Source organism: Ktedonobacterales bacterium, from assembly GCA_036557285.1.
Classification (GTDB): Bacteria; Chloroflexota; Ktedonobacteria; order Ktedonobacterales; family DATBGS01; genus DATBHW01.
Genome location: DATBHW010000064.1, coordinates 1 through 57,671, shown reverse-complemented (window position 1 = coordinate 57,671; position 57,671 = coordinate 1). Strand labels below are relative to the sequence as shown.

At 56.6% G+C, this 57,671-nt stretch carries 43 protein-coding genes (1 of these 43 running past the window's edge); 23 read left to right on the top strand and 20 right to left on the bottom strand.

The features are described 5' to 3' along the window. A protein-coding gene (locus tag VH599_18795; protein ID HEY7350370.1) for a PAS domain-containing protein crosses the window boundary here: on the bottom strand, position 1 shows a 1-nt sliver of it. 1,316 nt of this gene lie to the left of the window's left edge; a 1-nt sliver of its 1,317-nt coding sequence is all that appears in the window; only part of the start codon is in view: it crosses the left edge, with 1 base visible at position 1; the stop codon falls past the left edge of the window. Positions 2 to 329: 328 nt separating this feature from the next. Here VH599_18795 and VH599_18790 point away from each other — a divergent pair, with 328 nt between their 5' ends. The 4 genes from VH599_18790 to VH599_18775 all read left to right on the top strand — a co-directional run bounded on the left by VH599_18790 (position 330) and on the right by VH599_18775 (position 5,976). Next, complete coding sequence (locus tag VH599_18790; GenBank protein HEY7350369.1) at positions 330 to 1,325, top strand: LLM class flavin-dependent oxidoreductase; 996 nt, start codon at positions 330 to 332, stop codon at positions 1,323 to 1,325. A 62-nt stretch (positions 1,326 to 1,387) separates the two neighbouring features. After that, positions 1,388 to 2,857, top strand: a complete 1,470-nt coding sequence (gene pyk, locus VH599_18785) for a pyruvate kinase (protein ID HEY7350368.1) — start codon at positions 1,388 to 1,390, stop codon at positions 2,855 to 2,857. Between the two features lie 89 nt (positions 2,858 to 2,946). Beyond that, complete coding sequence (locus tag VH599_18780) at positions 2,947 to 4,884, top strand: APC family permease (protein HEY7350367.1); 1,938 nt, start codon at positions 2,947 to 2,949, stop codon at positions 4,882 to 4,884. A gap of 213 nt (positions 4,885 to 5,097) precedes the next feature. Next, positions 5,098 to 5,976: a Rieske 2Fe-2S domain-containing protein gene (locus VH599_18775; GenBank protein ID HEY7350366.1), complete on the top strand. Its 879-nt coding sequence runs from the start codon at positions 5,098 to 5,100 to the stop codon at positions 5,974 to 5,976. Between the two features lie 269 nt (positions 5,977 to 6,245). On the opposite strand, the gene VH599_18770 is transcribed toward VH599_18775, so the two are convergent. Continuing rightward, entirely contained in the window at positions 6,246 to 7,649 is a 1,404-nt protein-coding gene (locus VH599_18770; protein ID HEY7350365.1) for a carboxypeptidase M32, read from the bottom strand. Positions 7,650 to 7,940: 291 nt separating this feature from the next. Between VH599_18770 and glgB the strand changes: the two genes are divergently transcribed. Further along, positions 7,941 to 10,178: a 1,4-alpha-glucan branching protein GlgB gene (gene glgB, locus VH599_18765; GenBank protein ID HEY7350364.1), complete on the top strand. Its 2,238-nt coding sequence runs from the start codon at positions 7,941 to 7,943 to the stop codon at positions 10,176 to 10,178. 168 nt (positions 10,179 to 10,346) lie between these two features. Next, positions 10,347 to 12,704: an amylo-alpha-1,6-glucosidase gene (locus tag VH599_18760; protein ID HEY7350363.1), complete on the top strand. Its 2,358-nt coding sequence runs from the start codon at positions 10,347 to 10,349 to the stop codon at positions 12,702 to 12,704. A 32-nt stretch (positions 12,705 to 12,736) separates the two neighbouring features. Here the strand turns inward: VH599_18760 and VH599_18755 are convergent, their stop codons facing one another. Beyond that, a complete protein-coding gene (locus VH599_18755) occupies positions 12,737 to 13,405 on the bottom strand; it encodes an LON peptidase substrate-binding domain-containing protein (GenBank protein ID HEY7350362.1) in 669 nt (222 codons plus the stop codon). A gap of 148 nt (positions 13,406 to 13,553) precedes the next feature. Between VH599_18755 and VH599_18750 the strand changes: the two genes are divergently transcribed. After that, on the top strand, positions 13,554 to 14,606 hold the full coding sequence (locus VH599_18750; protein ID HEY7350361.1) for a hypothetical protein: 1,053 nt from the start codon (positions 13,554 to 13,556) through the stop codon (positions 14,604 to 14,606). Between the two features lie 20 nt (positions 14,607 to 14,626). Continuing rightward, positions 14,627 to 14,998, top strand: coding sequence for a hypothetical protein (locus VH599_18745; GenBank protein ID HEY7350360.1), 372 nt, complete (start codon positions 14,627 to 14,629; stop codon positions 14,996 to 14,998). On the opposite strand, the gene VH599_18740 is transcribed toward VH599_18745, so the two are convergent. From VH599_18740 to VH599_18725, 4 genes are all read right to left on the bottom strand, one after another. Then, positions 14,989 to 16,908, bottom strand: coding sequence for an FAD-dependent oxidoreductase (locus tag VH599_18740; GenBank protein ID HEY7350359.1), 1,920 nt, complete (start codon positions 16,906 to 16,908; stop codon positions 14,989 to 14,991). The two genes, VH599_18745 and VH599_18740, sit on opposite strands and share 10 nt — an antisense overlap. Before the next feature lie 154 nt (positions 16,909 to 17,062). Next, positions 17,063 to 17,305 carry a hypothetical protein gene (locus VH599_18735; GenBank protein HEY7350358.1) on the bottom strand — a complete coding sequence of 81 codons (243 nt, stop codon included), beginning with the start codon at positions 17,303 to 17,305 and terminating at the stop codon, positions 17,063 to 17,065. Positions 17,306 to 17,339: 34 nt separating this feature from the next. After that, on the bottom strand, positions 17,340 to 18,731 hold the full coding sequence (locus tag VH599_18730; GenBank protein HEY7350357.1) for a cystathionine beta-synthase: 1,392 nt from the start codon (positions 18,729 to 18,731) through the stop codon (positions 17,340 to 17,342). A 237-nt stretch (positions 18,732 to 18,968) separates the two neighbouring features. Next, positions 18,969 to 21,155, bottom strand: coding sequence for a GAF domain-containing protein (locus VH599_18725; GenBank protein ID HEY7350356.1), 2,187 nt, complete (start codon positions 21,153 to 21,155; stop codon positions 18,969 to 18,971). A 171-nt stretch (positions 21,156 to 21,326) separates the two neighbouring features. On the opposite strand from VH599_18725, the gene alr reads away from it, so the two are divergent. From alr to VH599_18710, 3 genes are all read left to right on the top strand, one after another. Further along, a complete protein-coding gene (gene alr / locus VH599_18720) occupies positions 21,327 to 23,996 on the top strand; it encodes an alanine racemase (GenBank protein HEY7350355.1) in 2,670 nt (889 codons plus the stop codon). An 11-nt stretch (positions 23,997 to 24,007) separates the two neighbouring features. Continuing rightward, entirely contained in the window at positions 24,008 to 24,940 is a 933-nt protein-coding gene (locus VH599_18715) for a diacylglycerol kinase family protein (GenBank protein HEY7350354.1), read from the top strand. 118 nt (positions 24,941 to 25,058) lie between these two features. Further along, entirely contained in the window at positions 25,059 to 26,264 is a 1,206-nt protein-coding gene (locus tag VH599_18710) for a M48 family metallopeptidase (protein HEY7350353.1), read from the top strand. 215 nt (positions 26,265 to 26,479) lie between these two features. Here VH599_18710 and VH599_18705 read toward each other — a convergent pair whose 3' ends face one another. Together VH599_18705 and mutS are read right to left on the bottom strand one after the other, a co-directional pair. Then, positions 26,480 to 28,090, bottom strand: coding sequence for an amidohydrolase (locus tag VH599_18705; protein ID HEY7350352.1), 1,611 nt, complete (start codon positions 28,088 to 28,090; stop codon positions 26,480 to 26,482). Positions 28,091 to 28,113: 23 nt separating this feature from the next. Further along, on the bottom strand, positions 28,114 to 30,918 hold the full coding sequence (gene mutS, locus VH599_18700; GenBank protein ID HEY7350351.1) for a DNA mismatch repair protein MutS: 2,805 nt from the start codon (positions 30,916 to 30,918) through the stop codon (positions 28,114 to 28,116). A gap of 369 nt (positions 30,919 to 31,287) precedes the next feature. On the opposite strand from mutS, the gene VH599_18695 reads away from it, so the two are divergent. Both VH599_18695 and VH599_18690 read left to right on the top strand, forming a co-directional pair. After that, entirely contained in the window at positions 31,288 to 35,109 is a 3,822-nt protein-coding gene (locus tag VH599_18695) for an adenylate/guanylate cyclase domain-containing protein (protein ID HEY7350350.1), read from the top strand. Positions 35,110 to 35,168: 59 nt separating this feature from the next. Then, positions 35,169 to 36,014, top strand: a complete 846-nt coding sequence (locus VH599_18690; GenBank protein HEY7350349.1) for a hypothetical protein — start codon at positions 35,169 to 35,171, stop codon at positions 36,012 to 36,014. Positions 36,015 to 36,703: 689 nt separating this feature from the next. Here VH599_18690 and lepA read toward each other — a convergent pair. The 4 genes from lepA to VH599_18670 form a co-directional block, all read right to left on the bottom strand. Next, positions 36,704 to 38,503, bottom strand: coding sequence for a translation elongation factor 4 (lepA, locus tag VH599_18685; protein ID HEY7350348.1), 1,800 nt, complete (start codon positions 38,501 to 38,503; stop codon positions 36,704 to 36,706). A gap of 51 nt (positions 38,504 to 38,554) precedes the next feature. Continuing rightward, positions 38,555 to 39,670 (bottom strand): tRNA 2-thiouridine(34) synthase MnmA, encoded by a 1,116-nt coding sequence (mnmA, locus tag VH599_18680; GenBank protein HEY7350347.1) that lies wholly within the window; start codon positions 39,668 to 39,670, stop codon positions 38,555 to 38,557. 201 nt (positions 39,671 to 39,871) lie between these two features. Beyond that, entirely contained in the window at positions 39,872 to 40,330 is a 459-nt protein-coding gene (locus VH599_18675; protein HEY7350346.1) for a zinc ribbon domain-containing protein, read from the bottom strand. A 70-nt stretch (positions 40,331 to 40,400) separates the two neighbouring features. Further along, positions 40,401 to 41,702, bottom strand: a complete 1,302-nt coding sequence (locus VH599_18670; GenBank protein ID HEY7350345.1) for a DUF1015 domain-containing protein — start codon at positions 41,700 to 41,702, stop codon at positions 40,401 to 40,403. Positions 41,703 to 42,006: 304 nt separating this feature from the next. Between VH599_18670 and VH599_18665 the strand changes: the two genes are divergently transcribed. From VH599_18665 to ndk, 4 genes are read left to right on the top strand one after another with little or no spacing between them, the layout of a single operon-like run. Continuing rightward, positions 42,007 to 43,272 (top strand): pitrilysin family protein, encoded by a 1,266-nt coding sequence (locus VH599_18665; protein ID HEY7350344.1) that lies wholly within the window; start codon positions 42,007 to 42,009, stop codon positions 43,270 to 43,272. Positions 43,273 to 43,326: 54 nt separating this feature from the next. Next, the gene (locus tag VH599_18660) at positions 43,327 to 45,456 is read left to right on the top strand and encodes a tetratricopeptide repeat protein (GenBank protein HEY7350343.1); all 2,130 of its coding nucleotides are present in this window, start codon (positions 43,327 to 43,329) and stop codon (positions 45,454 to 45,456) included. Positions 45,457 to 45,489: 33 nt separating this feature from the next. After that, the gene (locus tag VH599_18655; GenBank protein ID HEY7350342.1) at positions 45,490 to 45,840 is read left to right on the top strand and encodes a roadblock/LC7 domain-containing protein; all 351 of its coding nucleotides are present in this window, start codon (positions 45,490 to 45,492) and stop codon (positions 45,838 to 45,840) included. Positions 45,841 to 45,850: 10 nt separating this feature from the next. After that, complete coding sequence (gene ndk, locus VH599_18650) at positions 45,851 to 46,300, top strand: nucleoside-diphosphate kinase (GenBank protein ID HEY7350341.1); 450 nt, start codon at positions 45,851 to 45,853, stop codon at positions 46,298 to 46,300. Between the two features lie 269 nt (positions 46,301 to 46,569). Here ndk and VH599_18645 read toward each other — a convergent pair whose 3' ends face one another. Further along, complete coding sequence (locus tag VH599_18645; protein ID HEY7350340.1) at positions 46,570 to 46,851, bottom strand: hypothetical protein; 282 nt, start codon at positions 46,849 to 46,851, stop codon at positions 46,570 to 46,572. Between the two features lie 239 nt (positions 46,852 to 47,090). Here VH599_18645 and VH599_18640 point away from each other — a divergent pair, with 239 nt between their 5' ends. Then, entirely contained in the window at positions 47,091 to 47,954 is an 864-nt protein-coding gene (locus tag VH599_18640) for a type II CAAX endopeptidase family protein (protein HEY7350339.1), read from the top strand. 27 nt (positions 47,955 to 47,981) lie between these two features. Here VH599_18640 and VH599_18635 read toward each other — a convergent pair whose 3' ends face one another. From VH599_18635 to VH599_18620, 4 genes are all read right to left on the bottom strand, one after another. Then, complete coding sequence (locus tag VH599_18635; GenBank protein HEY7350338.1) at positions 47,982 to 48,836, bottom strand: energy-coupling factor transporter ATPase; 855 nt, start codon at positions 48,834 to 48,836, stop codon at positions 47,982 to 47,984. 89 nt (positions 48,837 to 48,925) lie between these two features. Beyond that, positions 48,926 to 49,747: a DUF2232 domain-containing protein gene (locus VH599_18630; protein HEY7350337.1), complete on the bottom strand. Its 822-nt coding sequence runs from the start codon at positions 49,745 to 49,747 to the stop codon at positions 48,926 to 48,928. Positions 49,748 to 49,750: 3 nt separating this feature from the next. Further along, complete coding sequence (locus VH599_18625) at positions 49,751 to 51,427, bottom strand: AarF/ABC1/UbiB kinase family protein (GenBank protein ID HEY7350336.1); 1,677 nt, start codon at positions 51,425 to 51,427, stop codon at positions 49,751 to 49,753. A 108-nt stretch (positions 51,428 to 51,535) separates the two neighbouring features. Next, on the bottom strand, positions 51,536 to 51,934 hold the full coding sequence (locus VH599_18620; protein HEY7350335.1) for a helix-turn-helix transcriptional regulator: 399 nt from the start codon (positions 51,932 to 51,934) through the stop codon (positions 51,536 to 51,538). A 247-nt stretch (positions 51,935 to 52,181) separates the two neighbouring features. Between VH599_18620 and VH599_18615 the strand changes: the two genes are divergently transcribed. From VH599_18615 to VH599_18595, 5 genes are read left to right on the top strand one after another with little or no spacing between them, the layout of a single operon-like run. Beyond that, complete coding sequence (locus tag VH599_18615; GenBank protein HEY7350334.1) at positions 52,182 to 52,412, top strand: hypothetical protein; 231 nt, start codon at positions 52,182 to 52,184, stop codon at positions 52,410 to 52,412. Between the two features lie 22 nt (positions 52,413 to 52,434). Next, positions 52,435 to 53,085, top strand: coding sequence for an ATP-dependent Clp protease proteolytic subunit (locus VH599_18610; GenBank protein ID HEY7350333.1), 651 nt, complete (start codon positions 52,435 to 52,437; stop codon positions 53,083 to 53,085). Then, positions 53,082 to 54,074, top strand: a complete 993-nt coding sequence (locus tag VH599_18605; protein HEY7350332.1) for an NAD-dependent epimerase/dehydratase family protein — start codon at positions 53,082 to 53,084, stop codon at positions 54,072 to 54,074. Before VH599_18610 ends, VH599_18605 begins: the two co-directional genes overlap by 4 nt. Before the next feature lie 39 nt (positions 54,075 to 54,113). Continuing rightward, entirely contained in the window at positions 54,114 to 54,878 is a 765-nt protein-coding gene (locus VH599_18600; protein HEY7350331.1) for a class I SAM-dependent methyltransferase, read from the top strand. Between the two features lie 44 nt (positions 54,879 to 54,922). Further along, complete coding sequence (locus VH599_18595) at positions 54,923 to 55,672, top strand: metallophosphoesterase family protein (protein HEY7350330.1); 750 nt, start codon at positions 54,923 to 54,925, stop codon at positions 55,670 to 55,672. Between the two features lie 34 nt (positions 55,673 to 55,706). Here VH599_18595 and VH599_18590 read toward each other — a convergent pair whose 3' ends face one another. Continuing rightward, entirely contained in the window at positions 55,707 to 56,822 is a 1,116-nt protein-coding gene (locus tag VH599_18590; GenBank protein HEY7350329.1) for a lipocalin family protein, read from the bottom strand. Between the two features lie 16 nt (positions 56,823 to 56,838). Then, positions 56,839 to 57,671 (bottom strand): MMPL family transporter (locus VH599_18585; GenBank protein ID HEY7350328.1); only part of this gene is annotated, 833 nt, incomplete at its 5' end.

The window sequence follows — 57,671 nt, the reverse complement described above, 5'->3', positions numbered from 1 at the left end:
TAAAAGCATCCTCCGATTTCTGAGGGCCACGGGGGGCGCTCCCGCTAGGCCACGAGAGCATAGTATCAGACAAAAGCCTGGAAGTATCGCTTCTTCTGACAGGTCGAGCCAATTCCCTGACGAATCTACGGTTTTTGCACGGTTTAACCATTATATAATCTCGGTGAGACGCTTGTACAGCAGCGGCTGATGTATCCAGGGATATGCAAGCTGCAAAGATAGCGAGTAGACAATCGTGCTATACTAAAAACGGCTGGAATGGGTAGTAACAAGCACAAGCAATTGCTGCCCGAATGTAAACCTGGATGATTCTCCATGAGGAAACTGCTATGGGTCGTGTGGCCTTGTACCTGCAAGACAAACATCCGCTCCGCGACGGGATGGCTTATGCACAGTATGCCGAGCAACGCGGCTTCGAGGCTGTATGGCAGGCCGAATCGCGCCTTGTGCGGGATGCGATTGTCCCTATGGCTGCCTTCGCGGCAGTGACCTCGCGCATCACTATTGGCAGCGGCGTGATTAACAACTGGACACGCAATATTAGCCTGCTTGCCGCGACCTTTCTGACACTTGACGACCTGGCGCCCAATCGCATCATCTGCGGTATCGGCGCGTGGTGGGATCCCCTTGCCAAACAGGTGGGCATTCAACGTACCAGGCCCCTGAAGGCAATGCGAGAAACCATCGAGGTTCTGAAACGCTTGCTGAGGATGGAGCGCGTCACTTTTCACGGGGACTTTCACCACGTAGAAGATATTGAACTCGACGTTGTGCATGGGCGCCGGGAGCCGCGCAACGTCCCAATCTATATTGGCGCCACACATATGGGTATGATGGAACTGGCTGGCGAAATTGCCGATGGTGTCGTCCTTAATTATTGCGTCCCCCCCGAATACAACAACGAAGCCTTGAAGCACCTCTCCAGCGGAGCCAACAAAGCCGGACGCCTGCTGAATGACATTGATCGCCCCCAGTTGATCGTCTGTTCGGTTGACCATGATCACCAGCGTGCTGTACAGGCAGCGAAGGAATTGATCACACAGTACCTCGCCCAGCAACCGCATATAGCCCAGGCAAGCGGCACACCACCGGAAACAGTGAAGCAAGTGCAGCGCATCCTTGGATGGCCCGCTACCAAAGAACAAATTCATCAAGCCATGCAATTGGTGCCGGATGAATTGATTGAACGCATCAGTGCAAGTGGAACACCCGAAGAAGTGCGGGCAAAAGTAGAAGCGTACACGCGCACCGGCTGTACCTGCCCGATCCTTTATCCGGTAGGCGCCGATGTGCCGCTGATGATTGATACCTTTGCACAAACGTGATCCCTCCGGCAGTAGCTCAGCAGGCCATTTGTAGGCGATTCCCAAGCAAGAGAGTTTGATTGATGCCTTCTACGAAGATCGTTTGCACCATCGGCCCAGCCTCACAAAGTGAAGCTGTCTTAGAGCGGCTGATTCTGGCCGGAATGAATGTCGCGCGCCTCAATTTCTCACACGGCACACCTGCCGAACATGCAGAGGTCATCGCCCGTATTCGCGCGCTTGCAACAAAGCTAGGCCAGCCAATCGCCATTCTCCAGGACTTGCAAGGCCCCAAAATCCGCACCGGAGTCCTGCGTGATCATCAACCAGTACACTTGACGAGCGGCGCATCCTTTACGCTCACAACACAGTCCCTTGTTGGTGATGCGCTCAGAGTTTCAACGACCTACCAGCACCTTCCCAACGATGTGAAGCCAGGCGCGCATGTTTTCCTGGCCGATGGGTTGTTGGAGCTAGAGGTCATTGAGACGACCGAGACTGAGGTACACTGCCGCGTCCTACATGGAGGAGTCCTGGGGGAACACAAAGGGATCAACCTCCCTGGAGTCGTAGTAAGCGCGGCAGCCCTTACCAAGAAAGACCTCGCCGATTTACACTTTGGAATAGCTCAGGGAGTTGATTTTGTCGCAGTAAGCTTTGTGCGCCAGGCGAGTGATATTCAAGCAGCGCGTATTGCTATCGCCGATGCGGTGACTTTACCTGTTAGCAAAACATCCGATGCAATAAAACACGCTAGCGCGTCACAAGAACCTCAAAAACAACCGTCAATCATCGCCAAGCTGGAAAAACCAGAAGCCATCACCCATCTGGATGCTATTCTCGAAGTCTCCGATGGAGTTATGGTTGCGCGAGGAGACCTCGGAGTCGAGCTATCCCCAGAAAAGGTTCCTTTAGCGCAAAAGCGCATCATTGATCGGGCAAACGAGTTTGGCCTTCCAGTCATTACCGCTACGCAAATGCTAGAGTCAATGATAACGCAGCCTCGCCCAACGCGAGCCGAAGTGAGCGACGTGGCGAATGCCATATTGGATGGTACCGATGCGATTATGTTAAGTGAGGAAACTGCCAACGGCCTGTATCCTGTTGAAGCGGTAGAGATGATGGCTCGCATCGCTAGAGAAACTGAGCCTGCTTGCAGGCCAAAAACGCAGCATACTCGCCGCCAGAGGCCAACACTCGCTCATGCAGTGAGCAGTGCTGCGCATATTTTAGCGAAAGAGGCAGCGGCAGAGGCCATTGTAGTCTTCACCCGCAGTGGCAGGTCAGGGCGCCTGATCTCGAAAGAACGCCCGGATGTTCCCATTATTGCGTATACTTCGTCGGATGCTATCTATCGGCAACTCGCGCTCTGGTGGGGTATAATACCTCGCATGATCCCTTTAATGGACAGTACCGAAGCACTAATAACCGAGGTGAGTAGTCGTTTGGCACAGGATGGGTTAGTACAAGCAGGGGAAAAAGTGGTAATTATGGGAGGAATGCCAATTGCAGCCGAGGCCAGAACCAACTTCATCAAATTGCATCAAGTGTGATGAGTTTATCCCTTGCCATGATATGCGACAATGTATCTCGCACAAAGCACAACAAAATAGTGTGATTCTGGGTGGAATAGAAAAAGAACATGAGTTCACAGGACACCGCCGCACCCGACGCCTCATCTAGCCATAATGGCAAAGGCGAACAGAACTACGGCAGGCTAGGGTTTTTTCTTTGCTGGGCCGTTGTCTTTGCCGACATTGGCACTTCGGTCTACTACGTACCTGGCATTCTCTACGGTCAGGTTGGCAAGCTTGCCGGTTTTTTTGTCTTCCTGACAATGGCCGTCTTCGTCCTCCTGACACTGAAATACTCTGAAGTGACCTATCGCTACCCACAGGGAGGGGGCGTCGTCACTGTTTCAGCAAACGCCATGAAGCCCTGGGTTGGCGCCCTGGGTGGCATGTTCATCCTGGTGGACTACTTCCTCACAGCAGCCATCAGCTCACTCTCAGGTCTCATCTACTTCAGTGTCGTAGCGCCTCATGTTGGTCCAATGGTGCTGCCGATAACTCTTATCGTACTGGCATTATTAGGGCTGCTAAACTGGTGGGGGATCAGCGAGAGCGCCATCGTCAGCGCCGTTGGCGCAGTTATCGCTTTTATCAGTGATATTGCCATCCTGATTGAAATATTCACTCATGAATCAATCCAGACAATCCTGAACACCATCCCCCTGATGTTCTCTGGAAAACCTCTAACAGGGTTGACGCTGTTGACAGGATTCGCCGGAGCCTTCCTGGCCTTTTCCGGTCTGGAGAGCATCTCACAGCTCTCTCCCGTCATGAAGATCCCTCGCAAACGCACCGGTAGGCTGGCACTTCTGCTGGTAGTCCTGACTATTGGCATCACCAGTCCACTTTTGACTCTCTTCTCTACAACCCTGCTCCAAAACGCAGCCAATGTAGACCCGAACCAATTCATCTCCCTTTTGGGTGGTAAATACAGCCAGGTATTGGGCATCGAAGTCGCCATTAGCGCCTCAGCACTCCTCATTTTTGCCAGCAATACGGCCATCATTGGAACCTATCATGTCTTCCTGGCGCTCTCGCGCATGCGCTTTTTCCCTAATTTCGTAGAACACCGCAGCGCCTGGCGAGGGACACCTCATTATTCTATTGCTCTCGCCACCGGCATTCCAATCCTGATCCTTATCGTCGTGCGGGGTGACATCATCATTCTGGGTGATATGTATGCCTTTGGTTTACTTGGCGCCTTCAGTCTGACCTGCCTCGGCCTGGACATTGTGCGCTCCCGTGAACGCCGACGGCACAAAGAAAGGGAAAGACTCAAGAAGCTGGCGCAGGCAGGAAATCTCAGCAATATAACCGGGCTACACCCTATCCTGCCGCAGACACAAAACCCAATAGTCGCCCCTGTTTCTACGCCCATATTTGTGCTTGGCATTGTCACAACAGCGATTGTTATACTCGCCTGGTCAACCAATCTTATCTTTAAAATCCCAGCCACAATTTTCGGGGGCAGTGTCACGATTGCCGGGTTGGGCATCGCATATTGGAATTATCAGCGCCTCGCAAAGCGGGGGCGGCCAATGGTCTACCCAACAGAAATCCACGCCCCTATCCCTGGTTCAGTACTTGCGGTATTACCTGACGCTTCAGAAGGGCGCGAAGCTGTGGCTCGCGCAGCATGTGCAGAGGCAGATGACAGGGCTATAGTCTTTGTCTATCGCGGCCAATCAACCCGCACCCAGGCTCCACGGCTCTTCGAGACTGTTGACCCCTACTTTGAAGACGAGCCAGCAAAGCAAGCCTTTGGTGAGGCGGAAAGCATCGCCCGCGAAAAGAACGTCAAACGCCATTACGTCTATCTTTCTAAAGCGCCTGATGCCATCTTCCAATTCTGGCAGATTTTGCGACCACGAGACACCATTATTGTGGACGAGGATAGCCAGATAGCACATACTCTGGCTCCTGATTTGGTTCGCCTCAGCCCCGGCCCTGGCGGGCAAGTCACGCACCTGATCAAGCGTTGGCAGAGTCCATCAACTGTTGGCATGTAGCCATACCATGCAAAACAAGCTATGGACGATTCCGCGCTCGTTGGGCGTGGTCTCCCCACGCCTGGCATGCTCTGTGCAGAAAACCCTCCTTATACGCACTCTCTTGCCTTTGGCAATCCATCTTCCTGGTAGCAAGCCAAATCAGGATCACAAGAGAGCGGCTACAGGTTTCCACAGTGTTCCACAGAAGAGCCAAAAAGGAGAAATCTGTTTATGGCGCATGCCTTCATAGAGGATGTAATTGAACAGCAGCAGTGGCTAGAGCCAACAGGCGACGCACTACAACAGGCGATTGGCAAAGTTGCCAGGCGCGAGGGGCCATCCCGTACCGTCAAAGATGCTCTACATGGGACGTGGCTCGGCCACCCCTTGCATCCCGCCTTGACAGACATCCCTCTTGGCTCCTGGAGCGCCTCACTGCTACTAGACGTATTCAGCCTGGGGGGTAATCGCAGTATCCAGCAAGGCGCTGATGCCACATTAGGAATTGGCCTGGGCGGCGCGCTTGCATCAGCCTTAACGGGCCTGGTGGATTGGCAAGAAACCTATGGACGCGAGCGACGAATAGGGCTGCTACACGGGCTGCTCAATACCACAGCACTGACGCTCTACACAGCCTCGCTGGTCCAGCGCAGGCGCAAACGGCGAGGCACGGGAATACTGCTATCTGCCCTGGGCTACGGCGCTGTCATTCTCGCCGGATACCTGGGCGGAGAACTTGTTTTCGTTCAGGGTACGGGCGTCAACCATGCTGCCTGGCTGGAAGCGCCAGAAGAGTTTACCTCAGTAATGGACGATGCCGCACTCCATCCTGATACACCAGCCCGCGTCATGGTTGGTACGACGCCAGTGATGCTCGTGCGGCGTGGCGGGAACATCTATGCCCTCACCGCTACTTGCACTCATGCAGGAGGACCACTCAATGAGGGAACACTTCAGGATACTCGGATCGTCTGCCCCTGGCATGGCTCCAAGTTTTCATTAGAAGATGGTCATGTCCAGGGTGGACCGGCAACGATAGATGAACCCTCTTTTGACGTTCGGATACGCAACGGCAAAATAGAAGTGCGAAAAACAGAAGGGCGTCCCTGACCAGCCCTCGTGAAGCGCCGAAAGATGACATCACAAACCAGGAGGGGAGGCGCCACAGAGCATAATGGCGCTTCCCCTCCTGGTCATCCTTGCTGAAATTACGTAGCCAGCAAACAGCAGTTAAACACTCAATCCATAGAGCGCGCCGAACTTTGCATTCGCATACTGCACAAAGTACTCTGGATTCAGCTCCTCCCCAGTCACCTTGCGCGCCACCTCGCCGGGCGAGTACACCTGACCATAAGCATACATATGCTCGCGCAGCCAGCTCAGGATAAAGCCTGTTCCCTCCGCCTCCAGACGCTGGTCATAATCTGGGAAGGTGCGGCGCAAGGTCTGATAGATTTGTGCCCCATACAGATTGCCCAGCGTATAGGTTGGGAAGTACCCAAGGAGCCACTCGACCAGTGAATATCCTGAAGAACACCCAGGGTATCCGTCGGCGGAGTTACCCCCAAATAATCCTGATACTTCTGGTTCCAGAGGCTGGGCAGATCGGCTACATCAATCTCTCCGTTAATCAGCCCCTGCTCCAACTCAAAGCGGATGATGATATGCAGGTTATAGGTTACTTCATCCGCCTCAACACGTATAAAGCTCGGCTTGACCTCGTTGAGCGCCGGAACCAACTCATCCACATGCCGATGGGCAAACGTGTCAGGGAAAGCCTGAGTCAGCAGGCCAAAATGATATTTCCAGAACGGCAGCGAGCGGCCAATATAGTTCTCCCACAGCCGCGACTCAGATTCATGCAGCCCCATCGAAGCGCCACCAGCCAGAACCGTTCGAGCCAGCGCAGGATCGCTGCCCTGCTCATAAACGCCATGACCGCCTTCGTGGATAGCTGCCATCAGCGCAGCCGGGAAGTATGTGGGGTCAACGCGAACAGTAACACGCACATCAAAAGGCGAGCCACCGCCCCCCGTGAACGGATGCGACGATTGATCCATGCGACCGGCATCAAAGCGATACCCCATTTTCTCCAGCACCTCTTTGCAGAGATCAAGCTGCCTGGCAGCATCGAAACTCCCATGTAAACAGTTGGTATCTATCTTGCGACCAGACTCCTGAATACGCCGCAAAAGATCAACTGTCGCATCGCGTACCCGGTCCAGAATGGGGTTGAGCGTATCAAGCGTCATACCAGGCTCATATTGGTCGAGCAGAGCGTTATAGGGGGAGCCGCGATACCCCAGGTGGTCGGCCACCTGGCGCATCAACTGCACCACCTTGCGCAGATGGGGCGCAAATGAGGCGAAGTCGTTGGCAGGTTTGGCTTGTTCCCAGGCGCCCCAGGCTTCTGATGTCGCCTCAGCGATTTCCCTGACCAGAGCAGCAGGGATTTTCGTAGCCTGATCGTAATTGCGCCGTACCAGCCGTACCATGCCACGATCCGCATCAGTATAGCCATTGCCCTGGATACGTTGCTCTAGCTGATCCAACAACTCACCAATACGCGGAGCCGTCTGACGCTCGTGCAGCAGTGCCTGGAAGGTAGCAAGTTGAGGGCCGCGTATCTGATTAGCTTGAGGGGGCATCTTGACCTGCTGATCCCACCCTACCAGGGAGAGCAGACTCCCGAGATCACAGATCTCCTGTGTTCGCTCAAAGAGTTCGTTGAGTTCGGCATCTGTTCGCGTAAAAGTCAGAACGTTGGACGTTGGCGCTGTCATTGTTCGCTCCTTTGAGGATAGATATGTGCTTACCCTACCACTCCGAGCTGATCATCTGCAAGCAGAAATAGACCGCAATTTGGTAGGAATGTTCGGTGTGGGGTATGCTATAAGAGAAGAGTCATATGCTCCCCGTATGCTCTTAGCCCTTAAAGGCTTTTTCCATACATGGTGTTTCTATTGTCTTTTATAGAGTCGGCTCGAAGCGAAGAGGAGGTATGGGCAGGCGTATAATCCGCTGCCGGCACGATTATACGCTCCGCATCCAGTGCGGCTGGCCCATAAGGAGCTATGCAGGCGCCTGCTTACGGTGAGATTGACGCCATCATTCATGCTATTCACGGCATGCCCTTTCAAGTGTTAGGCCCACACCTGACCGAACAAGATGGGACAGCTGGCCTGATCATTCGCGCGTTTCTGCCCCAGGCATCCAGCGAGGCAACCGTATCGGTAGAGATCGCAAAGCCTCCCAGAAAACGCCACCCCATGCGCCGCACTGCGCCCGAAGGGTTCTTTGAGGTGATGATTCCCAAGATTCGGCAAATCCCTGACTATCGTTTGATCATCGTTGAGCCAGATGGGCGAGAAATATCCCTTCGTGACCCGTATGCGTTTGAGCCATTGCTGACTGCTTATGACCTCCACCTGCTGGGCGAAGGTCAACATCATCAAAGCTACGAGAAGATGGGCGCACACCCCTGTGAGGTGAAAGGCGTCAAGGGCGTCGAGTTCGTCGTTTGGGCGCCCAACGCCCAGCGCGTCAGCGTCATCGGCGATTTCAATCAATGGGATGGACGGCGCCACCCCATGCAGAGGCGCAGCGATGGAGGCATCTGGGAACTGTTTATACCCGACCTTGGCGTCGGCGAGCGATACAAATACGCCCTCGTCTCAAACTTGCAGGGCTACTACACAGAGCGCGCCGATCCTTACGGCTTTGCTGCCGAACTGCGTCCAGGGACAGCTTCTGTTGTCTATGACCTGGGACAATACCAGTGGCGCGATGAAGACTGGCTTAGCGCGCGCCCAAAACACCAGTCGCTCGATGCTCCTCTGGCAATCTATGAAGTACATCTTGGTTCCTGGCGGCGTATACCCGAAGAGGGCCAGCGATTTCTCACCTATCGTGAACTGGCCGAACAGCTACCGGCCTACGTCCGAGAGATGGGTTACACCCATGTAGAGTTCCTTCCCATCACCGAACATCCCTTCGATGGCTCCTGGGGCTATCAACCCGTTGGCATGTATGCCCCCACCAGCCGCTTTGGCTCTCCCGACGAGTTTCGCATGCTGGTTGATGCCTGTCATCAGGCAGGCATTGGCGTCATCTTAGATTGGGTTCCCGCGCATTTTCCCAAAGACGGGCATGGCCTGGTCTACTTTGATGGCAGCCACCTCTATGAGCATGCTGATCCCCGTCAGGGCGAACATTCCGACTGGGGAACGATGATCTATAACTATGGTCGCAATGAAGTACGCAATTATTTACTAGCAAACGCCCTCTTCTGGCTAGAAAAGTACCACATTGACGGCCTGCGAGTGGACGCTGTTGCTTCAATGATCTATCTCGACTACTCACGCGAAGAAGGGCAGTGGATTCCCAACCGCTTCGGTGGGCGTGAGAATCTGGAAGCCATTGATTTTGTCAAACAACTGAACGAACTAACACATCATTATCACCCCGGTATCCTCACCATTGCCGAAGAATCAACGGCCTGGGCTATGGTCTCGCGGCCAACGTATGTTGGCGGGCTAGGCTTCAGTTATAAATGGAACATGGGCTGGATGCACGACCTGCTTGACTATTTTCAAGCTGACCCTATTTACCGACGCTACCGCCATGATCGCATCACCTTCTCGCTCATGTACGCCTTCTCAGAAAACTTTATTCTGCCGCTCTCACATGATGAAGTCGTGCATATGAAACGCTCACTGCTCGACAAAATGCCTGGCGACCTCTGGCAGAAATTTGCCAACCTTCGAGCACTCTATGCCTTTATGTACGGCCATCCTGGCAAAAAACTACTCTTCATGGGGGGCGAATTTGGGCAATGGCACGAGTGGAACTATCAGGCCAGTCTGGATTGGCATTTGTTGCAGTATGAATCCCACCAGAAGCTTCAACGCTTCGTACAAGACCTCAACCAACTCTACAGAAGCGAGCCATCGCTTTATGAGGTTGACACAGACTGGCAAGGATTTGATTGGATTGATTTCCGTGACGCTGATAACAGCGTCGTCGCTTTTCTCCGCAAAGCCAGGAATCAGGAGGACTTCCTCCTCTTTGCCTGCAACTTCACCCCGGTACCCCGCTACGATTATCGCCTTGGTGTCCCAATGCCAGGTCTCTATCAGGAGAGACTCAACAGCGATTCAGAACTTTACGGTGGATCAAACCTCGGCAACCTTGGCGGAATTCAAGCTGAGGGTATCCCCTCACACGCCCAACCCTGCTCGCTGACCTTAACCCTTCCGCCCCTGGCGGTAATCGTCATGAAACCAGAGCCACGCGCCAAAGTAGAAATCTGAATCAGGAGCAAGCAGTCTCTAAGAGAGAGACGAGCCGCCGTGTAGCCTGTCTGTTGACATCCCGGCGAGAACATTCCTATACTCAGCGGAGCTTTACGACTACGATAGTCAAAACAGACCACCAACGAATGTGGCCCAACCTTGGGGGAGCAAGTGACTGTGCAGAGCATGCTCTACGAGTATGAAGTATCCAAGCTGCGCACTGGCGCCAACTATGGAAATAGAGAACTCTTTAGCCGAGCCGACCAATACTCCAACCTCGCCGGACTCTGGTGCGCCGAAGACGACCAATTCTATTGCGGACGTTGGGCAATGCGCTACAGCGTTGATGAGCAGCCGATCCCAGCCGAACGCACCTTCTTTCGCGCCACACACCAGACAACCACCTATCATCTGAATGACATAGAAATCCAGCAGACCTATTTTGTTCCCCTCGGTGTCCCTGACCTGAAAGTCGCCTATACACTGGTTCGTCTGCGTAACTTTGGTGAGCAGCCGATCACTGTCAACATCCACCCTCACATTCAATACCCCTGGGTTATGCTGCCAGAGTTCAGCAAACTGCCAGATATGACTCAAAAAAATAAAAAAGTGCAATCGCGCCTTGAAGATGGTCTCGTCATCACCGAGACGCTGGGACACCCCAACGAGGTACGCATCTTAGGAACACCCTTGATGTCTCCACAGCAGAGTTCGTTCGACGCCCGAAGCGCCGACCTTCACTATCTCGTTGAAATTGAAGGGCGTGGTGAACTGGAGATTCCCTTCATCATGACTATTTCTGGTCAGGGGGTTGAAGACGCGCTTGCCCGCTATAAACAGAGTACAGATTATGCTGCGATCCTCGAAACCACCAATGCGACAGCCGAACAAATCATCGCCCGAAGCGATGTCCTGGTTCCCGATCCCATAATCAACCGGGCGGTCAGGTGGGCCAAAGTCAACATCCTCCGCGAAGAGAAGCTCTATCCTAATGGCTACGGCTTTACTAATGACCCACCCCAGGACATCCTCGTCGTGCGCGACGTCGCCTGGTTTAGCATTGGCTCCGACTACATTACCCCTCACTTCTCGCAAGGAATGCTCCGCTTAACCCAACAATACGGAGTAGAGGAAACCGGCCAATTAACCGAGTACCTGCTTGCTTGTGAAACTCCTCCTTCCACGAACGATTATGGCCTGAACATTAACGACGACACGCCTCTTTTCATCTTCGCCGTTCATCATCACTTTGCCCTCAGCGGCGACAAAGAGTTCCTGAAAGAGATGTACGAGACTGTCAAACGTGCCGCTGATTGGATTCTCGCTCAGCGGCGGGCAGGACTGGTCTGGTGTACCTCTGAAGAGTCTAACGCCTGGGGGATCGCCTCCTGGCGCAATATGATCCCCGAATATCAAATCAGCGGAGCCGTCACTGAAATCAACGCCGAATGTTATATGGCGCTGCGCTTGACAGGCCGTTGCTGTGAAGCAATGGGCGATCAAGACCTGGCTCAATCCTACTTAGAAGCGGCGCTTCAGTTGAAAGACGAGATCAACCGCCAGCTCGTATCTGAAGTGACCGGACTGTATGTACTCAACATTGATAACAACGGCAACAAGCGCCATCTCGTGACTGGCGACCTCATCTTCCCTGTCCTCTTTGGAGTAGCCGATGAGCGCATGCGTAAGACCATCCTGAACGTCCTCTACTCCCCTGAGTTCTGGACCGATTTCGGGGTTCGCACTGTTGGGCAACATGAACCCGAATATGATCCTGAGTTTGCCATGCGACTCCAGGGAGGCATATGGCCCAATCTCACAGCCTGGGTAGCCTATGGCAGCCGCCTGGACTACCCGGAAAAGATGATCGAGGCCATGCACAACATCTACCGCATCTCAGAGGTTCCTGTTCCCAAAGACTATAAGAACGTCGTCCCTGGCGCTTTCCCTGAGTGCTTGAATGGCGAAAACTTCCAGAGCCGAGGTATGGCGCAAAGCCCCTGGGTGGCTCCTACCTATCTCTGGCTCATCATTGATGGCTTATTGGGGGTACGCCCCGGAATTGATGCGTTACGCATCCAGCCCCACCTTCCAGAAGCCTGGCAATGGTGCGCAGTACGCAATATCCCCTGTTGGGGCGATAAATGCAGCTACTTTGTCTATAGCGGTATCTTATATACTGATCGCGCTGTAGACACGCCCTATCCCCAGGAGGTTTTTGAGCGCGATATTACTGACTGGCTGGAGTGCAATACCTATGTTCTTGGCTTCCAGCGCGGCAGTGAAATCGTGATTTTTGTCGGCGCCGATGAACGCCAGGGGGTGCAGTTGAAGGTCAAGACCCCACTGGTTGAAGCTGAGCAACGCCTTGAGTTCGTCCTCAATCCGAGCGAGGCACGCCTGATCAAATTGCTGGCAGCGCCTGCGACGCCCGCCAGCGCCAAAACAGTCGCAGAAGGGACAGCGAGTTTATCCTCAGAGAGTTCAACAACGTCTGAGGCGCTTCAAGAAACCTTTCAGGAGATAGAACCCGGCAAGGGGTAGAACAGCCAGTTCCCGGTTGAGGAATAGACGCTTCAATTCAATGAGGCGTGGGGATCATCGGAGGGGGGGCGAACCTGATTGGAGGAAAGCATGCGGCGCAAGATTTGTTCCTCCCGCTTGAGGATCGCAATCTCAAGCTCCAACCGCCCGGTAGTTGAAGTCAACTCTAACAACTGCTGCTTTTCGGGATCGCTCAGGTCCAGACAGTATCCAATTAAATAAGACAGCCCTTCTGCATCAGCGGGCAGATCAAGACGAAGTTGTTCTCTCCCTGCCACAGCCAGCATCACCCGGATATAGCGGCAAAAGAGATTGGCGGCTTTACGCTGCAACGCCTCAAGGGCTTCTGGCTCACTTTGTATATCCTCAAACTCCTCAACCAGCGCCATCAGGAAAGGCTGGTCGCGCCGTTCCTCCAGAATACGAAAACGCTTTTCGCCTTCAGTTAGCAGGTTAAAGCGCCCATCATCGAGCCGCTCGGCGGTCATAATCCGGGCCAGGGTGCCAACCTGATAGGGATGTTCTTCTCCCTGAGAACTGTCTGGCTGAACCAACACTACTCCAAACGGGCTTTTTTCCTCAAGGCAGCGGTGGATCATCAGACGATAGCGCGGCTCAAAGATGTGAAGTGGAAGCACCATCCCAGGAAAGAGAACCACATTGAGCGGAAATAATGGCAGCTCGAAAGATGATCCTCCCATGATTGCCTCCGACACAATGGGTAGTGGACCAACAGGAGTTCTGAAGGATGGCTCCATGCCTCTCCACACTATGGATTCTACTCTTTGAGAGTATTGTAGCGTCTTCCCAGGAGCGAATGGAAGATCATGAATCCTCAACTAAAGATGAATGCTTGATGAACCACAGAGAGTAGCTTACAATACCAATATGTGGAAAATCATCGGCCATCATCAAGTTCAAACCTTCTTTGAGCATGCTCAAAGCGCCGGACGCCTCAGCCATGCCTACTTACTCACCGGCCCAACCCATGTTGGCAAGCGAACGCTCGCGCTCGCCTTCGCCCAGGCGATCCTCTGCACCGCAGAACAGGCCAGCCCACCAGGGAGTCCCTGCGGCGTATGCCCCGCTTGCATGAAAGTGCAGAGCGCCTCCCACCCCGACCTGCGCATCATTCGGCCCGAAGATGGCAAGAAGACCCTAGGGATTGACCCCATCCGCGCATTAATCCTTGCAGCAGCCCTCCAGCCACAGGAAGGGCGACACAGCATCTTTTTGCTCCCAAATGCAGAACTGCTGTCGCTTGAGGCAGCAAACGCATTGCTAAAAACCCTGGAAGAACCAGCCTCGCACACCATGCTGCTTCTTACGGCTACCGACGAGCAGCTTCTGCCCACAACAATCGCCTCACGCTGCCAGATCGTACCCGTTGGGCTGGTCAGCGCCAATGAAATAGAGGCCGCCCTGATAACCCGGTGGAACATCGCCGCGAAACGCGCTCAGGAGCTAAGCATTCTCTCAGCAGGGCGACCTGGCTGGGCCATCGCCGCCAGCCAGCATCCAGAACTGGAAGAGCAGCGGGCCTCCTGGTTTCAGATCATGGCTACGCTCTGCGAGAGCGGCCCAACGCAGCGGATAAAGATCGCGGCAAAGTTGGCGCAGGAAACGGACACGCTTGCCGAATTACTCTCGGTCTGGGTATTCTGGTGGCGCGACGTGCTGCTTTCAAGCGAGGGCTACAATCTCCCCGCGAGCCAGGAGAACAAGAAACGAGAGCAGTATGTCAGGCTAGTACAGCCTGTTCTAGCCAGACAGATGATCGAGCATATTCAAGAAGCACTGCAACAACTTGAGCAAAACGCAAACCCCCGGCTTGTACTGGAAGCACTCTTGCTTGAGTTGCCCTCCTTCCGGCAAGAAGAAAAGATACCAACACAGCGGTAAGTGCTGATGAGGAAAACGCTATGTCTTACCCGGAGTTTCGCAACCAACTCGACAGCATACTTCGCAGCAAAAACCCGGAGGCTGTGCGCCAATTCTTAGTTGGGCAAGGCCAATGGGAAGAGGGCTTCCCTGGTGATGTCGAGCATGCCATGTGGATGATGATCGCTGGCAGCCCAACCCTTCAGAAACTTCACCCGGAAGCCCTGGACTGGCTGACGCAGCATGGCTACCAGGCTGAAGCTGAGATGCTGCGCGAACGCAGTAAAGCCCCCCTCAAAACATCATCCACACAACCGCGCGCCAAAGCAAGAGCCAGCACAAAAAAGCCACATGCCAAAAGCAAACGCACTGCCAGACCGAAACCTCAGCAGGATACATACACTCAGGATTGAGGTACGTGTCCGGGTTGTTCGCCTATTGCAGCCCGCTCCAATTCCTCCGGCTGAAGCAGCCCACTGGTAGCAAGCGCCATGAAGTCAGCCCGTTCCAGCGCCAGCAAATCCACTGGCGTCAGAGTACGCACCGTAGCCGCGCGCCGCGCGCGTCGCAGTAATGCCCGCTCGCCAAAATGATCGCCCTCTTTGATGAGCGCAAGACGCTCTTCCCCCCCAGCGCGTTTACGCACCGCTTCTAGCTGGCCCTTAAGCACGATATAAAAGCGTGTACCAATATCGCCTTCGCGGATCACCACCTGCCCTGGCTCGAAGTGCAGGCGCTGCACCATACTGGAGTGTTCTACCTGAAGCCGCACAATATCGCGTGGGAGCAGAAAATCAAGCGTCCAATCCGCCGCCACGCGCAAACGCCGCTCCATCGTAGGCAGTTTAGAGAGATAGACAAACCGCCACAGAGACCAGGCAATAAAGCCAGAAAGCTTGATACCAAAAACCTGGGCAACCGCCGATCCACGCCCCAATGAGGCAAGCTGCCCCAATCCACCAAACTTAAAAGCCCGCTTCGGTTTCTCGGTAATCGTCGCCAGAACATTCCAGGCCAAAAAGCGCGCCTGACGAATAGCATACTGCGCCGTTGGAGGGCAGCGTCCTCCAGTCGTAACATCGGGCACCGAAGCATTATCCCCTAGCGCAAACACACCAGGGCAATCGGGAACCTCAAGAAACTCATTTGTAATAACGGCTCCTCGTTGATCGCGCTGACAGGGCAGAGCCGCCAATAACGGGTGAGGCACGTTCCCGATAGTAGCTATCAAAGTCCGGGTGGGAATGCGCTCATCGGTGGCAAGAATAGCCTCATCAGGCGTCAAGGCTTTCAGCCGCGTATTGACGCGCACCTCAATGCCCTTCTTTGCTAATTTCTTGGTAGCGAAAACTGCCAGGCTCTCTTTCACTTCCGGCAGAATACGCTCAGGCCCCTGGATCAGCAGCTTGCGCGGCTCCTGTGGCTCAATATTATGATAGTTTGGCAAGGCATCGTGAATGAGATCAGATAATTCCGCCATAACCTCGACGCCTGAAAATCCCCCACCGGCTACAATAAAGGTCAGCAGCTTGCGCCGCTCCTCCGGGTCGCTCTCTGCGTCGGCTTTTTCCAGCATATCCACCAGATGATTACGCAGGTAAAAAGCGTCGCCCACCGTCTTTGCCAGCAGAGCGTGTTCGCTCATGCCGGGCATACGCGAAAGATCGGTGATCGCCCCCAGCGCCAGCACCAGATAATGAAAACGCACAATCTCGCGTCGGTTCTCGAAACCGAGATCAACCGTCACCTGCCGATTATCCAGATCGATCTGCTCAACCGACCCCGTATAAAACGTCACGCCAGGACTCATGCGCCGAGTCGGCACCAGCACGTGCTGTGTTTCGATACTGCCAGAAACGAGTTCAGGGAGCATCGGATGGAAGAGAAAAAAATTGTCCTGGCTGATCAGGCTGATATGAATATCGCGGCGGCGTTTGACCAGCTTCTGCAATTCCATCGCCGTATAGGCGCCTGCAAATCCACCACCCAGAATCAAAACTTCTTTCTGGGCCGTCCCTACCAACCGAAAGGTGGTATCACCAACAGAAATCAAGTCGCCAGGGATGAGCGGAGTTCTACCATCAATCCTGCGACCATTCACAAACGTTCCATCCGTCGAATGCAGATCAAGAATGGTTGCCCGGCCCCGCCAGACAACAATCGCAGCATGCTGGCGAGAAACGCGAGGGTCAGCCACTCCAATCTCACCAGGCTTACTGGCCGCTTCACCCTGTCGGACGCGCACCAGCGTCCACTTGCCATCTGGCAAATGTTGGCGATACTGCGGATAGCCATCAAGCACCAGAGCTAGATCACCTGTCACCGTCGTCCTCCTCTCGTGGATGCCGCTTGCAGCGCCACCTGGGAGGCGGCGCTGCAAGTAATCACTTTTCCTTCTGGCTCTATTGTACAGGAGAAGGTCGGCTTCCGCCTTGGTAAAATACTGTATTTTTCGGCGCTAGATGTCCCTCACCGACTTATCCAGCGGGCGCCTCTTGCGCCAGGGCGCGACGCAAGAGAGGATCAGGGCAAAGGCTAGGAAACTTCCGGGCGTAGCAGACCATGCAGTAATCTCCCTCATCCTCGTCTTCTTCGCTAACCCCATAGTACGTGATCGTATGCGGATCACAGGCCCAATGCCCACAAGGGCGCAGTTTCGCCTCATCACGATGCGGCAAAGCATGCGGAAACGCTTCAATGTAACAGATCGCCTCGGCCATCAGTCCTCTCCATCTCTCTAAAAATGAACCTCGGTTAGCGGTTCGAGGTCGGCTCGTGGTTGCTCTGGGCGACATGCGCCCAAAACTCCAGCAAATCGCTTTTTGCAACCACCCCCTGAAGCCGCTGCGCATCGTGGACAGCAACGGCGGGGTGGCCGCTGGCAAAGAGCGTGTAGGCTTCGTGTACGCTGGCCGTCTCCTGAAGCGATGGCAATGGCGCTCCCTGCCAATCGGCAACTGTTCGGCCAAAAATCTCCTCGCCAGCGGCGACATGCTGGAGTAATTGGGTCTCGGTCAGGCTACCAACCACCTGCCCATCAGCAATCACCGGAAGCTGCGAGATGCCATAGCGGTGCAGGCGCTCGATTGCCACCGTAATAGGCTCTTGTGGCCCTATACTCACCAGCATAGGCATCCCAGGATTCGATTGCCGTCGGAAGGCCAGGACATCTGCCAGGGCAGCAGTCGGGGCTGGCTCCATCAAGCCATTCTCGCGCAGCCACGTATCATTGTAGAACTTCGAGAGATAGCCGCGCCCGGTATCTGGCAAGAGAACGACGAGTACATCCTCAGGCCCTAGCCGTTTGCCATATTCCAAAGCAGCCCCCAGGGCCGTTCCTGCCGACCCTCCCGCAAGAATCCCTTCTTCTCGCGCCAGCCGACGCGCCAGTTGGAACGAAGTGCGATCATCAACTCGTATCACCTCATCAACCAGTTCCGGCGCGTAGTTTTCCGGGAACGCATCAGTACCAATCCCCTCCACTTTATAGGGCCGGGGCGTATCACCAGAATAGATAGACCCGGCTGGATCAGCTCCAATCACCCGTATCTTTGGGTTCTGCTCTTTTAGATAGCGCGCCGTCCCCGTAATAGTGCCTGCGGTCCCGATCCCTGCAACAAACGCCGTGATCCTCCCATCGGTGGCCTCCCACAATTCTGGCCCCGTCGTCGCGTAATGCGCCGCTGGATTCGCTGGATTCGCATACTGGTCCGGGCTACAAGCGCCTGGGATCTCTTTTGCCAGCCGCGCAGCAACATTTCGATAGCTTTCCGGCGAATCAGAGGGGACACTGCTGGGGCAGATAATCACCTCGGCCCCCAGGGCGCGAAGAAGGCTGCGTTTTTCTTCGCTCACCTTATCGGTCATCACAAACAGGCAGCGATACCCCTTGATCGCTGCCGCAATAGCAAGCCCGGTTCCAGTATTGCCACTGGTAGGTTCAACAATCGTGCCGCCTGGCTGAAGCAGTCCAGCACGCTCGCACGCTTCTATCATCTTCACACCAATGCGGTCTTTCACGCTCCCACCAGGGTTGAACATCTCGCATTTACCCAGCACCAAAGGCGCCAGGTTATGGGCAATGCGCGGCAACCGCACCAGAGGAGTATGCCCGATTGTCTCAAGGATAGACTCATAATATTGCATCTATCGTACCAGTCCTGCCTCCAGCAAGCCTGTTGTCGGCTTGCCAGCCCTTTCATCGCTGGAACGCCCAGGGCCAAACGTTCCTGGGCAGCAACACTGCTGTTATCAGCGAGCCGCCTCGCCACACTGCGAGCGGCTGCCTGTACCATACTACACACGTCAAGGCAGAAAAGCCTATGATTCGGTCCTGACGCTTTACCACTGCTGCCTTTTCCAGTTTCAGCATCCCCGACAAAGCTACTGGTGAACATCCCTGGACAGAAACTGTACCTCTCCAATCGTCCATTGTTCGGCATCATGCTCCCCCATATCCCCGGCGCGCTTGTCTTTCGCCTCACCAGCAGCAGCCTCTAATCGTAAAAGATCAGGGGGTAAAGTAGTTCGGCGCAAGGTAAATGTCCCGCGCAGGTCTGCATACACCAGAGTACGCACCAGCGAAAGCCCCAATCCCTCTGAAGTCTCAGCGTCAAATCCTGCTGGCAAGCCCGGCCCATCATCAGCAAGCGAAAGTGTCACCAAGCCAGCCTCCTGAGAAACGGCTATAAGAATACTACCTTCGCTGCGCCCCATAAAGCTGTGCTTGAACACATTCGAGACCAGTTCATTAAGCACCAGGGCAAGAATGGTGGCTTGCCGAGAAGGTACCCAGATGGTGTCAGCAGAGACATGCAGCCGCAAGTGAAACTCCGGCGGCGCCAGATTTGCGCTAACGATCACTGCAATTTTGCGAGCAATCTCCTCAACGGTTGCCATCCCTACATCCTCACGAGAAAGCAGATCATGGGTGGCTGCAATGCCCTGAATGCGATTCACGCTCTCTGCCAGCAAATGAGCTACCGCCGGTGATTTCGTATGGCGCTGCTGCAAAGAGAGGATTCCCGCCACCGTCTGAAGATTATTTTTCACGCGATGGTGCATCTCCTGGAGGAGCAACGATTTGCTCGCCAGGCCGCGCCGGGTTTCCTCATACAGCCGCGCATTCTCGATAGCAACAGTCGCTTCATTCGCAAACGTAATCACTAATTGCATCTGCTCATAACTCAGTGAATAGCGTTGGCCGCTGAAAACACTAATCACGCCACGTATCTTCCCTCTGCTCTTAAGCGGCACACACAACACACTCTGAATATCAGGAAGCAATTCCGGCGATGTATGCAAAAAGCACCCGGCATCAGTGTGCATGCACCCGACTGAGGTAAGTGGCTCCCCGTTCTGCACTGCTCGGCCAGCGCAACATTGACCAACTTTAATGGCAGTCCAGCCAGGCTCCGGATTCTCCAGCCCATAGCTCACCAGCAAGCGCATCTCCTGCATCTGCTCATCCAACTCGAAAATAGCCGAGCGTTCCGCCCCGCTCAAATGCACAGCCTGCATAGCAATCGTTTGCAGAACCTCTTCCAGGTCCAATGTTGAGGCGATGATGGCAGAAACACGGTGCAGCGTGCTCAATTCATGCACCTTGCGCCGCAGCTTCTCGTCGGTTTGCTCATAGAGCCGTCCATTTTCGATATTCATCGCAAGCTGGCCTGCCACCACTTCCAAAAAACCCACTTCTTCCGGCGTGAACTCGCGTGGCTCGCGCGTCTGGACACTCATCACCCCCTCCAACTTCTCGACCGTGAAGAAGATGATGGGCAGCGAGAGTAAACCATGATACTCTGGTGAATAAGCCTCAGCTTCGTAGGCAAAACGATCATCAGCGCAGGCGTCCGCAACAATCAAGGGTTGGCCTTTATCCGCTACCCAACCGCTGTATCCCTCGCCCATACGCAGCGAAAAATGATCCCCTTCATGTGGGCGCGGACCATTGGTAGCGCGCAAAATGAGTTCACGGCGAGCTTCATCATACAGGAAAATGGAGCAGAGGTCCGCCTGTATCTCCTCAGCCACAGCGCGCGCGCTGAGCTGCAAGGTCTGGTCCAGGTCAAGGCTTGAATTAGCGGCGGCATTCACTCGCTGAATTGCAGCCAGGCGAGTCATACCACGAGAGGCGCGCTCATGCTCCTCACGCGCCAACTGCTCTGCCACGTATTGATAGCCGCGCGCCAGGGCAACCATAATCTGAGCCAGCACAGCGCGCAGGCGGCTCTGCACCTGTGCGTGCTGCTCCGCTTCCTTACGTAGAAGATCATCCAGCGCCAGACCGAGAACATCCGCGTATCCCTGAAGCCCTTGCAAACGTGTCTCCAGCTTGCCACCATGTTCTGCCAGGCGCTGACCTGATCGCTCAAAGCGCGGAAGATAGGGAGTAATATCGTCCGCACTCAATGCCTCTAAGAGAAGGTGAGCATCGCTCCCTTCTTCGGGCGCTGCGCCATCCCCGCTCCAATCGCGCAGTTGGCTCAGCAGCCAGTCAAAATGAGGAGTTAAGATATTACTTACCGATAGCACCATAGCAATGACCACCAGCCTGAAGAGAACCAACAGAGGATGCTCATATCTCTTCATTCTATGAGGCGTGCAGGCTGGTGTCAACAATCATCCAGCCAGGCACATTGACAGGCAAGAACGTATGCAGGTAAAATATGCCAGTCTCTTGGCGTATCAAAACTAGCTTTAGCCTCTTAACCTATCGTATGGGACTGGGTTCATAAAATGATCTATCTACATGACCTGTTAGAAATGACCAGCGCGACGCTGCGATTTCCTGGGCGAACCGCTGAGTTTCCTGCATTTGCCCATGACTCCAGGCAGATAGCCCCTGGTGAGTTATTTATCGCTGTCCGTGGGGAACACCGCGACGGACACGACTTCATCGAAGAGGCCATTCAACAGGGCGCAGCGGGTGTCGTTGCTGAGTTCGAGCGATTTCGTGGCTACGAAACCCTCCATACACATATCGCTGATCGTATGCAACAGCAAGGCGTCGCGCTCATCCTGGTCAAAGATAGCCGCGCTGCCCTGCGTGCCTATGCGCATGGCATCCTTCGCCAGTGGCGTCCGCGCGTTATTGCTGTGACTGGCAGCGTCGCAAAAACAACCACAAAAGAAGCCATCGCCGCCATTCTGCAACCGTTCTTCCCCACCTTCAAGAGCTGGCGCAATTATAATGACTCGCTCGGATTGCCGTTATCGCTAGGCCGTCTGGAGCCGCGCCACCAGATAGCGGTCCTCGAACTAGGCTGCGATCATCTCGGAGAGATCGCCGCCCTGTGCGAGCTTATCCAGCCGTCTATCGGCGTTGTCCCTCATGTGAGCCACACGCAGCTTCAATATTTTGGAAGCATCGAACACTATGCCCAGGAACTGGCGACGCTTCCTCGCAATCTCCCGCCTGATGGTTTCGCCATCCTCAACGAGGCCAATCCCTATACCCTCGCCATGTCGGCAGAAACCCAGGCCACGCCCCTGCTGTTCAGTCGCAGTGCCGCGCGGGATGCACGTCTCCATGCCCTCTGCCTGGGAGCCAGGCAACTACGAGACGGCCTGGAGGCAACGTTTGCTTTTCGCCCGCTGCCAACTGCTCGGCAGTACAAAGAAACACAGCAGCCCCCGCGCACCTATAGATTCAGGAGACTCACCGGCACGCATTGGGTAGAAAGTATTCTGGCAGCCATCACAACAGCGTTCGCCCTTGGTATCGATCCCCACGCCGCAGCAGAACTGCTGGAAGATTTCGCGCCGCTCCCTGGCAGGTCACGCTTGCTGGCCGGTATTGATGAAAGCCTCTTGTTGGACGATACCCACAACGCGGCTCCAGCCGCTGTCGAAGCCGCCATTCAGACCCTGGGCGACCTCAAAAATCTCTATCCACGCGGCTCCAGCATTGCCGTTTTAGGTGATATGTTTCGCCTGGGAAACTATGAGATGGCGGCGCATCAGCGCATTGGCACACAGGTAGCCCAGGTAGCAGATCGCCTGATTACACAAGGCACACGCGCTGCGCTCATCGCCCAGGAGGCGCGCCAGAATGGCATGGCCTCTGACGCCATTGATGTGACATACAGTGCCGAAGATGCCGCCCAGGTGGTCAGAAAGCGTCTGGAGGAACTGGCCGAAGCAGAAAATCAGGCTATCGTACTCATCAAAGGTTCAGAAGAGATGCGCATGGAGCGCGTGACAGAGCGGTTGTTAGCTCAACCGGAAGAAGCGGCCCATAAACTGGACCGTCAGACGCTGGCCTGGAAACAGATCATCAGGATGCGCCCTGACCGCCCAACCTGGGTTGAGATTGATCTGAGCGCCATCGGCGCAAACTGCCAACAGATAAAACGCTTGATCGGCCCCGGCGTTGAACTCCTGGCAAGCCTGAAAGCCGACGCTTACGGACATGGCGCGCTGCACGTGGCACAAACTGTGCTGCATAATGGGGCATCGCGTCTTGGAGTTGCCACCCTCAGCGAAGCAGCGCCCTTGCGGCAGGCTGGCATTACCGCTCCAATCTTGATCTTTGGCTATCTGCCTCCCTGGCAAATGCGCGAGGCAGTGCGGCTCGGTGTCACTGCGACCATCTATTCGCTGGAAGGGGTCCAGGCTCTGTCGCAAGCCGCCCAATCGCTCGGAACAGAAGCCTATGCGCATCTCAAGATTGACAGCGGCATGGGACGTTTGGGCATGCGCGCTGAGGACCAACAGAGCATTTTGCGCGTAGCCGCTGAGGCGCACAACCTGCCGGGAATAACGTTGGAGGGCATCTTTACTCATTTTGCCTGCGCCGACAGCGCCGATCAAACACACTGCCGCCTCCAGTTAGCGCGCTTCAGCCAGGTATTAGCAGCGTTAGAAGAAGCCGGGCTGCGGCCTCCGGTAATACATGCGGCCAACAGCGCGGCAACGCTCACTCTGCCAGAGACGCACTTTGGCATGGTCCGTGTAGGCACAGCACTCTATGGGCTGCACCCATCTGATGAGGTACGTCTCTCCGAAGGATTCCAACCTGCGCTCAGTTTCAAGACGCAAATTGCGCAGGTCAAGGATATTCCTGCTGGCGAATGTATCAGCTATGGCTGTACCTTTGTGACGCCCACCGAGATGCGTATCGCTGTCATTCCAGTAGGCTACGCCGATGGTTTCCGGCGAGCGCCGTCACACTGGGGCGAAGTATTGGTTCGAGGCAAGCGCGCCCCGGTAATTGGGCGCGTCTGTATGGACCAGTCTATGATTGATGTCAGCGACATTCCCGGCGTGACTACCGGCGACGAAGTAGTCCTGATTGGGCAGCAAGGAGAGCAGACGCTAACAGCCGAAGCCGTCGCCGCGCGGCTAGGTACGATTAACTACGAAGTGGTCTCGGAGATTCTCGCCCGTGTTCCCAGAGTCAATTAGGATGTGAGAGGATGTACGCCCGAATTATTGCCAACATCCACAGCGGTGGCGGCCACAGTCAGGACGAAAAGCGGTTGCTTAATCAGGTACGGAAAAAGTTGCAGCAGCAGGGCTGGCGTATCGAGCTATGCCAGACAGATGGGCCTGGCAGCGGGCATAGGCTCGCGTCTCAAGCCGTCGCAGCGGGCGTTGATATAGTAATCTCCGCTGGAGGGGATGGAACGCTCAACGAGATCATTCAAGGGTTGGCAGGCACCGATGTTGCTTTGGGAGTGCTACCGATGGGTACCATGAATGTCTGGGCGCGCGAGGTGGGCATTCCCTTGAATCTTCCGGGGGCGCTTCAGGTTCTGATTGATGGCGAGCAGCGCCGAATGGACCTGGGTACCGCCAACGGGCGCTATTTCCTGTTGTTCGCAGGCATCGGCGCCGATGGCAAGATCACCAGCATGATTGAACACCATTTTCTCAAGCGGTTGGGGCTGTTCAGCTATATCATCGCGGGCGCGGTGGTTGGGCTTGGGCCGTTGGACTTTCACATGCGGCTGCGCGTAGACGGGCGCAGCTTTCGCACGCGCGCCAGTCTCATCATCATTGGCAATACACGCCTCTATGGCGGGTTAATGACCTTCACCAACCAGGCATATGGAGATGATGGCATGCTCGATATGTGCATCGTTCGCCGACAGGGGCTTTTGGGTCGGCTGCGGGTCGTCTTGAACGCCTTCCGCAAACGTTACCCGCTGGGGGCGCGCGTCAGTTATGAACGCTTCCGAACATTGACTATTGATTCGCCTGTTCCCATACCCATTGAGGTTGATGGTGAACCGGCTGGTACGCTGCCCACCGTCTTTCGAGTGGCCCCTCAGATGCTCACCGTCATCGTCCCTCGTGATACACCTGCTGGCCTCTTCAGGAAAAAGCTGGCGCCAGCACACCACTAATCTGCCAGGCTATCTCGCTTGATGAGTGCCAGCACATCTGCTACACTTTTACACAGGAGCCTGTCTCTGAAGGCAATCCTTTGAGCATTGCTTCCTCAAATAGAAAAGGAGCCAGCTTATGGGCGCAAGCGAACCTTCGATAGTGCCAGAGGCGCCGCCTTTCCCAGCCGAAATCAACCCGGAGCGCCAGCAGCGCGCCCGCGAATACGCCCGTCTGCGGCGTCAGCTTCTTCTCGTCGATCTGGGCCTGGCCGCCATCTTCTTGCTTATCCTACTTGGCACAGGGCTTTCCACTGGCTTGCGTGATGCGCTGGCAGGAACAGGCGCCTGGCAGCCAATCGCTCACTGGGCGCCCCTTCAGATTAGCCTCTATTTCTGTATCTTGCTCATCGCGTACCAGATATTGGACGCGCCTCTCTCCTATTACAGCGGCTTTGTACTCCCTCATCGCTATCAACTCTCGCATCAATCGCTGGCAAGCTGGCTGGGCGATCAGGCCAAAGGTCTGCTCCTGGGCTTGATCTTTGAGGTCGTAGCCGTTGTCCTCATCTATCTTCTGCTGGCGGTGCAGCCCACGCTCTGGTGGCTCTGGGCAGCAATCGCCCTGCTGCTCTTCTCAGTCGTGCTTGCCAATCTGGCGCCCGTCCTCATCTTGCCCCTATTCTACAAGCTCACCCCATTGCAAGATGAGGAACTAACCCATCGGCTGCTGGCGCTGGCGGAACGGGCAAACACGCGCGTGCGGGGTGTCTTCACTATGAACATGAGCCGTAAAACATCAACAGCGAACGCGGCGCTCATGGGTATGGGAAATACACGCCGGATCGTCCTGGGTGATACCCTCCTGGGCGCTTACCCGCCCGACGAGATCGAGGTCGTTCTGGCGCACGAGCTAGGGCATCATGTTCACCGCGACCTCTGGAAGCTCATCATCACCCAGACCATCCTTACCCTCGGTGGCCTCTATCTGGTCAATCTTGGGTTGCATTGGGCGGTAGAGAGCGCCCATTTCTACCCGGCGCTGACCGATGTCGCCACGATGCCGCTGCTAGGCATCGCGTTGGGACTCTTCGGCCTGGTCACAATGCCCCTGTCAAATGGCCTTAGCCGCCTGGTTGAGTATCAAGCAGACGAGTACGCGCTTCAGGCAACCCGCAAGCCAGACGCCTTTACCAATGCGATGACGCGGCTTGCCAACCAGAACCTTGCCGAGCTGGACCCTGGCCCCATCATCGAGTTTCTGCTTTACGACCATCCTGCCATCAGCAAACGCCTCCAGCACGCCGAACGGTTCAAATCACAGCATGATACCGCATCTGATTGAGCCTGCTGGAGCGGGAAAGATGCAATTCTGGCAATTCCAGCAATTCTCATAGGTGATGCCGCTCTGTGCCTGGCAGCCCTCGGAGAATTGCATCATCTTCAGAAGAGGGATCATACTTCTCTTCTTCATTATTGCCCTTCTTAAATATATGAATGATATGCTCTTCTTATACATGAAGAGCATTGCTGGAATTGCCAGAATTGCATCTTTCCTCCCTACACGGGGAGGCTTCCATACACGACCGCCCCCCCAATCAGCGTCGCCTCGACCGGCGCCTGGGGCAATTCCCCGATAGGCAGAGCAAAGGGGTCGGCGCCCAGCACGACCAGATCGGCCAGCTTGCCCACCTCCAGCGAGCCTTTGCGGCTCTCTTCTCCGCCAGCATAGGCGGCTCCCAGCGTATAGCTCCAGAGCGCCTGAGCAACGCTCAGCGATTGTTCAGGCAGCCAGGGCGCGCGCTCCGGCGTCTGGTCATCACGGCGCATGACCGCCGCGTGAAGAATGCGCAGTGGATCAGTCGTTTCCACAGGCGCGTCAGAACCGAAGGCCAGCGAGACGCCGCTTTGCTGAAGCGTCCCATAAGCATAGGAGCGGTGATAGCGCGATCCCCAGTAACGCTCGGCGACATCTCGATCAGAGACCGCATGGAAGGGCTGCACCGACGCAACCACCCCTAGCCGCGCCATACGCTGAATATCTTCAGGCGCGATAAGCTGCACATGCTCCAGGCGATAGCGCACCATATCGCTTCCTGGAGTTCCTTTTATCCGCTCTTTCGCCTGTTCGATACCATCCAGCGCCACCCGACAGGCCCGATCCCCAATCGCGTGAACAGCGACATGCAAACGGCTGCCCGCCGCCATGTCCACAATGGCTTTCATCTCATCCGGGGGAACCGCCAGAATCCCGCGATTCTCTGCTGTCCCCTCGAACGGGTCCAGCATAGCCGCCGTCTGCGAACCAAGCGTACCATCAGCAAAAATCTTGATCCCGCCCAGCCGCAGCCAGTCATCACCAAAGCCAGCCTGCAAACCAAGACGCCCCAGCGCCTGAAGCGATTTTTTGGGGAAGAAAAACAGCACGCGCACCCCCAGCGCGTGCTGCGCATGCAATTGTTGGAAGTGCTGCACCGCCAGGTGGTCCTCAATATCATGAACGCTGGTAATCCCTCGCTGCTGGAGGAGCCTGATCGTCTCTTGCAGCGCCGGTGCCAGGTCCGTCTCTGGAGGAATGATCCCCTCTACCAGACTCGTCGCGCCAAATTCCTTCAGGACGCCTGTTGGTTCGCCGCTGGCGTCGCGCACAATCGTCGCCCCTTCCGGGTCGGGAGTCTCGCGCGTCACCCCGGCCAGCGCCAATGCCCGTGAGTTCACCCACAGCACATGCCCATCTTTGCTCCAAAGCGCAGCGGGATGATCTGGCGCGACAGCATCGAGCGTAGCCCGCGTTGGAAAATTGCCCCCAGGCCAGAGGTTTTTGTCCCATTGCCCGCCGTTGATCCAGGTTCCCTTAGCGGCCAGCGCCGCGCGCGCCTGCACTCGCGTCGCAGCTTCTTGTTCGCTTCGTGTCCCCAACAGATTCACAGCATGAAGCTGATGGTTATAAGAAAGCAGGTGGATATGCGCGTCAATAAATCCTGGCAGCACCGTATGCCCGCGCAGGTCAATGAGTTCGGCTAATGGCCCTCCCAGCCGCCGCATCTCTTCGCTAGAACCGACGCCAGCAATCTTCCCCGTATCCGGGTCCAGCGCGACGGCTTCCACCCTGGGCTGCGTCGCATCCATTGTATAGATAGAACCGTTGACTAAAACAAGCAGCGGCCTCATGACTCACACTTCCTTCTTTCTTCTTACCCATTCTGACGCGCGCGTTGCTGCAACTCGTAGAGTTTTCCAATGGCCTCAAGCGGCGTCATCTCATCAACGGACAGCGTTTTTAATTCTTCAACAAGCGGATCAGGCTCGTTGGCAAAAAGCGTCAATTGCAGCGCCGGAGGCAGCGCCATCTCTTTCATCGCGCGCCGTCGGGAGCGCGCCTCGCCTTTACGCTCCAACTCGTCCAAAATCTCTTCGGCGCGGTGAATCACCTGCCGAGGGATACCGGCCAGTTGAGCCACATGGATGCCATAGCTCTTATCAGCGCCGCCAGGGATAATCTTGCGCAAAAAGACGATGTGGCCCTCTTCCTCTGTTACGGCAATGGTATAGGGGCATACCCTTGGAAAGAGACGGCCCACCTCAACAAGCTCGTGATAGTGCGTGGCAAAAAGCGTGCGCGCCCCACAGCGCCGGTTATTATGCAGATACTCAATCACCGCGCGAGCGATAGCCAGCCCATCATAGGTGCTGGTGCCCCGGCCAATCTCATCCAGAATCACCAGGCTGCGCGGCGTCGCGTGGTGCAGAATATTGGCCGTCTCCACCATCTCCACCATAAAGGTACTTTGCCCCGTCGCCAGATCATCCTGAGCGCCAATGCGCGTAAAGATGCGATCAACCAGCCCAATGTTCGCAGACTCGGCTGGCACAAAACTGCCGATTTGCGCCAGCAATACGATCAGCGCCACCTGGCGCAGATACGTTGATTTTCCGGCCATATTGGGGCCAGTCAGCAGCAGAATCTGAGCCTCGTCTTGAGAGAGGTGGGCGTCATTGGGGATAAATGGCGTATCGGCCTGGGCTTGCTCAACTACTGGATGACGGCCTGCCACCACATGAATAGTCGTCCCTGTATTGACCTGCGGGCGGCAGTAATTCCAGCGCGCGGCCACATTCGCCAGGCTCAGATAGACATCCAACTCCGCCAATGATCGGGCCGTCTTCAGGATACGCTCGGCATGATGGATGGCAAGATCAGCCCGAAGCTGAATAAACAGTTCCTGTTCCAGTTTGGCGCTTTTCTCCTGCGCGTTCAGGATCAGCGCCTCATATTCCTTCAGGTCCGGCGTAATAAAACGCTCGCCCGTCGTCAGCGTCTGCTTACGGATATAATCTTGCGGCACACGGCCCAGTTGGGAGTTCGTGACTTCAAGATAATAGCCAAATACCTTGTTATAGCTGACTTTCAGATTGCTAATGCCGGTACGCTCGCGCTCGCGCTGCTCCAGATCAGCCATCCATTGCCGGGCATCCTGCGAAGTTGATCGCAGCATATCCAACTCTTCATGATAGCCCGCGCGAATCAGCCCACCCTCGGTCATACTAGCTGGTGGCTCAGGCGCTAACGCAGCCATAATCAGAGCTTCTGCTTCAGCAACCGGATCAAGCGCCGCCAGGCGAGCGCATAATGGCCCTTGCGAGCTATCTTCTGATGCATGAATCATAGTGGCCTTGCCGGAAGAATCAAAGAGCGCGAGGCCGGTCTGTAACTCCGCAACGCTCCGCAATCCAGCGGCAAGATTCGCCAGATCGCGCGGCGTAGCAATTCGTTGAATTGCTCGATTTGCCAGGCGCTCCAGATCACCAATGCGGTCAAGAAAGCTGCCCAGGCGTGTGCGCAGCGGCGCGTCATGGGCTGCTGCCTCCACCGCATCCAGGCGAGCGTTCAGTTCCCCTTCCTCCAACAGCGGCTGACTAAGCCAGCGGCGCAGCAGCCGCCCGCCCATCGGCGTCTGTGTCTGATCCAACACCCAGAGCAGCGACCCCTGTTCGCCGCCTCCGCGCCCACTATGAAAGAGTTCCAGATTCCGCCTGGTATGGGGGTCCAATACCATAAAGCCTGAAGTGCTGTAGGTCTCAAGCGCGGTCAGATGAGCCAGCACGCCGCGCTGGGTCTCTTCAATGTATGAGAGCAGCGCCCCGGCGGCGCAGATCGCCAACGGGAGGTGAGCGCAGCCAAAGCCTTCGAGCGAAGCAACCGCAAAATGCGCCAGTAAACGCGCGCGGGCCTGCTCTTCCTGAAAAAAGCGCGTAGCAGAAGGTGTAATGTGACGCACAGCCTCCCGAAGCGGCTCAACCCAGCGAGGCAAACCATCGTCAGCTCCCTCTTCTTCTGGCAGCGGCTCTCTGCCGTCCTGGTGGTGATCTTTCCCGGCCCAGGATGCCTGCCTGGAATACGCTCGGCGGCGCGAGCGATGCAGCAGCGGAGCTAGCTGGCGGCTGCCCGATGCCTCAACGAGTAATTCAGATGGCCCGATCCGCGCTAGTTCTTCTTGCAACGCCGCTTCCGGGTCTGCCGCCGCCAGTTGAGTCGTGGCAAACTCGCCAGTCGTAATATCCACATAAGCAATACCAGCAGCCCCCTTCCCAATGACGGCGGCTGCCAGGAAGTTATTGCGCTTGGCTGCCAGCATAGCCGGGTCAACTACTGTGCCTGGCGTCACCATGCGCACCACCTCGCGCTCCACCAGACCCTTTGCAAGCGCGGGATCGCTCATTTGCTCGCAGACCGCGACACGATACCCTTTGTTCACCAACCGCGCAATATAGCCGTCAACCGCCTGGTGTGGCACACCAGCCATCGGGGCGCGCTCACCCCGTCCAAAGTCACGCCTGGTCAGCACAATCTCTAATTCGCGTGAGGCGATCTGGGCATCTTCGTCGAAAAGTTCGTAAAAATCCCCCATGCGAAACAAGAGAATGGCATCAGGATACTTGTGCTTGATCTGCAAATATTGCGCACGAACGGGGCTATGAACGGGCGAATTATCTGTCAATTCGTTGCTCAGCCTCCCAACCAACAGCAAAATACACAGCGATATGCTCTACCAGCGAGAACACCCGCACTGCTAGCATACGCAAGTCCATTCTAGCATTGCCCCTGATGCAGAGCAAGCCAGAAAATGACCTGAGCGTCGCATACACCCCATCCTGGCTATGATACAATGGCTAGAGGGAAAATGATGACCAGGGGAAAGGTCTCTCCGTTAACGTGAGGATGTGCAATGCGTTGTCCGGTGTGTGGCACTCAAAACCCAGCAGGCGCCAAATTCTGTAATGAATGTGGCGCTCGCCTGCTATCAATCATATGCCCATCATGTGGAGCAATCAATTCCCCAAATGCAAAGTTTTGCAACGAATGCGGCATGCTCCTGGCATCTCCCGCAGAAGATGCGCCGCCGCCGACAACGCAGACGGGGCTTCAAGGGACACCCCCTGAACAGCGTGTCTCGGCACGTGGGCAAGCTGAAACCGCGCCCGCCGCCCCTAATCTCAACCCGCCCTCGGATACACCAGCGCCTTCTGTCCTTTCAAGAGAAGTTGGCGAAGCAGAAAACCTATTAGCCTCGCTTGATAGCGAAGAGCGGCGGGTTGTCACCATCCTCTTTGCCGACATGACTGGTTCTACCGCGCTGGCTGATCGCATGGACCCAGAGGAAGTGCGTCTGCTGATGGCTGGATACTTTGCGGCGATGGCTCAGGCCATCCACCGTCATGGTGGTACCATCGAAAAGTTTATCGGCGATGCCGTGATGGCAATTTTTGGGATGCCAGTTGCCCACGAAGATGATCCAGAGCGGGCAGTTCGGGCCGGCCTGGAGATGCTCAACGCGCTCAGGCGCTTTAACGAGCAGCGGCTGGCTGAAGACCCCCAGGCGGCGCCTGTGCAGATTCGCATCGGCATTAGCACGGGCGAGGTCGTCGCTGCCAGCGGAGCGGGCGATGGCGGGCAGTTTTTAATTACGGGCGACGCCGTGAACGTTGCCGCGCGCTTCCAGCAGCAGGCCCAACCAGGAACCATCCTGGTCGGCGGGCGCACCTACCGCAGCACACACGGAGCGATTGTCTATCAACCGCTCAGCCCGATACAGGTGAAGGGAAAGCCAAAACCGCTGCGCGTCTGGCAAGCTATCGAGGCGGTTGAAGATCAGGCAGCCCCTCCGACTCAACATCTGCGCGGCATCGAAGGATTGCCATCACCGTTCATTGGCCGCGCGCCGGAACTGGCGCTGCTGGATGCGGTCTATGAGCGAGTGATCGGCGAGCGGCGGCCTCACCTGATCACCCTGCTGGGCGTGCCTGGGGTGGGCAAATCGCGTCTGGTGCGCGAATGGATACAGCGACTCCGCCAACAGCATACAGGCGAAAGCGCCACGCAGACGGATGACGGCCCCTTCCCACAGATACCGCTCTTTCTGGAAGGGCGCTGTCCACCCTACGGGGCAGGCATTACGTACTGGCCCCTTGCGGAGATTCTGCGCTCCTATGCCGGATTCGTTGACGATGATACATCGCAGCGAGCCAGGGAGCGCCTGCTTCAGAAGGTGCAGGAAGTGCTTGATGGCAGCCACCAAAGCGAGGTTATTCCCTCACTCGTTCGCCAGCTTGGATTCACCATCGGCCTGGGGGCAGAACAGGGAGAAATGGTTCGGCCATCGGCTGATTCCAATGAGCAGCGTGAAAATCTCTTCCGCGCCTGGCGTATCTTCTTTGAATCACTGGCGCGCCGCCAGCCGCTCCTTATCTTAATTGACGATATTCACTGGGCTAATGAAGCCCTGCTCGACCTGCTGGAGTACCTTACGCAGCGGGTGAGCAATGCTCCGCTCTTGTTCCTCTGTCCTGCTCGTCTGGACTTACTAGAAAAACGGCCTGGCTGGGGGGGCGGCAAACGTAACTTTACGACCATTACCCTGGAGCCACTCTCATCAGAACAAAGCCATGAATTGATTGACGCCCTGCTGGCGCCCGATGGCTTGCCTCCGGCGCTGCGCAATAGCATCCTGGCAAAAGCGGAGGGCAATCCCTTCTTTGTTGAGGAAATTGTCCGCATGCTGATTGACCTTGGCATCCTGATACGTAAAAGTGATCGCTGGCAAACTGTGAATCAAGACCCCGGCAAGACCTTCAGCGACCTGCTTTCATTTAGCATCCCCGATTCTATTCAGGGTGTCCTGGCCGCGCGCATTGATCTGCTCCCGCCAACTGAAAAGCGCGTGCTGCAACACGCTGCCCTCGCTGGTCGAACGTTTTGGAAAGGCGCGCTGGCTAATCTGTCCCAGGAGATCAGCCCGGAGGCGCTCGATCTGGCTCTGGAGAGCCTGGTTCGCAAAGATTTCATCGGGGAGAACGAGCGCCCTACTGGAATACTCATCGAGAGAGATGTGCAATACAGCTTCAATCATGTGCTGGTCCGCGATGTTGCCTATGCGAGCGTCCCGCGTACCCGGCGCGCGCGCGAGCATGCCCGCATGGCCGAATGGCTGGAACGCATAGCTGCCGGTCGTATTGAGGGGTTCATCGAGCTATTAGCCTATCATTACCATCAAGCTATTGTCGCCTGGTCCCAGACAACCTCCGGGCAGGCGCTGGCGCGTCGCCCTGCTCGCGCACAAGCCCAGGCCGACCTGCGCCAGAAAGCCATCGGCTATCTCATCCAGGCTGGCAATGAGGCGCTGGGCAAATACGCAGCCAATCAAGCGGCACGCCACTACATCGCAGCCCTCGATCTCTTGAACGGCATTGCAAGCGATCCCTCGCTGCGGCCACACCTCTATGAGCGGCTTGCCAGAGCATACTTTGTCCTTTCAGATGGAGATTCATGCTGGGAACAGTATCAGCACGCCCTCGACGCATTACAAGACGCCTCCGCGCTGGAGCGTGCGCATCTCTACCAGCACCTCACGATGCTCGGCACCCGCTGGCGCAGTTGGTTCAAGCAACCACCTGATTTGGGTTTGATTCGCACGTATCTCGATGAGGGACTGGCCCTACTCAAAGACCAGCCTGAGATCATGGAAATGGCGCTGCTGCTCGCCAGCGAAGCCTTCTGGTATATGCAAGCCTATTTCAGCCAGCAGCTTGACGAAAGCGCGATGGAGCGCGCCATAGCCAGCGCGGAACGCGCTGCAAGCATCGCCGAACGGCTGAATCATCCTGTCTATCTCTCTGAAGTCCTCGACGCGCTTTCCAATGTCTACGGCAATATGAGCGATTACCGCGCGTTTCTGGAGGTGCAGAAGCGGCGACTGGCGCTAGTTGATCGTATCAAAGACCGCGCAGAAGTCTATGATATTTACTTCACCGCCAGCAGAGCGTATTTGCAGCTTTCTGATTATCCTCAAGCACTGTACTGGGCAGACGCCGCATTGAAGGTTGCCGAATCCATGAACAGCCGCCGCAAACTCTGTGGCATGTTGGGCAACAAAGTTCTTATTTATTATCAGTGGGATCAATGGGCCGAAGTGCTCTATTGGGGCGAGCGACTGGCAACCCTTTGTGAGCAATATGATTTGTTGAGCCAGAGTTGGCCCGCTCCCTACGGCATTATGGCGCTGGCAATTGTCTATTACGGCGTCGGCCAGGATGAGCGAGGGGACTATTATGCAAATATGGCTGAGCAGGCTGCTCCTGAAACCGAACTGAGCCACGAATTCATCAGCGGGCAGCTTCGGATCGCCCAGCAGCGGCTCGAAGAGGCTCGTGTCATCTTCCAGCGGCTTTCAACACATTATTCAGCCATTGAGCGCCCGCAGATTCAATGGCGGCTGGTAGAATTGGCTGCTCTCCTCGGCGATGAGGCGCGCTATAGTGAACTGGCGCCCACTGCGCTGGCATTGATGGAACGCTCTGGCAACCGTAAAGGATGGGCAGGCTTGATCCGTACACGTGGCATGATAAACTCGAAGCGAGGAATGTTCAGCGAGGCAACCGAAGACTTCCATATCGCCCTTCATTGTTACCGCCAGATTGGCACACGTTGGGAGGAAGGGCTGACCCTGGAAGCCCTGGCTACCCATCTGAGCCAGAGCCAGGCCATTGACCAACGCCAGGAAGCGTCCGATCTCTTTCATGCAGCCCTGACAACGTATGAGGAATTACATGCAGCGCCCGCCGCGCTGCGCGTGCGCAATATATTGGATAGAGCCGGGACCAGGGCTGTCCACGAAACAAATCCATACCCATGATACCAATACCGCTCTCATTCTCTAAACACAAATTCTGCCACCTCTGCGGCAGTTCGCTGATGCTGGGATACACCGAGTATAGTACTGGCCTGGTAGTGTGTCCTCAGTGCGAACACAGCGCCCCTCGCTGCACATCCTGCCAGCAACCGGCACGCGAATTAGCGCCAATCGATCAACATCGGCTCTGCAAGCACTGCCTTGGCACACTACCCCGCTGCGCCGCGTGTCATAAACCGATTATCGGCCAATTTTATCGCTTTGGCGACTCGCCCAAACCCTACTGCGTCTCCTGTTCCCAGGAGCGCCCTGCCTGTCATATTTGTGGAGCGCCACTTGGCCCTGACGGGCGCCAGCTTCCTGGCGGGCAATATCGCTGCGGTGAGTGCGCCCAAACGATGGTGCTGGACGATCAAACCGTCCAGGCGCTTTATCAGATGGTCATCCAGCAGTCCAGGGCAATATTCGATAGAGATGTCAAGCACATCCCCGTCCTGCGCATAGTTGAACCCAGGGAACTGGCAATCGCTCGCCGACGCCATGAGCGTCTGACGCCAACCATCGGGGCCACCCGGCAGCATATCCTGGGCTTCTTTGAGCAGCAAGGCCAGGCGCGCACGATCTATATCGAACGGGGTTTGCCTCGTGCAACGTTGATTGGCACGTTGGCTCATGAATATGCCCATGCCTGGCAGGCAGATCACGCGCCCCAGAAACAAAGTATGCTCCAGCGTGAAGGCTTTGCCGAGTGGTTGTCTCACCGCCTCCTCGTCACCCTGGGCCATACGCGCGAGGCAGCGCGAGCTACCCGGCGCGAAGATGACTATGGGCGCGGGCTGCGCCACTTTATCTCCCTGGAACAACGGCATGGACGCCAGAAAGTTTTCGCAGAGGCCAGCAGCGCATAGAAAACGTAACCGCTTCTCTCCAAGACGAAAAACGAAAGCACCTGATAGGGCAAGGCTCACTCAAAAACTTGACAGAGCGGGATATGGATGCTATACTGACTATAGTTCCAGAGGATAATAGGCGCCGCTGGAGCCTTATACAGAGCTTTCGTTGCTGGAAGCCTGTATAACAGGGTTTTTAACCCCTACCGTGAGTTGCGCGGGAAGTAACGCCTGTGGACAGAACCAAACCTCTCTCCTGAGGCCGCTCTGGATGAAGCAGGAACTGGCTGCCAACAAGTTTCTTCTTGCTGGCGAATGTCAGGCAACGGGACAGCAACAAGGCTAGGGTTAGGCAAGCCTTGCATTGGAACTAGGAAAGGAGTATCGCCTATGTTCCCAATGAAAAAGCCAATTCGCCTCCTGGGGATGGTATTTCAAATCGACTAAGCGCGCCCGTGAAGGCGGGCTATCCAGTCCCTGTGCTGGTACTGCTCCAAAGCCTTCCCCCGCTGTGGCCTGAAAAGTAATATGCGCCGCAGGATGACGAAGACAGAACGTGACTGGCGCGAACCAGAGACAGGGAAGAGCAGGTGATTACACCTGGCTCACGTGATAAGCAGCAAAGTGAAGTATAAAGGCTCGAACCGATGGTTCGAGCCTGTTCGTTTAGTTGAGACGTTCGCATCTACTCAAGCAAGCGGGTTTGCCTACTCTTCCAGGGTCAGCATCGCCATAAAGGCTTCTTGTGGAATCTCCACATTCCCCACGCGCTTCATCCGCTTCTTGCCCTCTTTCTGCTTCTCCAACAGTTTGCGCTTGCGCGTCACATCACCGCCATAACACTTTGCCAGCACATTTTTACGCAGCGCCTTTACCGTCTCGCGCGCAATCACTCGCTGGCCGATAGCTGCCTGAATAGGCACCTCAAATAGCTGGCGGGGGATCACCTCGCGCAAGCGTTCCACCAAAGCGCGCCCAATGTTATACGCTTTATCCCGATGTGTAATCAGCGAAAGCGCGTCCACCGGCTCTCCCGCAACCAGCAGATCAAGCTTGACCAGATCAGCCTCTCGATAGCTCGCAAAGCTGTAATCCAGCGAAGCATACCCTTGCGTGCGCGATTTGAGTTGATCGTAGAAATCAATAATCAACTCAGCCAGCGGCATATGATAGGTAAGATGCACCCGATCTTCCTCGATATACTTCATATCTCTGAAAGCGCCCCTCCGAGTCGTCACCAGGTCCATCAAAGCGCCAATATAGCGGCTCGGTGAGAAAATGCTGATGTCCATCCAGGGTTCCTCGATTTTCAGCATCTCGCCCATCGGCGGCAAATCCGCCGGATTGTCAACGGGAAGCACAGAGCCATCCTGTCTGGTCACAAGATATTCCACACTGGGGGCTGTCGCCAGGATGCTCAGATCATACTCGCGCTCCAGACGCTCCTGAACGATCTCCATATGCAGCAGCCCCAAAAAGCCGCAGCGAAAGCCAAACCCCAGCGCCACCGAATTCTCCGGCTCATAGACCAGGGAAGCATCATTCAGCTTCAAGCGATCCAACGCATCACGCAGCAAGGGGTAGTCGTTGCCCTCCACAGGGTACAAGCCCGCAAAGACCATTGGTTTTGCCGGGCGATAGCCTGGCAGCGGTTCCCTGGCGGGCCTGGCCGCCAGGGAAATCGTATCCCCCACCTGGCAATCCTTCACATTCTTAAAGCCTGTGGCAACATAGCCAACCTCACCTGCGCCGAGTGCATCGGTGGCCGCAAGATGCGGGTTGAAATAGCCAACCTCCAGCGCCTCTGCCGTACTGCCTGTCGCCATCATCAGAAGGCGCTCTCCAGATCGAATCTCCCCATCGATCAGACGTACATAAGCAATAACGCCCTTATAGGCGTCATAATGGGAATCAAAAACCAGCGCGCGCAGCGGCTGCCCAACATCTCCCTTCGGCGAAGGGATGCGCTGTACAATGGCTTCCAGAATCTCTCTGGTTCCAACGCCCTCTTTGGCCGAAGCCAGGATAATCTCGTCACGGGCGATGCCAATCACATCCTCAATTTCTTGCGAGACGCGCTCAGGCTCCGCGCTTGCCAGATCGATCTTATTGACCACCGGAATAATGGTTAGATCGGCTTCCATTGCCAGATAGAGGTTGGCAAGCGTCTGCGCCTCGATGCCCTGCGTGGCATCCACGACCAACAGTGCGCCCTCGCATGCAGCCAGGCTCCGCGAAACCTCATAGGTAAAGTCCACATGGCCCGGCGTATCAATCAGATTGAGTTCGTATTCCTGCCCATCCACCGCGCTATAGCGCATGCGCACCGCCTGGGCTTTGATCGTAATGCCCTTCTCACGTTCCAGGTCCATCTGATCAAGCACCTGCTCCGCCATCTCGCGTTTGGTCAGGGTGCCAGTATATTCTAGCAAACGATCAGCCAGCGTAGATTTCCCATGATCGATATGAGCAATAATGCAAAAATTGCGAATGTGCGCCTGTTCCATGCCTTCTCACCAAATGATCAGCAGGGACGACTAACCTGCCAGGCTGGCGGGTTAGTCGTCCCTAATAATGCCACCGCCCAGCACTTCATCTTCTGTTGGCCCGCCATAAAAGACCGCAGCCTGGCCGGGAGTAATCGCTCGCTGTGGCTGCGAAAGCGTAATCTGTGCTGTAGTGGCGCTCAGCGGCGTGATTACTGCCGGGATTTCGGACGCCTTGTAGCGCACTCGCACATTCGCCTCAAATGGCTCGCTGGGAACCTCGCCGCTTATATAATGCGCCTGATGCACCGTAAAAGTATCGCGCTCCAGATGCTTCGGGCCTCCGACAACCAGCGCGTTGCGAGCCGTATCCAACTTCAACACATGCAGCCGCTCCTGCAAATCCAGGCCCAACCCCCTCCGCTGACCAACCGTATAATAAGCCAGCCCTTGATGCGTTCCTATCTGCTGCCCGCTCACATCCAGAATCGGCCCCTGGCTGGGCGCCTTGGCTCCCGTACTTTCTGTGTAACGCTTCATAAAGCCCCGATAATCTCCCCCAGCCACGAAGCAGATTTCCTGGCTTTCAGCCTTGGCGGCTACTGGCAGGCCACGCTCCGCCGCCATTGCTCGCACTTCTGGCTTGGTGAAACCGCCAAGAGGGAAACAGGCATGCGCAAGCTGCTGCTGGTTCAAGACATGCAGCACATATGACTGATCCTTGGCCGGATCAACGCCCTTGCGCAGTCGCCGCTTGCCACTCACAGGGTCCGTTTCCACTCGCACGTAATGGCCCGTCGCCAGATACTCTGCGCCCAGCGCCAGCGCGCGCTCCAGTAGCAGAGTAAAGCGGATATGGCGGTTGCAATTCAGACAAGGGTTGGGTGTGCGCCCCTGGACGTATTCGTCATAGAAATAGTCAACAATCCGCTGCTTGAACTGCTGCTCCACATTCACCATATAGAAATTGATGTCCAGGAGCTGGCTGACACGGCGAGCGTCGCCCACTGATTCAAGCGAGCAGCACTTATTTTCGGCTACATGCTCCACCCCGTCATCAAGCTCCGCCGCAGGCTCCGACCAGAGGCGCAGCATAATGCCAATAACCTCATGGCCCTGCTCCTTGAGCAGCGCCGCAGCAACTGAACTATCAACACCGCCACTCATGGCGACCACAATTCTTGCCATCTTGGATACCTGCCTGAGTCTCCTCCCTGTGTTAAACTTTCTCAGATCATGGGGAAATGCTGCTAGCTGGTGAGGAAAAGCGAGCAGAAGAAAAGGCCAGCCCATCAAGAAAGCATAGCACACAGGGGCAGGCTTGTCAAATAACGCTGGTTGCTCTATCTTCTGCCAGAGCGCCTGAGCAGCCTTCTCGCTTGAGAGCCATCAGATCAAAAAACGCCGCCATCCACGCTTGCGCCGCTGCCGCCAGAAATCCAGGGCTGCCTCATCCTGGCGCAGCCGCTCCTCAGCGGCTCGGCGGAAGGCTTCGTCCTGCTCAGGAACTGGAAAACGCGCCTCGCAGCTCTCGCAAACTGCGGCAGTCCAGGGATTCAGAGCGCCGCACCAGTTGCAACGCTTCTGCATCACTCCCTCTACCGGCGCCTGAGCAGCAGCCTCCATTCCTCCCAGGCTGCTCTCCTCATTCCCAGGCTCCAGAGTATCAGATGTATCACCTGACGTAGAATCCTGCCAGAGATTCGCATCCGGGGTGCTCTGCCAGATAGTGCCCTCCGCTGCCGATTCCACAAGAAGTTCACGACCACATATGCCACAAAACTGAGCCTCCGAAGCATTGGCGCCTCCACAGGCGCCACAGATGCGAATAGCCTCATGATTGCTCATCCAGAAACCCCCTTCGGAACCAGGCCCTACTCTTTAGCTCCCCTTCGGCGCTCTCCTGGTCGCTCATCGCTCACCAGAGCGGATTGATGACCAGGCCAGTAATGAGCTTGGGATAAAAGTACGTTGATTTCTGCGGCATGCGATCACCAGCCAGCGCCACATTACGAAGTTGTTCTACAGGGGTGGAACGCATAAGCGCCGCCAGTTGGGCAGATCCGCTGCGCACCGCCTGCGCTGCTTTCTCTGCATCGCGCGCATAACTCAAGAAGTTGCCCCCTGTGACCGCCTCAGCATTCAATCCAAGCGCCTCATCCAACACCAGCGTTTGCAAGATGGCAACATCCAGCTTTTGCCACCCAGCAGAGCGACCTGTCTCGGCCATCCTACGCAACGCTTCCGGCCCCGCCCGCACCCGGAACACCTCATCCTTCATCACCAGAATGAACGCCCCTGAACTATCCGCCGGAAGCTCCGCCAACGCCTGATCTGGCGAGGTATTTGCAGGCAATCGATCCATCGTAAAATAGCGGCTCAATCGCTCGATAAGGCCGGAGATTCGATCCGCCGGTAATGCCCTGACGAGGCGATGGGTAGGTAGAATGACCAGCCCAGGGTCTTCAAGGGCGATCAGTGACATCAACACAAAATTTGCGGCATCCTCCGGGTGCAGATCCTTGCGCATCTCACGCAGTTCTTCTTGATAGACCAGCGCAGTTTCATAGCGGTGATGCCCATCAGCAATAAAGAGTTTGCAACTGCCAAAAAAACGCCGCATCGCCGCGATCTGGTCAGGATCAGTGAGGGGCAGCAACGTATGATCCTCTCCAATCTCATCCGTAAACGCCACCTGGGGAGGCTGGTCAATCACGGACGCCAGCAGCCGCTGCATAGCGCCATCCGCGTCGTCATAAAGCGCCATTATGGGGCTTAAGTTTGCCGCGCAGGCGCGCAGGAGTTTCAGCCGATCACCCTTTGGCGATGCCATAGTATGCTCGTGTGGCAGCACCACTCCAGCGTTCCAGGGTTCCAGCCGGACCCGCGCAAGGACGCCTGTCCGCCAGTAATCTTTGTCTCCGATATAAAAATGCTGCTGGTAGAGGTAGAATGCTGGCTGCGCCTCCTGATATAGAACCCCCCGCATACGCCAATCGGCCAGGGCCGCAGCCGCGCGAGAATAGCGATTATTGAGCATGTCATCGTGGGCTTCATCTCGCCCCAGTTCCAGCCGGGTAATGTTATAAGGATGGCGCTCATAATAAGATGCTTGGGCTTCATGAGAAATAACATCATAGGGCGGTATCACCAGAGAAGCCAGTTTTGGCTGGAGATCAGGCGCATAGCGTATTCCAGGGAAAGGGCGTACATCAGCCATAGAAACCTCCTCACTCGATGCGGCAGCCAGACGCCAGGACAGAATAGATTGCTCCGTCAGTATACATTGAGATTGGATATTTTGCTCACCTTTGCCTCTATTCGACTGTCGAAAAGGCCCGCGCCATGCCTAATTTCCTATCGCAAGGGTACATACTTGGCACGCATGATATAATGTGCCAGAATAGGCGCAGGCTTCGGGAAGCCAACGCCTGTAGACACTACCCACCAGGCGCTACCTGCGATCACCATCCAAGGGGCGCGTCAGGCGCTTTTTCCATAGACCCAACAAAGGCATAGCTTGCATGCACGAAAAAACCACGCTGCGCAATGGCGTGCGCATTATCACCGCTGAGATGCCTCATGTGCGCTCAGCGAGTACCGCTCTCTTTTTTGGTGTTGGCTCGCGTTTTGAATCCGCTAAAGAAGCGGGCATATCACATTTCATCGAACATATGCTCTTCAAGGGCGCTGACCACTATCCAACCGCCCAGGCGATCTCCGAAGCCATCGAAGGCATTGGCGGCGTCTTCAATGGAGGCACAGGTAAAGAACTCACTGGCTACACAGCCAAGGTCAGCAGCGATCATTTTGTAGACGCGCTGGATGTACTGGTCAACATGGTGCGCTATCCTCTCTTTGAGGCGCAGGAGTTGGAAAAAGAACGGCGCGTGATTATCGAAGAACTCAATATGTATAAAGATAGCCCGCAGGAGTGGGTCCAGGTTCTCATTGATGAAACCATCTGGCCTGACCTCCCCCTGGGCCGGGATGAAGCGGGCATCAAAGAAACGGTGGAGCGCATCACGCGCAACCAGATGCGCGAATACCTGGCGGCGCACTATCTGCCCAATAATCTGGTGGTGAGTGTCGCAGGGAACGTATCGCATCAACAGGTTGTAGACGAAGTGGAGCGGCGCTTAGGCGAATGGGGGCCACGCGAGCTGCCGCGCTGGGAGCCATGCCTGGCGCCTCAAGATGTGCCGCGCGTTCGTTTAGAATATAAGCGCACAGAACAGGCAAACATCTGTCTGGCGACGCCAGGCGTCTCGCACAATGACCCGGCACGCTATACGCTGGCGCTGCTGAACGGCGTCCTGGCCGATGGCATGAGTTCGCGGCTCTTTCAGGAGATCCGCGAGCGTCAGGGTCTCGCCTATGATGTAAGCAGCGATGTTGAGAGCTATTATGAAACTGGCGCGCTGGTCATCTATGCCGGAGTTGATCCCGACCGGACAGAGGCAACTCTACGGGCCATCCTGGCAGAACTGGCGCGGCTGCGCGAAGAGCCAGTGCCCGCAGCAGAATTGCGCCGAATAAAAGAATACACCAAAGGGCGTATGGTATTGCGACTGGAGGAGACCCACCAGGTAGCCTCTGGTCTAGGAGGCGAAGAGATTCTGCGCAATTGTGTCACTGAAATTGACGAGGCGATTGCGCTGGTTGATGCAGTCACCGCAGAGGAGATACAGCAGCTTGCGCAACGCCTATTCCAAGAGTCCAGTCTGCGGTTGGCTATGGTTGGCCCTCTCAAAGACACCAGGCATTTTGATCGACTGTTGCACCTATAAGAGACAGCACTGGCAAAGCTGCTTTTCTCAGACCTGCGGGCGGGAGGATTCGGTATGGCCGAAACGATGCTGCTCGATACGCTGCGTCTTGCAGAAGACGACATTGGCGCGGGCCGTCCGGCAGATGCGCTGACGCGCTGCCATCATATCCTGGCCCATTACCCAGAGATGCTGGAAGCGCGACGTGTACTGGGCGAGGCATATCTGGCGCTGAGAAAAACGAAAGAAGCCTTTCAAGCGTTTGACCGGGTGCTGGTTAGCGACCCGGAAAACACGCTGGCCTATTGTGGGCGCGCCCTCATCAGCCAGCAACTTGGCGACTATGAATCCTCATTGGATTGCTACTATCAGGCATGCGAATTGAGCCTGGGCAACCGCCAGCTTCGATTGGAGTTTCGACGGCTGGCGGCGCAAGCTAATCAGCCGGATTTCATCCTTTCGCGGGTCGGGCTGGCGCGTCTCTATATGCGCGGCGATTTATTGGCTCATGCCATCCGCGAATGGGAGCAAGTGCTGCAAAGTGACCCGGAACGAGTTGATGCGCGCCTTGGCATGGCTGAAGCTCTCTGGCGCGACGGGCAATTCTCACAAGCTGCCGAGCACTGTAAACTTATCCTTGCAGCCATTCCCTCCTGCCTCAAAGCCTTGCTCTTGCTGGGCGAAATCGCCTATCGAACCGGAAAGAACGACGAAGCCGATCAGTATCTAGAACAGGCCCGACGCCTGGACCCGAACGGACACATGGCTCACGAACTTTTTGCTGACGCGCTCATCAACGATAAAGAGGTAGCAGACTTTATCCTGGCTCAGCCTGCACGCATCCCAGCGATGGAAGATCGCCTCAGCGAAGCGTCGCAGCCTGCGCTCTCCGCTCTGGAAGCTCTTCAGAAGGCGGTACGATCATCGGCCAGATCGCCCGACGCAGCAGCAAGCAGCGGAGCCTTCTCCAGCGAAGCATTTTCTTTCTCCTTCCTTGATACTACCACAGCCAGCAACGGCCCGCCGCTCCGCGAAGGAGAAAGTCTGGAGGAAATGCTGGCCGCGCTGATTGAGCGTCCGTCCAGCCCAGAAGCCCTCTCCACGCCGATGCTGACAGATGCGCAGACGCCAACAGATCAGGCCATTGATCGCCTCCAGGCGCTCTTGAACAGTTTCTCCCAATCTGAAGAGCAAACGACAGCCAGATCGGGCATCCCCGATCTGGCAAGCGGCGCCAGCCAGCAAGCGCCAGTTTCAGGGCCGCTCCCCACCAGCAGCGCCGAAGCGGCAACCGAAGATTTCGCTGAGGCTCTTTTCTGGCTTGATACCGCCAATCGCCAGACTGACGAAACCAGGGTATCCTCCCCCTCTGATACAGCCGATCTGGACACAGCCGTACCCAATGGCGCAGCGCAACCCACAGATGAGGATTTGGGCCTCGCTCCGGTGCAACCAGGAAGGAGCAAAGAGTGGGCCGATGAAGAAGACACCGAGGCTGGCTGGCTTCGCTGGCTCCAGGCACAGGGCGCTCGCCCGCTAGATGCCACAGACGACAGCGAAGAAGCTGGAGCGTTCGCAACCCTGTTCCCTCCAAACGATCAAGCAGAAACCCAACGCACCCTCCTGTGGGACGCGCCAGACGCAGAGTTCGCGCGCTCGCTCTGGCCGAGTGACACTGTTCCCCAGCGGGCTGTGCGCCTGACACCAGGCTCTTCTGGCAATGGAGAACCATCAGCGACGCAAGGTGAGGACGCTGAGGCGCTTGGAGGCATCTCCTCTGTCTCGCTGCGCCCACTCACATTGGAGGAATTGGAGCGCACCTTCAGCGCATCAGGGCTGACACATCTGGAAGGACCACTGGCGGCGCTAACAGATGCCAGCAGCGGCGAAACCTGGGGGCAAGAGATACCAGAGGGCAAGGTCTTCTCTATTGCCGAGAATGACTTTCCTGCGCGGCTGGAACTGGCCGAGCGCCAGCGCAAGACAGGCCGCCTGGACGAAGCGCTCGGCCATTATCGTGCTATCATGCGCGGCGCGCCCGAACTCATTGACAGCGTGATCGCCGGACTGCGCGCTGCGACCAGCGAAAACCCTGAGCAGGCGGCTGTCTATCGGCTGCTGGGCGACGCCTATACACGGCGAGGTAATTATATGGAAGCGCTCGAAGCATATAATCGTGGGCTGGCCGCCAGCAGAGGTCACTAGCCCAGCGGCAGACGTTCCAATCAAGGGGCTATCATGGAAACAATATTGCAGCGTATCGCAGAGGTCGAGGGCGTAATCCAGGCTATTCTCGTGGGCAAAGATGGGCTGGTCGTCGCCGGATCAGCGGATGGCAGCGAAGATGAGGAGGTACTTGGAGCAATGGCTGCAGCCTGCTTCAGCGCGATTACGCATTATAGCCAGGAGATTGGAACAGGCGAGATGCGCCAGGCCCTGATCCAATCAGCGCATGGCGCTCTGCACCTGACCGAGATAGAAGACCTGATCCTGGTGGTCAGTACGACGCCCCAGGTGAATCTGGGCCGCATTCGACTCGAAATGACACGCGCAGGTCAGCGTCTGGCCGAGCGTGTTGGCGCATACTAAAAGGAGCAACATGGAACGGACGTTAATTATTGTCAAGCCCGATGGCGTGCAGCGCGGTCTGATTGGTGAGGTGCTAGGCCGGTTCGAGCGTCGTGGGCTGAAATTGGTGGGCCTAAAACTAATGCGCATCTCGCGTGATCTCGCCGAGCGACACTACAGCGTGCATCAGGGCAAACCATTTTATGCCGGACTGGTTAATTACATTACTTCTGGCCCGGTGGTGGTGGGCGTACTGGAAGGGCCACGCGCCGTTGCCGTCACCCGCGCTACCGTTGGCGCTACCAACCCCGCTGAAGCGGCTCCTGGCACCATTCGGGGCGATCTGAGCATCGAGATCGGCTTCAACCTCATCCACGCCTCCGACGCTCCCGATACGGGAGTACGTGAAGTGGCGCTCTTCTTCCAGGAGAACGAACTCACCTCCTACACACGAGACATGGACCACTGGATTCATGAATAGCCGCTCTTCATCATCTCCCTCTACCATATTCGCTTGAAGAGGCTCATTTTTGCATGTAGTGCCGCCGTCCCTGGCGGCGAATCGTTGAGTGACCTGGAAGGCGGCTCTGCCAGCGGTATTCGCATCGAAGAAATCGTAATGCAGGAGTAAAGAACGACTTGAGGATGCGCAAAGCCAAAGGCCTGGCGCTTTTCAGGGGATGATAGTTCAGGGAAGAAGGATGACCGGAATGCCTTGAGGATTTGCTTGCTTCCCTGCAAGGGTACTGCTTACAAAGAACGCGCGCGCGCCTTCGTTTTCTGGGGGGGCCTGGGCTGATCTTCCGCAGACTTTCCCGCCAGACGCCAGCAAACAAAGCGACTATGCAGGCATTTATCCTGCTCTTCGCTGGTAACGGGCGGCGTATTTTGCATGCAGAAGACTTGATAGATCGGCTCGCCAGCGGCCAGATTATGTTCAGGGAACCAGCGCTCTCGATAGAACGGGCAGGCGTTTTTATGATGGCGCCAGTTTGGGCTTTTACCCGGATCTTCCTTCAAGGCGGCAGCCACGCTTCACTCCTTTGCTCCTTGGATCAACAGTGTAACGCCTCAGCGGCTTGCATGCCACAGTTACTCTATGAGTGTCAGCAGAAAATCTCTCGTTGTGTTATGCTACAGAGAGTAGGATGAAACCGCCCCACATCAGCGCGCAATAGTTGTGAGTATTATACCATACAACCCTGGGATGCTCCTTGCTTCAATGTGGCGTTCCCAGTACAGCCTTTCTATTCCAACGATTGGTTAGCTTGATGAAAGAACATTGGGATGCTCTTTCTCGTGAGGAAGAGCCTTTATTCAACGCCGCAAACTATCAGCCCGGCGGGCCACAACCAGTTCCCGCGCCAGACGCGGACCTGCCAACCTGGACGTTCCGAGATACGATGGTTGGCGCCCTGCTCACCCTCGTTCCCCTGCTTGCGCTGAACTCGCTGGCCCTGCTCCAATCATCAGCACAACCTGCCACAAATCAGCCACTCTCCCCCAGCGTGGACATCATTGACGCGCTTTTGACCTTTATCTTGCAGGCGCTGCTGGAAGGAGCTTTTTTGATCGCGCCCCTCTGGTTTGCCGTCTTCAAGCCGCGTCGCCTGGCACGCCAGCACGGCTTGGCAGTACCAGAACTCCGTGAAGGGCTGAGCGCCTTGGGGTTTCGCTCCTTCCGTCTCTGGCAGGGTATAGGCGCTCTTGCGCTCGGCGTGCTGGTCATTGTAGTGGCCGGTAATCTCTACGCGCTGATTGCTCAGGCGCTGCATATCACCGTCCAGACCAACGTTGACGAACTGCTGGCGCGGGCGAATAACGCGCCCTGGACAACCCTGGCAATTATCATTGGCGCCGTCATTGTCGCCCCATTCTGCGAGGAAATCTTCTTTCGTGGCTATTTCTTCCAGGGGCTACGCCTGCGCCTTTCGGTCTGGCTTGCTGTGGTCCTCAGCGCAGTCATTTTTGGCCTGACGCATGGCGATCCCGGTTCGCTCGTACTGCTCGTCGTGATCGGTCTGCTGCTGGCGATCTTCCGCTGGCGCACGCGCTCGCTCTGGCCGGGCATGGCTCTGCACATGGTCAACAATTTTCTGGGCGCGCTGATTATCTTTCAGGCGCTGCACTTCTGAGTTTTCGCTGGCGCCCCCAATACGCGCTCAGCGATAATCCACCAGCGCACTGGCAACATCTTCAGCCGTCAGCGCATCCAGTGGAATAGGCAACCCGGCCACGCGCAAACGATTCGCCAGCGCAATTACATCAGGAATCGCCAGGCGCAGCCTTTGTAAGCGATCCAGATCAGCAAAGACCTCCGCTGGGACGCCCTCCAGCGCCACGCGCCCGCCTTCCAAGACCACGATTCGATCTGCCAGCGCGGCCTCCTCAAGCAGATGCGTCACCTGCACAATCGTCAGCCCCTGCTCGCGGTTCAGACGGCGCAGCAAGCTCTGAATATCGTTACGAGCAACCGGGTCCAACAGGGCCGTGACCTCATCAGCCAGGATACAGGCTGGACGCAGCGCCAGCACTCCGGCAATTGCCAGCCGCTGCTTTTGCCCACCCGAAAGCCGATGGGGCGAAAGGTGGCGCTGTTCCTCCAGACCAACCATCACCAGCGCCTCGTTCACACGCTCCTCGATCTCGGCGCGCGACCAGCCTCGCGCCGCCAGCGCCCAGGCAACATCATCTTCGACGACAGTCGCCACGATCTGGTTATCGGGATTATAGAAGATCATGCCCACCATCTCGCGCACCCGGCGTTTGTTGGCCGGATCGCGTGTATCCAATCCATCAACCAGCACACGCCCCGTCTGCGGCAGCACCAGCGCGTTAAAATGGCGCGCCAGCGTAGATTTCCCGCTGCCATTATGCCCCAGCAGGGCCAGAAATTCGCCCTTGCGCACCCGTAAGCTTACATGGTCGAGCGCGAGCGGTGTGCCTGGCGCAGCCGTTGGATACTGATAGGTTACATCTTCCGCAACCAGGATGGCGTCGTCAGATGATGCTGACATACACACTACTCCCTCTGTTCCCAAATCCGATGGCTACATCAGCCACCCTCATATAAAAACCTCTGGCGATTCTGCTGAGCAAACAGGAATCACGCCGGTTCCAATTGTCTGTGCCGTCTGAACCGCAGCCGACCCAAGAGTCGGCTCGCTAACCTGAAAAGCCCGCGCACGAAGCGATCTACACGCGGCGACGGAAATGGCCGCACCTCAAAACCAAAGAGCCGCATCAACCCGTTGGCAATCAAATAATACACCACTACCGACCCAATTGACGCACACAATATTAGCCCATAGACGACCAGAGGCCAATAGGCAATCACCCAACCCTCAAGAGCAAAGAGTGCTGGCGAGAACTCTTGCCACAACCCGCCAAGGCCCAGATGGCTTGTAATAAACTCCGCCGCGCCGTTTGCCGCGTGGATGGTATTGACCCCCTCGGCCACCAGGCTAGAGAGCGGAACCGCCGCCAACCAGATCGTCGCCCAGAAAAACGCATAGAAAGCCACCGATGTAATCAGGCTGCCAGCGATCACAACGAACACTGGTCGCAGCCGTTTCTCCATCGCAAAACCCAGCGCCAGCCCCACCAGCCCACTCACCCCCATGCGCCAGCCATAATGCGGCCCGGTAATCACCCCAATCAGAAACGCGCCCACCACTACCGCCAGCAGCGTCGGTTTCAGACCCCGGCGCAGCATCAAGAGTACGAAAGGCATAGGAACCAGCAGCGAAAAGGCGATACCTGCTACCGGCAAGAAGATACGCACCAATTCCAGAATCACAGCCACATCGGCCAGCAACCCACCTTCTGCCAGCGACAGCGCGTCTACCCAGGGCGCTGGTTCGGGCGCCACCACCCTGGTTGTTTCGTCCTTTGGCTGCGTAGATTCGCGCTGCTCAACTCCAAACACGCGCTATCCCCTCCGCAAGACAGCAGCCAGCCCCGAAGCCACTGCCAGTCCTAGACAAACCCACCCTGGACCCGGTTGATTGAAGACCCCCAATACGACCCCGCCAGTCAATGAAAAAGCGAACATCACCATGTAGGACAGACGGTTCACACTGCGCTCCACGCGCCGCAGCGAACCCTGCAACGGTTCCATATCTACTGCCAGGCGCAGTTCGCCACGTTCTATCCGCGACATCACCTGTTCCGTCTGCCTGGGCAGGCTGACAAGTGAGCGCACCAGCGGAATAATATCCTCACGCGAGACGCCCAGCAATCCCGCGATTCCGCTGGCGGTACTGGCGCCGTTGTTGCTCGTCATAAAGGCACGCGCATAGGGCAGCGCAACCTCAGTGAAATTAAAGTCTGGTGCCAGACCCGTCGCTAATCCAGAGAGGATACCCATCATACGTCCGAAAAAGATAAACTGATAGGGCAGGCGGAACGGCTGATTATAGAGCAGTTCATCCGCTTCGCTAAAGACCTCGCCGGGGTCAACCTCTCGCGCCTCCGCCATCGTGCGCCCATAGAACTGGCCGAGCATCAAATCGGCAGCTTTCTCCAGCGCCCCCATATCCGCGCCAGGCCCGATAAACCCTAACTCATCCAGCCCCTCAATTAATCCGCGCGCGTCTTTCCCAGCCACCGACAGAAAACATTTGCGCAGCCCACGCTTGAGCGAACGGCTCACCGACCCCATCATCCCAAAATCCACAAACGCAATAATCGGCCCGCTTGGCCCTGGCTGCACAAACAGATTCCCAGGATGCGGGTCCGCGTGGAAGAATCCTTCCTCCAGAATCTGCTTAAAATAGCTGCTGATTGTCCTATCGGCAATCTGCTTGCGGTTCAGCCCTGCCGCTTCAATGGCAGGGTAGTTGCTGATCTTAATGCCATCAATCCATTCCAGCGTCAGCACCTGCCGCTTCGTATAATCCCAATAGATTTTGGGTACCTTCACCATTGGATTATCGGCAAAAAGCCGGGCAAAACGCTCCGCATTTCGCCCTTCGGCCACATAATCCAGTTCTTCGTAGACCGTTCGGCTGAACTCCCGATAGAGCGCCCACAGGTCAATAAACTTGATCGTATCACGCTTAATCCGCGTAATCACCCAGATCACAAACTTCAGCGCGCCCAGGTCTGCCTTGACCAGCCGGTAGATCTGTGGGCGCTGTACCTTCACCGCCACATCCTCCCCCCCGGGCAGTTTGGCGCGATGAACCTGACCCAATGAAGCCGCTGCTGTGGGTTTCTGCTCCACATACGCATAGAGTTCATTCAAGGGACGCCCAAATGTGCGCTCAATTGCATCCGCCACGTAGCGAAAGGGTACTGCTGTCACCTCGTCTTGCAGCAGTATGAGTTCATTCAGCGCCACCTGGGGCAGCAGATCGGCGCGCGCGCTCAAGAACTGCCCCAGCTTGATAAGCAGCCCGCCCAGGGCCAGCGCGGTTTCACGAAAAGAAACGGCGACCCGGCGCAGCGCTTCGGTGTTGGGCCGCGTCTCGCGGTCCCCGCGCTGGCGGGCTTTCAGCACGCGCCGCCGCTCACGATACATAATCCAGATCATCGTAAACAGCAGCCGGGAGACACGGTAAAAACGCCAGGCACGGTTGGCCCGGTTAAACACAGGTACTCTCACCTGGGGTTTCCCTTCTTAAAGTGAGGGCGCAGGCGCGCGCCCAACGGGCGCCAGAATGCAGACACTGGGTACCCGTCAGCGCCTTCAGCGGCGGGCGCGGGCGGCAGGCTACATCTCACGATTGTGCCGGTTCAGCAGGAACACGCTAAAATCAGCGACACTGGCAACTGCGCCCTCATCCAGCATATTCACAATCCGTTTCACCACCACCCGCCGCGCCTGCCCCGGTTGATCGGGCAGAGCAAAGCCAATCGCGCTGGTCATCGCAGGCTGGCGCTCGGCGCGAATCTCTTCGGCCACCAGTTCCAATAGATCGGCCACGCTCAGGTCCAGCGCCTCGGCCAGCTTTTCCAGCACCACAGCAGAAGGATACTTCTGCCCGCGCTCGACCTCGCCCACATACACCACCGAAAGATTGGCCTTATCCGCAATCTCTTTCAGCGTCAGACGCCGATCTTGCCGCTCGCGCCGGATAACCCGACCCATCATTTCTTGCAAGTTTGCCATGCAATCCCCCTGGCGAGATGCTCACAGCATATTCCGAAACAGCATTACGCTCAGAGCATTCGTTTTCCCTTGTACTATAAGCTAAAAGCGCTTATCTTGCAAATAGAGGACATCAATCGCGGATGGTTCACTCACTTTACGCAGAAAAAGCCATTCCGGTTGCTGAACATAGCTGAGCAGAGTGTGAGACGATACAGCATTGAAGAGCCACGCGCGCTGTATCGCCTGAAGAAAGGGAGAAGTACCTATGGCTCATTTGCCTTTGCCCATTGTCTATGAAGATCATCCTGCCGAGCAAGCTCGCTGGGAGTATCGCTGTCTTATCATTGACCCACAGCGCGAGACCATCCCACGCGAGGAGGAATTGAAAGAGCTAGGCGCGGAAGGCTGGGCGCTCAGCGCCATCCTCGACCAGAGCCGCTCGTCCTCACAGCCGTTCATCTACTTCTATTTTATCCGGCCAGTGCTAGACGCCTGACCAGGGCAGAAAGGAAGCGCATATGAGCGCCCCATTCCTGACTAACGTTTCCAACGTCTACGTACCAACCGTCATCGAGCAAAGTTCACGCGGCGAGCGCGCCTATGATATTTTCTCGCGGTTGCTGCGCGAGCGCATCATTATGGTCAACGGTCCGGTGGAAGAGGGGATGGCAAGCATCATCGTCGCCCAGCTTCTTTTCCTCGCCAGCGAAGACACCAACCGCGACATTCGCATGTATATCAACTCGCCGGGCGGCGTCGTTACGGCTGGCCTGGCAATCTACGACACTATGCGCCATATCCCGGCGCCCATCGCTACCACCTGTGTGGGTATGGCCGCCAGCTTTGGCACCATCCTGTTGATGGCGGGCGACAAAGGCAAGCGCTATTCCTTGCCACACGCGCGCATTCACCTGCACCAGCCACTCCTGCAAGGCGGAGGCATCACCGGCCAGGTCACGGATATTGATATTCACGCCCGCGAGATGCTGCATACCCGCGACGTGTTGAACGAAATCATTATGCGCCATACGGGCCAGTCCCTGGAGCGCATCCAGCGCGACACCGAACGCGACTTCTTCCTCAGCCCTGAGCAAGCTTGCGAGTATGGCATCATTGACGAAGTGTTACCTCTGGCAGAGAAAGGATTAGAGGAGGCATTGAGCCATTGAAACTCTTACTACTTGGCGGAACCGCCTTCCTGGGGCGGCATCTGGTCGAGGCCGCTCAGGCACGCGGCCATGAAGTTACCCTCTTCAATCGAGGGCAGCGCAATCCTGCCCTCTTCCCCGATCTGGAGAAGCTGCGCGGCAACCGCGACGGAGACCTGGCTGCTCTGCAAGACCGCCGCTGGGACGCAGTGATTGATACCTGCGGCTTTGTGCCACGCATCGTGCGCGCCTCGGCGGAACTGCTGGCCGATGCCGTCGATCACTATACCTTCATTTCCAGCATCTCGGTTTATTCTGATGTTAGCAAGCCGGGGGTAGATGAGAGCGGATTAGTCGGCACATTGCAGGATGAAACCGCCGAAGAGGTCACAAACGAAGCCTATGGACCGCTCAAAGCCCTGTGCGAACAGGCGGCAGAGCGAGCCATGCCTGGGCGGGTGCTGAACATTCGGCCAGGACTGATCGTCGGCCCGCATGACCCAACCGACCGCTTCACCTACTGGCCCCATCGCATCGCGCAGGGCGGCGATGTGCTGGCTCCAGGGAGTCCAGAGCGGCTGGTCCAATTCATTGACGCGCGCGACCTTGCCGAGTGGACCATTCGTCTGGTCGAAGCAAGGCAAACCGGCGTCTACAACGCCACCGGCCCCGACTATCCACTGACGATGGGGCAGGTGTTAGAGGAGTGCAAGCGCCAGAGCGGCAGCGACGCCCGTTTCGTATGGGCCAACGAGAAGCGTCTGCTTGAAGCTGGAGCATCTCCCTGGATGGAGGTGCCTTTGTGGATTCCCGAAAGCGATCCTGAGTCCGGCGGCTTTAGCGAGATCAACTGCGCCAAAGCCTTCTCGGCTGGTCTCACCTTCCGCCCGCTGGCCGAAACTGTGCGGGATACGCTCGCCTGGGACGCCACACGCCCTGCCGATGCAGAACGCCGCGCTGGCATCAAGCCGGAGCGCGAAGCGCACTACCTGCAAGCATGCCGGGACTAGAGCCTGATACGACCTTCCAAGGCAAGAACCGAGGAAACAATGACCACGAGTACCTATGATGACATTGCCCAGTGGTACGACTGGTGGGTCGGCGCCCACTCCATGCGTGATGACCCCTACTTTCCCGCCGTCGAAGCGCTCATGGGAGAGGTCTCCGGGCAACGTATCTGCGACTTGGCTTGCGGCCAGGGCAGAGTGGCGCGGCATCTGGCTGACCTGGGCGCGCGTGTGGTTGGCATCGACCTCTCGGCAAAGCTGCTGGCGATTGCTCACCGCCAGGAGGAAAGCGAGCCGCGCGGAATCGAGTACATTCACGCCGACGCTCGCAGCCTCGACGGCGAGACGCTCGGCTTGTTTGATGGTGTCGTATGTTTTATGGCCTTGATGGACATTCCAGACCTGGCCCCAACCCTGCACAGTGTTGCGCATCTACTCCAGCCCGGCGGCTGGTTTGTCTTTGCCATCCTGCACCCCTGCTTCCACACCGCGCAGTCCGGGGAGTTGGAAACGCCAGAGGGCGCGGTGCGCACCATTGGCCGCTACTTCGAGGAGAGCTATTGGCGCTCCGACACGCGAACAGGGCCGCCGGGCAAAGTCGGCGCGTACCACCGAACACTCTCAACCTATATCAACGCTCTCGCGGATGCCGGGTTGCATTTGCAACGGCTGAGCGAGCCGCGCAGGGCTGCCAACGTCAGCGATTCGCCAGCCCTTTCAGGGGGAAACAGATCGGTGTGGGGAGAGGTTCCTGCCATCCTGGTCGCAGCGTGCAAGAAGTCAGGCCAGGGGCATAACCCACTCTAAGCTAGCTGCTTCTAAGAACTGTTTGAAGCGAAAGGAATTCTTCCATGAAGGTTGCTGCTATCTACGACATTCACGGCAATCTCCCTGCATTGGAAGCCGTACTGGCAGAGATCGACCAGGCGGCGCCTGATCTGATCCTGGTAGGTGGCGATGTGGCTTCAGGCCCGATGCCCAGAGCCACCCTGGATCGGCTGATGGGCCTTGGGGAGCGCGCATGCTTCATTCGCGGCAACGCTGACCGCGAGCTTATCAATCAGTTTGACGGCGTTTTGCACGTTCAAGACACTTCTGAGACATTTCAAGCGATGACGGGCTGGGCAGCCCAACAGTTGGACCAGAGGCATCGGGATTTCCTGGCGAGTTTTGCCGAGCGAGCGATCCTGACCATTGATGGCCTGGGAGATGTGCTTTTCTGTCATGGTTCCCCGCGCAGCGATGAAGAGGTTCTCACGGTGGCTACGTCCGACCAGCGATTGCAAGCAGCGTTGACAGAAGTCGAGCAGGCAGTGGTGGTTTGTGGACACACCCACATGCAATTTGATCGCCAGTTCGGTAAAGTCAGGATTGTGAACGCTGGAAGCGTGGGGATGCCCTACGGCGATCCAGGCGCCTACTGGCTGTGGCTTGGTCCACAGGTGATGCTGCGGCAGACACGCTACGACTTCGAGTTTGCCGCTCGCTTGATTCGCGCCACTGAGTATCCCCAGGCGCAGGAGTTTGCCGATCACAATGTCCTCCAGCCGCCGACAGCGGCTGAGGCGATAGAGGTGTTTGAGCGGATGGCGGCCTCATAGAAATTAGCTCACAGCCGATGAGCGGGCAGACTCTTCAAGCGGCAGGCGCATAGCCTGTCAGTTCGACGTAGCCCTGCCCGCCAATGGGTCGTCCTGCCTCCTGCCCTTGAATAGCAACAGCGCCCTCCCAATAGGCCACACCTGTCGAGGCCGTCGTCACTAACTCTTGATCGCGCAGTTCTGGCGTCAGCGTCAGCGAGAGCTTGAGCGATTTGATTGCCACCCGCCAGCCAGAGGGATAGGTTGCGTGCGTCACCGGGCTGGTCCATGAACTTAGCGCCCGGCTGGTGAAATCGCCCCGGCTCAGCACGATCTCTTTGCCATCCGGGCCGACACGGGTCGCATAGGTGGCCTCGACCTTCCCCGATAGATCACGGAGAAAGTACAACATCAGTTCGGTATCATCCGCAAGCTGGATGCTGTACCAATCCCACCCGCCGCCAGCCAGCGACAAGAAATTGCCCCACTGATGGTCCATCCAGGCCAGACCCGTCACCTGCATAGTTGCTCCATGATCAACCACCGCGCCGCTCAGCAGCATGCGCGTCCGCGAGTAGTAGTACGAAAAGCCGTCCGGGCCAAGGGTAATCAGGCCATTGTCGCCATGCAGCACTGGCGGCTTGTTGGCCTGAAGATCAAGCTTCATCTGATAATCCGGCATACCAGCCTGAAGGTGGTCAAGTCCATCCAGCCCCTGCATGGTCCAGTCGCCCAGTGCCAGGTGGAAGCCATCGTTTGACGTTCCATTGGGGATAATCGCGCGCGGCTCCTGTATCAGACGCTGGTCATAGTGGAACGCGCCAGTGAACATATCCGAGATAGCGAAATGCGCCGCATAGACCGGCGCAAAATCGCCGCGCAGATTCTGAAAGATGACAAACTCAAAACCATATCGGTGGGTCGTGCCAGTGCTATCTTGTCCGGTAAAATGGCCGGTATAATACCACCATTCGGTCAGGTCACGGTGAGGCGCTTCATCTTGCGGAAAGCGCACCGGCGGAAAAGGCGTTGGCTGAGGCAGCAGTGGCACAGGGGGCAGACTCCCACCTGTGGCAATTGTTCCAGGCACACCGCAGCCTACCAGTGCCATCACCAGCAAGCTCAACGCCAGCAATAAGACACGCTTCTTGTTGGATGTACGAAATGTCATCGGGTTTCCCTCATCATTAGCGTGTCGTGCCGCGTTTTGCCTGTGCGGAGACCGTATCAAAAGACTCCTGAGCCGCTGGCAGCATACCGTCTGCGGGGTCATGGACGCGCGCGGGCAGCAGGCGCGCCAGCCAGTCCGGCAGCCACCAGTTCCACGATCCCAGAAGCCGCATCGTTGCGGGTACCAGCAGCCCGCGCACCAGCGTCGCATCCAACAATACCGCCAGCGCCATCCCTAACCCCAGCGCCTTGACCAGAATCATATCGGCGGAGACAAACGACAGGCTCACCACCACGACGATCAGCGCGGCGCTGGTCACGATGCGCCCGCTGCGTTCCAAACCAACCGCCACGCTGTAGCGGTTATCATGCGTCGCCTCCCAGCTTTCGCGCACCCGCGAGAGCAGAAAGACCTCGTAGTCCATCGAGAGGCCAAAGAGGGCGCAGAACATCAGAATCGGCGTAGACGCCTCCACGAAGCCGAGCGGCGTGAAGCGTAGGATGTTGCTCAGGTGGCCCTCCTGGAAGATGAAGACCAGCGCGCCGTAGCTCGCCAGGATAGACAGCAGGTTCATCAGAATTGCCTTCAGCGGTAGCACCAGCGAGCGGAACAGCAGCATCAGCACGACATAGGTGATGAGCGCGACCACCAGCAGCGCCAGTGGAAAGGCGCCGTAGAGCGTATTCACGTAGTCAATGATGCCCGCCGTGCCGCCGTCCACCAGCACATGCAGCCTACCCGGTGGCGGCGTGTTGCGGATCGCCTGCACCAGCGCCTCCGAGCGCGGGTCCAGCATGCCATACTTGCTCGTCACCTGGACCATCGTGATGCTAGTGCTACAGGCGGAAC

Excerpts from the sequence above, each read along its gene's own strand:
- VH599_18775 (HEY7350366.1), top strand. The coding sequence starts at position 5,098 with ATGGCGCATGCCTTCATAGAGGATGTAATTGAACAGCAGCAGTGGCTA.
- VH599_18665 (HEY7350344.1), top strand. The coding sequence starts at position 42,007 with ATGCACGAAAAAACCACGCTGCGCAATGGCGTGCGCATTATCACCGCT.
- VH599_18710 (HEY7350353.1), top strand. The coding sequence starts at position 25,059 with ATGGGCGCAAGCGAACCTTCGATAGTGCCAGAGGCGCCGCCTTTCCCA.
- VH599_18675 (HEY7350346.1), bottom strand. The coding sequence starts at position 40,330 with ATGAGCAATCATGAGGCTATTCGCATCTGTGGCGCCTGTGGAGGCGCC.
- VH599_18745 (HEY7350360.1), top strand. The coding sequence starts at position 14,627 with ATGTCTTACCCGGAGTTTCGCAACCAACTCGACAGCATACTTCGCAGC.
- VH599_18620 (HEY7350335.1), bottom strand. The coding sequence starts at position 51,934 with ATGGCAAACTTGCAAGAAATGATGGGTCGGGTTATCCGGCGCGAGCGG.
- VH599_18660 (HEY7350343.1), top strand. The coding sequence starts at position 43,327 with ATGGCCGAAACGATGCTGCTCGATACGCTGCGTCTTGCAGAAGACGAC.
- VH599_18655 (HEY7350342.1), top strand. The coding sequence starts at position 45,490 with ATGGAAACAATATTGCAGCGTATCGCAGAGGTCGAGGGCGTAATCCAG.
- VH599_18590 (HEY7350329.1), bottom strand. The coding sequence starts at position 56,822 with ATGACATTTCGTACATCCAACAAGAAGCGTGTCTTATTGCTGGCGTTG.
- VH599_18670 (HEY7350345.1), bottom strand. The coding sequence starts at position 41,702 with ATGGCTGATGTACGCCCTTTCCCTGGAATACGCTATGCGCCTGATCTC.
- VH599_18600 (HEY7350331.1), top strand. The coding sequence starts at position 54,114 with ATGACCACGAGTACCTATGATGACATTGCCCAGTGGTACGACTGGTGG.
- pyk (HEY7350368.1), top strand. The coding sequence starts at position 1,388 with ATGCCTTCTACGAAGATCGTTTGCACCATCGGCCCAGCCTCACAAAGT.
- VH599_18790 (HEY7350369.1), top strand. The coding sequence starts at position 330 with ATGGGTCGTGTGGCCTTGTACCTGCAAGACAAACATCCGCTCCGCGAC.
- VH599_18755 (HEY7350362.1), bottom strand. The coding sequence starts at position 13,405 with ATGGGAGGATCATCTTTCGAGCTGCCATTATTTCCGCTCAATGTGGTT.
- VH599_18595 (HEY7350330.1), top strand. The coding sequence starts at position 54,923 with ATGAAGGTTGCTGCTATCTACGACATTCACGGCAATCTCCCTGCATTG.
- VH599_18640 (HEY7350339.1), top strand. The coding sequence starts at position 47,091 with ATGAAAGAACATTGGGATGCTCTTTCTCGTGAGGAAGAGCCTTTATTC.
- VH599_18735 (HEY7350358.1), bottom strand. The coding sequence starts at position 17,305 with ATGGCCGAGGCGATCTGTTACATTGAAGCGTTTCCGCATGCTTTGCCG.
- VH599_18715 (HEY7350354.1), top strand. The coding sequence starts at position 24,008 with ATGTACGCCCGAATTATTGCCAACATCCACAGCGGTGGCGGCCACAGT.
- VH599_18770 (HEY7350365.1), bottom strand. The coding sequence starts at position 7,649 with ATGACAGCGCCAACGTCCAACGTTCTGACTTTTACGCGAACAGATGCC.
- VH599_18780 (HEY7350367.1), top strand. The coding sequence starts at position 2,947 with ATGAGTTCACAGGACACCGCCGCACCCGACGCCTCATCTAGCCATAAT.
- VH599_18690 (HEY7350349.1), top strand. The coding sequence starts at position 35,169 with ATGCTGGGATACACCGAGTATAGTACTGGCCTGGTAGTGTGTCCTCAG.
- VH599_18635 (HEY7350338.1), bottom strand. The coding sequence starts at position 48,836 with ATGTCAGCATCATCTGACGACGCCATCCTGGTTGCGGAAGATGTAACC.
- VH599_18695 (HEY7350350.1), top strand. The coding sequence starts at position 31,288 with ATGCTCCTGGCATCTCCCGCAGAAGATGCGCCGCCGCCGACAACGCAG.
- VH599_18730 (HEY7350357.1), bottom strand. The coding sequence starts at position 18,731 with ATGCAATATTATGAGTCTATCCTTGAGACAATCGGGCATACTCCTCTG.
- VH599_18705 (HEY7350352.1), bottom strand. The coding sequence starts at position 28,090 with ATGAGGCCGCTGCTTGTTTTAGTCAACGGTTCTATCTATACAATGGAT.
- alr (HEY7350355.1), top strand. The coding sequence starts at position 21,327 with ATGATCTATCTACATGACCTGTTAGAAATGACCAGCGCGACGCTGCGA.
- VH599_18615 (HEY7350334.1), top strand. The coding sequence starts at position 52,182 with ATGGCTCATTTGCCTTTGCCCATTGTCTATGAAGATCATCCTGCCGAG.
- VH599_18610 (HEY7350333.1), top strand. The coding sequence starts at position 52,435 with ATGAGCGCCCCATTCCTGACTAACGTTTCCAACGTCTACGTACCAACC.
- glgB (HEY7350364.1), top strand. The coding sequence starts at position 7,941 with ATGCAGGCGCCTGCTTACGGTGAGATTGACGCCATCATTCATGCTATT.
- lepA (HEY7350348.1), bottom strand. The coding sequence starts at position 38,503 with ATGGAACAGGCGCACATTCGCAATTTTTGCATTATTGCTCATATCGAT.
- mnmA (HEY7350347.1), bottom strand. The coding sequence starts at position 39,670 with ATGGCAAGAATTGTGGTCGCCATGAGTGGCGGTGTTGATAGTTCAGTT.
- ndk (HEY7350341.1), top strand. The coding sequence starts at position 45,851 with ATGGAACGGACGTTAATTATTGTCAAGCCCGATGGCGTGCAGCGCGGT.
- VH599_18760 (HEY7350363.1), top strand. The coding sequence starts at position 10,347 with ATGCTCTACGAGTATGAAGTATCCAAGCTGCGCACTGGCGCCAACTAT.
- VH599_18750 (HEY7350361.1), top strand. The coding sequence starts at position 13,554 with ATGCTTGATGAACCACAGAGAGTAGCTTACAATACCAATATGTGGAAA.